Raw genomic sequence first — 57,110 nt, 5'->3', positions numbered from 1 at the left:
TCGATGGCCCAGAGCAAGCCCGGCCAGTCGGCATGGTCGGAAAGGGCGAAGCCGCGATCGACGCCGCGCCGACGTCGGGTACCGCGCAGCATCATCCAGCCGCTGGCGAAGGCGTCGCTGAATTCGCCGAACCTGCGCATCCAGGTGCTGCCGCCGGCGGACGGCGGCGCGACGATCAGGGCGCTGCGCAAGGCAGGATCGGTTTTTTTGAAGTCACCGGCGTAGTGGGTTTCAGGAATGCGCACGCCGGCTTCGCGGTAGACGCGGTTCAGCGGCTCGACAGCGCCATGGACGAGGATCGGGCCGATGCTGGGGTCGATGCCGTGGAGGATGCGTTGGGCTTTGCCGAATGAGTAGGCGAAAAGGACGCTGGCTTTGCCGGCGGCGGCGTTGGCGCGCCACCATTCGTTGATGCCGGCGAAGATTTCCGATTGGGGCTGCCAGCGGTAGATCGGCAGGCCGAAGGTGGATTCGGTGATGAAGGTGTGGCAGCGCACGGGCTCGAAGGGGTCGCAGGTGCCGTCGGGTTCGACTTTGTAGTCGCCTGAAGCGACCCAGATTTCGCCCTGGTATTCGAGGCGGACCTGGGCGGAACCGAGGACGTGGCCGGCCGGGTGAAAGCTGAGTTTGACGCCGTGGTGGGTGATGCTTTCGCCGTAGGCGAGGGTCTGGAGGTTGATGTCCTGGCCCAGTCGGGAGCGTAGTATGCCTTCGCCGGGCGCGGCGGCGAGGTAGTGTTCATTGCCGGTGCGGGCGTGGTCGCCGTGGGCGTGGGTGATGACGGAGCGTTCGACCGGGCGCCACGGATCGATGTAGAAATCACCGGGCGGGCAGTAGAGGCCTTCGGGGCGGGCAATGACGAGATCCATGGTTTGACCGGGTTTGGGGACTTGTCAGGTAGAGCGGTGGCGGGGCGCAGAAGTTCGGTCGGGGTTTTGGGTCCAGAGCTTAGGATCAAGAGCGTCGGCCTAACGGATCGACTGTTTCGCCTTCGGCGAGTTACTTGGAAAAGCACCCCAAGTAACCAAGGGTGCTTGCTCCTGGTTTGGCTCCTCCTGCGTCGGAGTACCCTCACTTCGGTCTCGCTCCGTGGGCCCGCGCCGAACGGACATCCATGTCCGCAACGGCGCTCTCGCCGCATCCATGCGGCTCGGCCCACTGCCCAAGACCTGCGTTCAGCCTGCACCAAAGTCGCGTTTGGCGGTGGCTGGACTTTTTGTGTTCGAAAGATCAAAAGCAGATCAAGGGCTTCCCGGCTGAAGCCGGTCCCACTGACGGTACGCGGTGTGCTTTTTAGTGGGACCGGCTTTAGCCGGGAAGAGGCCATTTCAGGCGCCACTTCTTCCCAGGCATCAACGCTTGATCATTCCCACGCTCTGCGTGGGAATGCGTCCCGAGACGCTCCGCGTCATCCCGGATCGCTCGACCGTTTACTTCCCGGGCGTCAGTGTCAGGCGCTGTTTGCCGTAGGCTTTTTCGAAGTTTTCCGGTTGCATTGGCACGGACATGTACAGGCCTTTCATCCAGGGGTCGATGCCGTTGGCGTTGTACGGGCTCGCGGGGTTGCCGGATTGGCCCGCGGCGTTTTGCGCCATCATCGGTTCTTGTTGGGCGAAGTCGACGATGATGCGCATCGCCGGGACGACGGCGGCGTTGAAGTCCTGGCCCCAGTGGAAGCCTGAGGCGTTGAGTGTGGTGTGGTCGCCGCCGGTGGCGATCGGGCCTTTGGTCACGCTTGCCTTGCTGCCGCCCAGCGCAGCGCTGAGTTGGGCGCTCTGGGCGGTCCAGGTGGTCTGGTGCAACTTGCCCCACTGCCAGGCTTTGTGATCGGCGCCCAGTTGGCTTTCCCCGACGGTGATGGCGGCGGCCAGGCTGCGGGCGAGGATCGCCGGTTTGTCTTCTTTTTGCGGCGTTTTCACGTCGTCCCAATACGGACTGTCTTCGCGGCCCAGCAGGTGATCGGCCTGGGGCGAGTAGGACAAGTCCGCGCTTTGCACCAGCGCTTTCCAGGCAGGGCTGGTTTCCGGGCCGAGTTCGTCGAGGAAGGTCTGGCGGGCGCTTTCTTGCAGGAACAATTCGTAAATCGCTGCATCAGCCGAACCCGGTGACAGTCTGCCGTCGAACGCCATCAGGCGGGTCAACGCTTCGCGGGCTTTGTCGCGCTCTGGCGCGGGCAGGGCGTCGATGGCCTGTTTCAGCGGCGCCGACATGCCGGGCTCGGAGAACATTTTCTTCAGCTTGGCGGCGAAGGTCGTGGTCTGGTCGTATTGCATGGCGACGGTGCTGCGGGTGTCCTGCTTGCCGGCATTGGCCAGTTCGGCGATGCGTTCGGCGCGCTCCGGGTAGTCCCAGGAATTGGACAGCTGCATGCCGTAGCCTTTTGGCACGGTGCGCTGGTTGGCGGTGGCGATCCAGCCTTGTTGCGAATCCTGATCGTACGGATGCAGCATCGCGTCGGCGTAGCCGTCCCAGTCGAACCGACCGTCCCAGCCCGGCGACGGAATCAGGCCGAGCCCGTCGCGCCGGTTCGGGTATTTGCCGGTTACCTGCCAGCCGGTGTTCGACGCATCGGCGAACACCATGTTCAGGGTGATGGCGCGGATTTCCCGGGTGGTGTCGAAGGCGCGCTGTACGTTAGGCGCGCGGGTCAGATCGAAGAGGGCATCGAGGGTTTTGTCGTCTTTGGCGTCCGGCGTCTGCAGGGCGATGCCCAGGCCGCTGGCCAGTTGCGCAGAGCTTGCGTTGAGCAGTGCGCCATGACGGGTTTCGTAGGCGGGCTCGCGCACCGGGCTCTGGCCTTTGACGAAGTAGGTTTCTTCATGGGCGCCTGCCGCCACCCATTTGCCGTCGGCCATGACCATCAGGCGATTGTTTTCGCGCTTGAGCTTCTCCAGAAACAGGTCCTGGTTGTCACCCATCGCCGGGCCCATGCCCCAGGCGAGTTTGCCGTTGAAACCGGACAAGACCAGCGGCAAGCCCGCAACGGTCGCGCCCGCGGCCTGGTATTTCGGCGAGCGGATCTGCACGAAATTCCACATCGACGGCAGGGTCGGCGCCAACTGGCTGTCGGTGGCCAGCAGGCTCTTGCCGGCGCGGGCGCGCTGAGGCGAGATCACCCAGTTGTTCGACGCCGAAACGCCCAGCAGGTTGAGGTCCGAAAGCTGCAGCGCCGCTTTGTCCAGATCGCTCAGCCCCGGCAGTTGGCTGCCCAGATTCAGGCCTTTGAGCTTGTCGGCTTCAGCGAAGGGCAACGCTTCGTCGGGGTAGGTCGGCAGCAGCCAGGCCAGCTTGTCCGCGCCGACTTTCTGCGCCAGCACCAGCGAGGAGATCTCCTCCTGCAGGTTAACCGACAGGCTGAAGTTGAGCAGGCTGAAGATCAGCGCCGAGTCTTCGGGCTTCCAGTATTCAGGCTTGTAGCCCGAATCGGCGAGGTCAGCCGGCAGTTTGTCGCGGTAGCGGAACAGGTAAGCGTTGACCCCGCGCGCGTATACCTCGAAGAAGCGTTTCAGGCGCGGCGACGAAGCGGCATACAACTGGCCAGCGGTCTGTTTGAGGTTGGCGGCGCGCATCATGCGGTCCAGATCGAGGGCGCCCGGCCCCGCGATTTCCGACAGCCGGCCCTGGGCGAGCAGGCGCATTTGCATCATTTGCGTAATGCGATCGCTGGCGTGGACATAGCCGAGGGTAAACAGCGCGTCATGGAACGTGCTGCTTTCTATCAGCGGCATGCCCAGATTGTTGCGGCGAATGGAAACGTTCTGCGCCAGCCCTTTAATGGCAAACACCCCGCTGGCAGGCGGCAGGCTGTCGCGGTCTTCACCGCCCAGCTGGCAACCGGCCAGGCTCAAAAGTCCAATCATGGCAGCGGCCGCGCTCATGCGCGTCTTCAAAGTTGAAAGGGCTGGCGAGGCCATGGTGGAGCTCCTGCGGGGGTGGACGTAGAAAAGGCGCTACGTTAGAGAGCAGGCGGGCGTCACGCAAGCCGGGGGAGGGAGTTTATTTTCGGGTTTCAGAGGGGACATCAGCGCGTCCCCCTGAACCCTGTCGACCCTAAGATTACGGCTTCGGCGGATTGATCTTGTCCACCAGTGCGTAGGCCCGCTTCACCGCATCGCGATTGGCCACCGCGTCAAACCAGCGCTTCAGGTGCGGGAAGTCATCCAGGTTCTGCTCCTGGAACGTGTGCGGCACGATCCACGGGTAGATCGCCATGTCTGCGATGCCGTAGTCCTCGCCCGCAACAAACGTGCGATCAGCCAGACGCTCGTTCAACACGCCGTACAAGCGCGCGGTTTCGTCGACGTAGCGCTTGATCGCGTAGGGGATCTTCTCTTTGGCGAACCGATTGAAGTGGTGGTTCTGACCGGCCATCGGGCCCAAGCCGCCCATTTGCCAGAACAGCCATTGCAGGGTTTCCTGCCGGCCGCGCAGGTCCGTTGCAATGAACCGGCCGGTTTTCTCGGCCAGGTACAGCAGGATCGCGCCGGACTCGAACAGGCTCAGCGGTTCGCCGCCGTCAGCAGGCTGGTGGTCGACGATGGCTGGAATTTTGTTGTTGGGGGAAATCTTCAGAAAATCGGATTCGAACTGCTCGTTCGCGCCGATATTGACCGGGAAAATGGTGTACGGCAGGCCCGCTTCTTCGAGGAAAATCGAGACTTTGTGGCCGTTGGGGGTGGTCCAGTAGTGCAGATCGATCATTGCGCGCTCCAGGTGACGTCATCACGACTGCCATTAAGGCTGCACCTGTTTTACGCCTTCAAACGTCCACCGCACAAATGAAAACGGCCTGAAGATTCAGGCCGTGGAAGGAGCGAGGTGCGTTACGCGCCGTGGCACTTCTTGAATTTTTTCTCGCTGCCGCAGGGGCAAGGGTCGTTGCGGCCGACATCCTTGAGTGTGTTGCGTACTGGCTCTTGAGGGGCGTGGCCGCAATGCGGGCCGTGCACGTGGCCGTGGTCATGATGGTGATCGTGATGGTCGTGATGGTCGTGATCGTGGTCACAATCGGGACCGTGCACGTGGGCTTGCTGGTTCATGGGGTTACTCCGGAATCAAATCGCCGGGGATTATGTCGCCATTGCGCCCGATGCGCACGCTGTGTCCGAATAAAAATCCGGTCTTGAGCTTGCCTTCCAAGCGGTAATGCACTGGCTGATTGGCTTTGCCGAGCACCTTGGAGATGTCCTTGAGGTGCTCCCACAGATTGGTGCGGATCGGCACGGAGAAGTTTTTGTGGCTGTTGGCTTTGACGATGAACCAGTCGCTGTAGACGCCTTCGCTGAGCAACATGTCGTTGAGCAGGATCTTGTAGCGCAGGCCGCGGACCAGCAGGCTGGAGTCGTTGGGGTTGTCGACCCGAAAGCGCAGCTTGAAGTCCTGACGCAGCAACTTGGCCTTGACCACCTCGACCTTCAGCAGCTTGACGTCGGGATCTTCGAAGCCGCCGGTTATCCAGGTCGAGCAGCCCGACAGCGCCAGGAGCGCGAAGAGGCCTGCGATTCTGAGGACGTGTGCTGCAAACATCATGGGTCGCTCCCTTTGTGTCCGGTCTGATAGGCCCGGTCTGACCGCCACTGCACGTGACTCGCCGTTCTCCACAGCCTGCGCCATACTCGCGCCATGTGTCGAAGGAGTATTGACCATGAAGCTCTACGAAATCGTGTTTTCCGGCCAACTGGTGCCCGGCGCGCAGCCGGATCTGGTCAAGGCCAACCTGGCGAAGCTGTTTCAGGCGGACGCTCAGCGCATCGCGTTGCTGTTCTCCGGCCGTCGGCTGGTCCTGAAAAATAACCTCGATGAGACGGCGGCCGAAAAGTACCGCTCGACCCTCGAACGTGCCGGAGCCATGGCCCAGGTCGTGCCCATGGCGCTCGTCGTGGAGGCCCCTGTTGCAGATGCGCCCGCCCAGGTTGAAGTGGAAGAGGTCGAACTGGCGCCGCCGCCGGACGAGCCGAGCTGGACGCGCAAGCCCTCAAGTCTGACGGCTCCGCGCAACGACGCCACGCCGACGCGCAAAGCCAGTGTCAAGCCGCGTGATGTTTACATGGCTGCGTTTGTGGACGTTGAGGCGCCTGACTACACGCTCTCTGAGCCGGGCGAGGACGTGCAGGACCCGAGAATGCCGACGCGTGCGCCGCAGTTGGACCTGTCTGGCTTGAGCCTGGCTCCGGCGGGCGCTGATCTGGGTCAGGACAGGCCGGCTGAGCACGTGCTGGTGCCGGACGTTTCCCACATCCGCCTGGCCTGAGGACTGCCTGTCACAGAGGTTACTGGCGTTGCCGCTGACAGGTCAGGCGAGATAAGCCGAACAGCACTTCTTGAATTTTTGCCGGCTGCCGCAGGGGCAGGCGTCGTTACGACCGGCTTTGAGCGAGACCGTCGGGTCGATGAAATACCAGCGCCCCTCATGCTGCACGAACGCCGAGCGCTCGCGATGACAATGCTCGCCGTCGGCATCGTGCCAGCGGGCGCTAAAGGTCACGAACGCGTGCTCTGGCTGGCCGCCGATCAACTCGGCGCCTTCCACCTCAAGGCCCAGCCAGGTGCTCTGGGCGCTCCACTGGCTAATGGCATCTCGGTTCAGGCCGGGCTGCTGCGCCGGCAATGTGGTGTCCAACAGATAGTCCACCAATCCCAGCACATAAGCGCTGTAGCGCGAACGCATCAGCGCTTCGGCGCACGGCGCGGGCTGACCGGCGTGATAGCGACCGCAGCAGCCGTCGAGAAGATTGCCGCTGCCGCAGGGGCATATTGCGCTGCTCATGATGCGTCTCTCACCACCAGTACTTGCCGTAATTCTCCGGATTGGCCCAGAACTTCGCGTTCAGCCAGTCCGGCACCTGTTTGTATTCCCGCAGATCGTAGGTGAACAGCGTGAGCACTTGTTCATCCCGGGAAAACCGTTCACTGGCCTGGAGTGCCAGCGAGTAGAAATCAGTGGATTGCCAGCCACAGGCATCCAGGTCCGCCAGCACGGCGATCCGGCTGGCATTGAGGTTGCGGATCCCGCCCAGCAACTCCAGCCCTGCACGCTTGGGTATGTGCTCCAGACAGTCCACCACCAGCGCCAGATCAAAACGCTGTCCGGCCAGATCGGCGGGCAAATGGCCCGGTGCCGCCTGGGCCAGTTCGGTGTGCGGATGCGCTTCGCGAAAAGCCTGCAACGCCGGAAATTCCTCGGCGCCCACCAGCAGCAAACGCTTCGGCGCATAGAGGTCGAGCAGGGCGGCGAGGGCCTGTTGCGGCGTGCGGCTGGAGAAGCGGTCAGTCATTGGAGTTCCTCTGTCAGGCGGGGAAGGGTAGCGCGCTGAACTTCGATGGCCTAGTGCTTGAACTTTTTCATTTCGCAATATGACAAAGCGTACGGAGTGAAGGCAAAAGGCTATTCCCCAGAGAAGAGTCCGAATTGTGCGGTGAAATCCCGTAAACCCCTGAAATTGGGGTGGCGAACGGCCCCACACGCGTCTTTACTGCATTTCAGTCGGTTTTAGCCGATACCAAAGGAGAAGAACTGTATGAGCATGATTCGGACAGCGTTACCTCTGATTTTGGTTACCAGTGTATTGACGGGGTGTGCGGGCCTGCAAAAGACCGATTGGCCTCTGTGTGCGGCCGGTGGCGCGCTGACTGGCGCGGCGATCGGCGCCTTCCAGACCGCCTCGGTCGCGGCAGGCTTCGGTGGTGCGGTGGGCGTGATGGCCGGCGCGTATTGCTGGGCCCACGGGGATGGTGATGATGATGGCGACGGCGTCCTTAACAGCAAGGACAAATGCCCGAACACGCCGAAAGGCACCCCGGTCGATGCGACTGGTTGCCCGATCGTGACACCTGCGCCTGAGCCAGTTGCTGCTCCGGTGGTGCTGCCGAAAGAAGAAATCATCACCATCCGTGACGTGCACTTCGAGTTCAACAAGGCCACGCTGACACCGGGCGACAAACAGCAGTTGGACATGGTCGCCACCAAACTCAAAACCGAAGCCCCGAACGTGCAACTCCACGTCAGCGGCCACACCGACAGCGTGGGCAGCGATGCCTACAACCAGAAACTGTCGCAAAAACGTGCGCAATCTGTGACCGACTACCTCGTCAGCGCCGGCATCCCGCGCGCCTCGTTCGTGTCCGTTGAAGGTGACGGCGAAGCGCGCCCTGTTGCCGACAACAAAACCGCCGACGGCCGAGCGCTGAACCGCCGCGTCGAGATCAAAATCAACCGTTGAGACAAGGTTGATGCTTCAAAGGAAGCCCCGGTTTGAAAGCCGGGGCTTTTCTATTTCTTGAATTCGGTTTCATGTTCAAAAAAACATTGTCCAGACCGGCCCCTTCCCGGCTAAAGCCGGTCCCACTAACAGCCGCGCGTGCATTCAGTGGGACCGGCTTCAGCCGGGAAGCCCTTGATCTGCTTTAACGCTTTTGATCTTCATACGCAAAAAGTTGCCGTTGCGGTTGCCGTTGATCTTCGTGCGCAAAAGGTTCAAACACCGCAGAACGCGACTTGGGTGCAGGCTGAACGCGAGCAACTTTTGAAACCTGCCTCTGGCATAGTCCCCCGCCTCACCGTACTGTGCGCAAACCGTTTTCACCGCACAAAACCAAAAACAGCAGAGGCACCACATGAGTGTGATTTGGGGAACAGGGAAAGTACTGACAACAGCATTCTGGCTATTGATAATCACCAGCCTCACCATCGCCATGCCACACCCCTTCGACCTGTTGTTCAAACTGGCTGGCGGCCTGTTGCTGCTCACCCACATCATCGAACTGATCAGCTACAACGCCAGCCTGCGCGGTCGCCCCCATCCCTGGCGCGATCGCCTCCAGATCTTGCTCTTCGGCCTATTCCACCTGAACACATTCAAACGCCCACTGGCGGAGGTACACCATGCGTAACGCGATGCTGATGACGGCAGGCCTGCTGTCCGCCCTGACCAGCCCCTGGATCATGGCCCAGACCCTCTCCGTCGAAACCCACTCGCTTATGCGCCTGCCCACCAAAACCAGCGTGTTGCAACTGGACCGGCTCGAAGTCGCCGACTACGGCACCCTGCTGATCCCGGCCGGCCTGACCGAAGTCAAAGTCGGCCAACTCATCATGGGCCATGAATCCCGCATCGCCATCGTCCCGAGTGGCGAGGCGTTCAGCCTGCAGGTCAAACAGGCCGACCTCGGCAGCGGCGCCGAAATCACGGCGCGGGGCGCCCCGGGCACCTTCGAAAAAGCGCCGACCCCAGGCCGCAACCTCAACCTGCGGATCGAACAACTCAACGCTGACGAGCTCTTCGTCGACGCACGCGGCGGCGCGGGCTCGCCCGGTTACGTCGGCCTTGACGGCGGCAACGGCATCGATCCGGGTTGCACATGGGGTTCCGCCAGTCGGGGGATCGACGGCGACAATGGCGGCAATGGCCGTGACGGCGCGCCGGGTGCGCTCGTTCGTCTAGAGCTGCCAGCGACCTTTGGCAATGACCGCATCAAGGTCAACGTACAGGGCGGTGCCGGTGGCATCGGCGGCGACGGCGGTCGCGGCGGCAAAGGCGGCGCGTCCAAAGGCTGCGTGGTCTATCGCGCTGACGGCGCCAAGTCCGGCAAGACCGGCGACAAGGGTCAGTCCGGTGCAGTAGGGCCGGCGGGCGCCATCGTGGTTCGCAACTTATAAGCGCGATTCTTCGCACTCCATGCGGTTCATGTGGGAGTGAGCTTGCTCACGAAGACGGTCTCTAAACCGCCGGATATCCAGCGGGTGAAGCGCCTTTTCGCGAGCAACTCTTCCCCGCCTCTCAAAACATCGGCCGAATCGCAGCGATCGCCACGACGGCCACCCCCAACACCAGATTGATCCCCACCAGACGCCGAATGCCCCCCATCGCGGCCTCGCCATTCGCCCATTGCTCGGCGAGCACAGCCTTGCGCAACTGCGGCAGGTTCAGCGTCGAAACCCGCAGAAACAACGCCACCATCACCACATACAGACCCATCATCACCTGCACATAGCGGGGCGCGGTCTGAAAGCCGCTGAAGTTGACGTTGATCATGCCGATGCCGGTCACCGGCAGCATGATCACCGCGCACCACACCCAGATGAAGAATCGCGGCAGCACCTGCAGCCACAGCTTCAACCGGGCCGGGCCCTCAAGGGCGGCGATGACCGCCGGTCGAAGAATCATCCAGGCGAAAAACATGCCTCCTACCCACACAATCGCTGCCAGCACGTGCAAGGCGTAGACAAAGGCTACAGGTGACATCGAGAACTCCGATCTGCGCAGAAAGAATTAGCGCGGTATGATAGCCGCCCGCTGCGACTACTGAAGATATATCCAGCGGTTTTCGTGTTTTCATTCAGCACCCGTGACGCCGAGCCAACGACCCAGCCCATGATCAGCACCGAACTCAAATCCCAGATTCAGGGCGCCTACTCGCGTTTCCTCGAAGCCAAGAGCCTCAAGCCTCGTTACGGCCAGCGCCTGATGATCGCTGAAGTGGCGAAGGTGCTGGGCGATGTCGATACCGACGAAGAAGGCCGCCGTTCGGGTGATCCCGCCGTGGTGGCGGTCGAGGCGGGCACGGGCACCGGCAAAACCGTCGCCTACGCCATCGCGGCCATCCCTACTGCTAAGGCTGCTGGCAAGCGCCTTGTCATCGCCACCGCAACCGTCGCGCTGCAGGAGCAGATCGTCTACAAAGACCTGCCCGACCTGATGCGCAACAGTGGCTTGAACTTCACGTTCGCGCTGGCCAAGGGCCGTGGCCGCTACATGTGCCTGTCCAAGCTCGACATGCTGCTGCAGGAAGGCGACGCACAGAGTGCGACCGCGCAGCTGTTCGAAGAAGAAGGCTTCAAGATCGAAGTGGATGAGGCCAGCCAGAAGCTCTTCACCACCATGATCGAAAAGCTCGCCGGCAACAAATGGGACGGCGATCGCGACAGCTGGCCCCAGGAACTGGCCGACCAGGACTGGGCGCGCCTGACCACCGATCACAGCCAGTGCACCAACCGCCATTGCCCGAATTTCCAGCAGTGCGCTTTTTACAAAGCCCGCGAGGGCATGGGCAAAGTCGACGTCATTGTCACCAACCACGACATGGTCCTCGCTGACCTGGCGCTGGGCGGCGGTGCGGTCCTGCCCGATCCCCGCGACACCCTGTATGTGTTCGACGAAGGCCATCACCTGCCAGACAAGGCCATCGGCCACTTCGCCCATTTCAGTCGCCTGCGCTCCACCGCTGACTGGCTGGAGCAAACCGCCAAGAACCTCACCAAATTGCTCGCCCAGCACCCGCTGCCGGGGGATCTGGGCAAGCTGATCGAGCAGGTGCCGGAGCTGGCCCGCGAGATCAAGACCCAGCAGCAATTCATGTTCACCGCCTGCGAGCAACTGGCCGACTTCAAGCAAGGCGAAGACATGGAAGGCCGCGAGCGTCCGCGCCATCGCTTCGTCGGCGGTGTGGTCCCCGAACACATGCGCGAGATGGGCATCGAGCTGAAAAAAGGCTTCGCCCGGCTCGACGACCTGTTCACGCGCCTGACCGAGCTGCTTAAAGAAGGCATGGACGGCGAGGTCAACATCGGCATCGCCAGCCATCAGGCGGAAGAGTGGTACCCGCTGTTCGGCAGCTTGCTGGCCCGTGCCCACGGCAACTGGGAGTTGTGGACCGCCTTCACCGCTGAAGACCCGGAAAACAGCCCGCCCATGGCGCGCTGGCTGACCCTCGCCGACAGCGGTTCGCTGTTCGACATCGAGGTCAACGCCAGCCCGATCCTCGCCGCCGAAATGTTGCGCCGCAACCTGTGGAACGTCGCCTACGGCGCGCTGGTGACCTCGGCCACGCTGACCGCGTTGGGCAAGTTCGACCGTTTCCGCATGCGCGCCGGCCTGCCGAAAGACGCGGTCACCGCCGTGGTGCCGAGTCCGTTTCACCATGCCGACGCCGGCGTGTTGCGCGTGCCGGACCTTAAGGCCGACCCCCGCAACGCGGCCGAACACACGGCGGCCATCATCCGTGAACTGCCGAATCTGGTCGAAGGCTCCAAAGGCACGCTGGTGCTGTTCTCGTCGCGCAAACAGATGCAGGAAGTGTTCGACGGGCTGGAGCGGGACTGGCGCAAGCGGGTGTTCATTCAAGGCAATCTGTCGAAGCAGGAAACCCTCAACAAGCACAAGGCGCGGGTCGACGGTGGCGATGAAAGCGTCCTGTTCGGGCTGGCCAGCTTCGCTGAAGGGGTCGACCTTCCGGGCGCTTACTGTGAGCACGTCGTCATCGCCAAAATTCCCTTCGCCGTGCCGGATGATCCGGTCGAAGCCGCACTGGCGGAGTGGATCGAAGCGCGAGGCGGCAATCCGTTCATGGAAATCGCCGTTCCCGACGCTTCGTTGCGGCTGATCCAGGCCTGCGGTCGTCTGCTGCGCACTGAACAGGACCGCGGCATCATCACGCTGCTGGATCGCCGGGTCGTGACCCAACGCTACGGCAAAGCCATCCTCAACGCACTGCCGCCATTCCGGCGCGAAATTTCCTGACCCCGTGATGCAATTGCACCACGGTTGACCGGGTCTTAACTCGGTCCGCCCGGATGCGCGCGACCTCTGTCGTGCTCCGGGCTTCAGATGATCAAGGAGCTTCAGATCACATGATTCGCCGTTCACTGTCCGCCATCATTGCCACGCTGTGCGCCGGCATGGCCCACGCCGCGCCTGACGTGCAGCAGACGCTGTTCAATTTCGTGCGGCCCGCCGACGTGGTGAAGGTCACGACCCAGGATGCCGGGTTTCCCCAGGCGAACGCCGAACAGACCGCCGAAGGCGAAGTGCTGCGCCGGGTGGTATTCAACCCGGTCGCAAAACCCAGCCTGCAACTGACCCCGCAGACCGGCGTCTGGGACTGGAGCCACGACAGCGCCATGACCTTGCGCCTGCAAAGCGCGATGGATTGGGCGTTGACGGTGTACGTGCAGATCGAAAGCCGCGACGGCAAAATCCTCACCAGCCGCATTGACCTGCCGGCCGGCCCGGCGCAAACCCTGGTGCTGCCGCTCAAGGCCAGTTCGCCGATGACCCAAGGCATGCGCGCCGGCCCACCGATGCCGTGGATGTACGAAGGGCAGCGCGTGTTGCTGGCCAACACCGAAGGTGAGCTGGACAGCTCTGAAGTTTCATCCGTCACGGTGTCGCTGTCTCAACCCAACGTTGCCCAGTCCGTCTTGATCGAGAAGTTCGGCGTGCAAGAGGGCGACGCGCTGCAAACCGCGGCCTACAGCAACCTGGTCGACGGCTACGGTCAGTTCGCCCGGGGCAAGTGGCCGGAGAAGGTCACCAGCGACGATCAGCTCAAGGCGCTGGCGGCCAAGGAGCAGCAACAGCTGCAAACCTGGCTGAAAGACCGTCCGGCCCACGACAAATACGGTGGTTTGCTCAGCGGCCCGTCCTTCGAAGCCAAGGGCTTTTTCCGCACCGAGAAGCGCGACGATCGCTGGTATCTGGTGACGCCGGAAGGCCATCCGTTCTACTCGCTGGGGGTAAACGCCGTCTCCGCTGACGACAGCCAGACCTACGTCGAAGGCCGCGAAGCCATGTTCACCGGCCTGCCCGGCAGCGACGATCCGCTCGCCGTGTTCTACGGCAAGGGCGATGACAACCGCGAGACGGGCGCCAACCGCAACCGCCAATTCGATCAGGGCCGCTGGTTCGATTTCTATGGCGCCAACCTGCAGCGCACCTACGGCGTGCCGAAGTGCGTGGAAGTCTCAAAGCCGGTCGAGCCGGCTGACGACGAAGACGAAAGCCCGGCTGCCACTCCTGCAAAGATCGTATCCACTGGCGACAGCTCTGCCGAGCAGAGCGCGCCGGCGTCTCAGCCGGAAAAGCCCGCTACGCCTGCGCCTGCCATTGAATGCAAACCGGTGATCGTGGACAGCAAACGCTGGGTTGATCACACCCTGCAACGCTTGCAGGCCTGGGGCTTCAACACCGTTGGCAACTGGAGCGATTCGTCGCTGCAGAACCTGGAAAGCAGCAAAAAAGACCGCGAGCCCTACACGCTGCCGCTGTCCATCGTGGGCGATTACGTGAGTATCAGCACCGGTCTGGATTGGTGGGGCGGCATGCCTGACCCGTTCGATCCGCGCTTTGCCATGGCCACCGAACGGGCCGTTGCCATCGCTGCACGCGACCATCGAGATGATCCGTACCTGATCGGTTACTTCGCGGATAACGAATTGGCCTGGGCGGCGCCGGGCAACGATCCGAAGGATCGCTACGCATTGGCCTACGGCACGCTGAAGTTGACCACCGATGTGCCAGCCAAGCGCGCGTTTCTCAAGCAGTTGCGCGACAAGTACCGCAACGAAGAAGGGCTGTCCAAGGCGTGGGGCATCCATCTTGCCGCGTGGGAGTTGATGGAAGACCCGGGTTTCGAGCCGCCGCTGCCCAGCGCAGAGCACCCGGAGATCGAAAACGACTTCCGGTATTTCCAGCGCGTGTTCGCCGAGACCTATTTCAAAACCATTTCCGACGCGCTCAAGTGGCATGCGCCGAACCATCTGCTGCTTGGCGGCCGCTTTGGCGTCACCAGTCCCGAAGCGGTTGAAGCCTGCGCCAAGTTCTGCGACGTGCTGAGCTTCAACGTCTACACCCTCAAACCCCAGGACGGCGTGGACTTCGCGAAACTGCGCGTGCTCGACAAGCCTGTGATGGTCACCGAGTTTCACTTTGGCTCCCGTGATCGCGGGCCGTTCTGGGGCGGGGTGCTCGAAGTGCCCCGTGAGGAAGATCGCGGCCCGGCGTACGCTAATTTCCTGAAGAGCGCCCTGGCCGAGCCTTCTATTGTCGGCGTGCACTGGTTCCAGTATCTGGATCAGCCTGTCACCGGCCGCTTGCTCGATGGCGAAAACGGCCATCTCGGGCTGGTGGGCATCACCGACGTGCCGTACCAGGGCTTCGTCGACGCGGTGCGCAAGGCCAATGGACAGGTCGTGGATGTGATCGGCAAACGTCCTTAACCGGGCGGTTCCCAAAGCGTTCAATCGCTGGAACAATGTTCGCCATTTTTGCAGCCCGACCGGAGAGCCAAACCGTGCAGATTCAAGGCCATTTCGAGCTTCAGTTTGAGGCCGTGCGCGAGGCGTTCGCCGCGCTGTTCGACGACCCGCAGGAGCGTGGCGCAGCGCTGTGCGTGCAGATCGGCGGCGAGACGGTGCTGGATCTGTGGGCGGGCACGGCAGACAAGGATGGCAGCGAAGTCTGGCACAGCGACACCATTGCCAATCTCTTCTCCTGCACCAAGACCTTTACGGCGGTCACGGCCTTGCAGTTGGTGGGCGAGGGCAAGCTGAATCTGGATGAGCCTGTCGCCCGTCTCTGGCCCGAGTTTGCGGCCAACGGCAAACAGTCCGTCACGCTGCGCCAGTTGCTCTGTCATCAGGCCGGGCTCCCGGCGATTCGTGAAATATTGCCGGCCGAAGCGCTTTACGACTGGCAGGCCATGACCCGCGTATTGGCTGCCGAGGAACCCTGGTGGACACCGGGGCAGGGCCATGGGTATGCCGCGATCACTTACGGCTGGCTGGTGGGCGAGATGATTCGTCGCGCCGACGGCCGCGGGCCGGGTGAGTCCATCGCTGCGCGTATTTCACGTCCGCTGGGCCTGGACTTCCACGTCGGTCTTGCCGACGAGGAGTTTCACCGCGTCGCTCACATTGCCAGAGGCAAGGGCAATGCCGGTGATGAGGCCGCGCAGCGACTGCTGCAGACCACGATGCGCGAACCTGCGTCCATGACGGCGAGGGCGTTCACCAACCCGCCGTCGATCATGACCAGCACCAACAAGCCGGAATGGCGGCGCATGCAGCAACCTGCCGCCAATGGCCATGGCAACGCACGCAGTCTGGCCGGCTTCTACAGCGGCTTGCTGGATGGCAGCCTGCTGGACGGCGACTTGCTCAACGAGCTGACGCGGGAGCACAGCATCGGTCAGGACAAGACGCTGCTGACCCAGACCCGCTTCGGTCTGGGTTGCATGCTCGATCAACCCGCGGTGCCTAACGCGACCTTCGGGCTGAGTGCCAAGTCATTTGGCCATCCCGGCGCAGGCGGCTCGGTTGGCTTCGCCGACCCGGAGCGCGATGTGGCGTTTGGGTTCGTGACCAACACCCTCGGCCCTTACGTGCTGATGGATCCGCGTGCTCAGGGTCTGGTGCGCGTGCTTGGTGAGTGTTTGCAATAACTATCGCCGTTAAGTGCTTGTTCTACCGACTGTCAGTTAAATCTGGATAACCGAACCGTAGGGCGGTTTCTTTTTCCAAAACGGTCTTTATGCGTGTTATATGAGCGCTGCTTCGTTCATTTTCTGATCAATTATTCATGTGGGTCACCCATGTCAGCTAACAAAAGCCTCGCATTCGCCATCTGCCTCGCCGTCACCGGCTGTGCGCAAACCCCTCAGGATCAGTCGGCCAGCAATGACCACTGGTGGTCGTTCGGTTCGGGCAAGGGCGCCGATGCAGCGCCCGCTGCCCCAGCGCCAGGCCCGGCGGCTGCCCAAGTGGCAAAGGCCCAGGCCGAGACCGGTACACGTTGGTACTGGCCGTTTGGTTCTGACCACGGCGAAACTGAGAAGAAGCCAGAAGTAGCCGCTACTCAACCGGCTGCTGCGCCGGCGGTTGCCCAGGCCGGCGACGCCAACAAGTGGTGGTGGCCGTTCGGCGCAACCGACGCCAAAAAAGACGCCGCGCCGGCTGTTCCCAAAGTCGACCCGAAGGTGACCCAGGCCTGGCTGGATCTGAACGAGCCAAAAATTCGCGAAGCGATCAAGGACAGCCAGTTCCAGCTCGAGCGCCGTGACGACATCCTCGTGGTCACCGCGCCGGTCGACAGCACCTTCAACCCGAAGCGTCCGGAAATGCTCCTGCCGACCAACCTCGGCCCGATCAGCCGCATGGCCAAGATCGTTGAAGTCGACCAGCGCGCCGCCGTTCTGGTGTTGGGCCACAGCGACGTCGCCAGCGATAACGATCTCAAAATCAGCCAGCAGCGCGCCCAGTCGGTTGCGGCGATCTTCCGCCTCAGCGGCCTGCAGCGTAACCGTCTGAACCTGCGTGGCATGGGCGCCGACATGCCCCGTGCGGCCGGTGACAGCGCGCCGGGTCGGGCACTCAACCGTCGTGTGGAAATCATAATGACGCCGCAGGACACCATGGTTGCCGAGATGGCCAAGTACAACCTGCCGCCAGCGCCGACCCTGCTGGCGGTGCAAACTGCCAACGCGCCGGCCCCGGCCCCGGTTGTTGCGCCGACCAAGGCTGCTGCGCCTGCCAAATCCGCTGCACCGGCCAAGAAAGCCGTTGCTACCAAGGCTTCCGCCGCCAAAGCGCCTGCGGCCAAGAAAGCACCTGTGAAGAAAGCAGCGCCGGTGAAAGCCAAGGCAGCGCCTGCGAAGGCAGCGGCCAAAAAACCTGCGCCGGATGCTCAAGCCAGCAACTGAGGTTAAGATCGGGATTCTGTTTACGAATCTCGATTAAGGAAGGCAGTGATGAGCCAGCGTCTGGCCGATATGCGTCGCAACTATGCTCGCGAAGGGTTGACCGAAGCCCAGGCTCCGGGAGAGCCCTTTGCACTGTTCCATCGCTGGTTCAACGAAGCGGTCGAAACCGAGCAAGCGCCGGTCGAGGCCAACGCCATGACGCTGGCGACCGTCGACGCCGACGGTCGCCCCCACTGCCGGGTCCTGCTGCTCAAAGGCCTGGACGCTCAGGGTTTCACGTTTTTTTCCAACTACGAGAGCGCCAAAGGCCAGCAGCTGAGCGCCCGTCCTTTTGCCGCCATGACGTTTTTCTGGCCCTCGCTGGAACGTCAGGTGCGCATCGAAGGCCGCGTGTCCAGGGTCAGCCACGAAGAATCCGACGCCTATTTTCAGGTACGCCCACTCGGCAGCCGCCTGGGTGCCTGGGCATCTCCGCAAAGCCGGGTGATCGCCGACCGTGAACAACTCGAAGGCTTGCTCAAAGCCACTGAGGCGCGTTTCATGGACACCCAGCCTGACTGTCCCGATCACTGGGGCGGCTATCGTCTGGTGCCGGATCGCATCGAATTCTGGCAGGGGCGTCCAAGCCGTCTGCATGACCGTCTGAACTATCGTCTGCTGGAAGATGAGTGGCAGCGCGAGCGCCTCGCGCCCTGAGTGCGGGTCTTCGGACTACCGGGCTGTCAGTTCCAGGGTCTCTGTCACACTTTTCTTTGAATCAATTTCCGGCGCCGTCGTCCACTGAAGTAGACGTCGGCGGGTTGCTGTATCACGCCTGAATAAACGTAAATTATCGATACAGGACCGTGACATCGATTGGCGTCGCAGAGTCTAATGGCTACCTGTACCTCTGGAGATAACTGTTATGCGTAAGTCTGTTCTGTTGGTTGCTTCGTTCACCGTCATGGCGCTGACGCTGGGCGGCTGTACTTCAAGCCTCACCGGCGACTCGTACTCGCGCGACGAAGCTCGTCAGGTGCAGACCGTACGGCTGGGCACGATCGAATCGTTGCGTCCGGTGAAGATTGAAGGCACCAAAACCCCGATCGGCGCAGGTGCCGGTGCCATTGTCGGTGGCGTGGGTGGCAGCGCCATCGGTGGCGGTCGCGGCAGCATCGTGACGGCCGTGATCGGTGCAGTCGCTGGTGGTCTGCTGGGTTCGGCAGCGGAAGGCGGCCTGACCCGTGCTCAAGGCGTCGAGATCACCGTGCGTGAAGACGACGGCACCATGCGTGCTTATGTGCAGGAAGTTCAGGAAAACGAGATCTTCCGTGTGGGTGAGCGCGTTCGCATCATGACCGTCAACGGCACCAGCCGCGTCAGCCACTAAACCGCGCTGCATGTCCTGAAGCGGAATCTACAAACGTCCGCTTGCGAAAACGCCCCGATGATTCGGGGCGTTTTGCATTTCAGCGTTTCATTTCATTTCATTGCTGCTGAGGGCGTTCCGCGACTGGCCATTGCGGTGATGCCGTAGCCGATCAGCGCGGCGAGAACAGACCCTGTCAAAATCCCCATTCGATCCATCCCGGCAAACTCGCTTTGCCCCGGCACGAACGCCAGTGAGCCGACAAACAGGCTCATGGTGAAGCCGATCCCGCACAGCATCGAAACCCCCAGCACCTGCCCCCAGTTTGCGCCGGTCGGCAGTGATGCGAGCCCCGTCTTGATGGCCAGCCACGTCAGGCCAAACACACCGATGACTTTGCCCAGCAGCAGACCCATTGCGATGCCGAGTGGTACGGGATGGGTGAAGCTGTCCAGTGTCACGCCGGCCAAAGGGACGCCGGCGTTGGCGAACGCGAACAGCGGCAGAATGAAATACGCCACCCAGGGATGCAGGGCGTGTTCGACTTGCTGCAGGGGGGAGGCGACGTCTTTGGGCGTCCGCAGCGGAATGCAGAACGCCAGCACAACGCCGGCCAGCGTGGCGTGGACGCCGCTCTTCAGCACGCAGACCCACAAGACGGTGCCGATCAGCAAGTAGGGCGCGAGTTTGGTCACGCCCAGGCGGTTCATGGTGATCAGCCCGGCAATCGACGCGGCTGCCAGCGCCAATGCCAGGCTGGACAGTTCGCCGGAGTAGAACAGCGCGATGACAATGATCGCGCCCAGATCATCGATGATCGCCAGGGTCATGAGAAACAGCTTGAGCGACACCGGCACCCGTTTGCCGAGCAACGCCAGGACGCCGAGGGCGAAGGCGATGTCGGTGGCCATGGGAATCGCCCAGCCACTCAGAGCGGCGGGATTGTCTGAGTTAAGCGCCCAGAAGAGCAGGGCAGGGATGAGCATGCCGCCGATGGCCGCCGCGCCCGGCAGGACAATTTGCGAGGGCCGCGAGAGGTGCCCTTGCAGGACCTCGCGCTTGACCTCCAGCCCGATCAGCAGGAAGAACAACGCCATCAGGCCGTCGTTGATCCACAGCAGCAATGGCTTGGCAATTTTCAACGCGCCGACCTGGGCAGCGACGGGCGTTTCAAGCAGGCCGTTATACAGCCAGGACAGGGGCGAGTTGTTGATGATCAGGGCGAGGGCCGCGGCGGCGATCAGCAGCAAGCCACCGGCGGCTTCCAGCTGGAAGAAACGTCTGAATGTATTGCGTACGGGCAAGGTGACGCTCCAAGGGCAGCCTGAAAAGGAGCGCCACCCTAACGCGCGTTCTGGTGTCTGAAAACAGGATCTGAAGCCGAATTTGTAATCAAAAATAACGCCCTACAGACACCGCTCACGAATCGTATGGATTCGTTTCCGAGTGCTGTAGGGCGATGCCTTCAAATGGCTTATTCAGTGATGCCCAGGATATTTCGGGCCAACGCTTCGGCGATGCGGATGCCGTCGACGCCGGCCGACAGGATGCCGCCGGCATAGCCCGCGCCTTCGCCCGCCGGGAACAGGCCTTTGACGTTCAGGCTCTGCAGGTCTTCGCCACGGGTAATGCGCAGGGGCGAGGAAGTGCGCGTTTCGATGCCGGTGAGGATGGCGTCGTGCTGCGAAAACCCTCTGATCTGTTTCTCGAACGCCGGCAGCGCCTCACGAATGGCTTCGATGGCGAAGGCGGGTAACGCGTCGGCAAGGTCGGTCAGCTTGACGCCCGGCTTGTAGGAAGGTTCGACGCCGCCCAGTGCCGTTGAGGCTTTGCCTGCGATGAAATCGCCCACCAACTGCGCCGGGGCTTCGTAGTTTTCACCGCCCATGATGTAGGCGTGGGACTCCAGTCGCTCCTGCAGTTCGATGCCGGCCAGCGGGCTGCCCGGATAATCCTGCTCCGGCGTAATGCCGACGACGATGCCGGAGTTGGCGTTGCGCTCGTTACGCGAGTACTGGCTCATGCCGTTGGTGACCACGCGGTTGGGCTCAGAGGTTGCCGCCACCACGGTGCCGCCGGGGCACATGCAGAAGCTGTACACCGAACGGCCGTTCTTGGCGTGGTGCACCAGCTTGTAATCGGCAGCGCCCAGCTTCGGGTGACCGGCGTACTTGCCCAGTCGCGCGCGGTCGATCAAGCCCTGTGGGTGTTCGATGCGGAAGCCGACCGAAAACGGTTTGGCCTCCATGAACACGCCGCGGCCGTGAAGCATGCGGAAGGTGTCCCGGGCGCTGTGGCCCAGTGCCAGAATGACGTGCCGCGAGTCGATGCGCTCGCCGCTGTCGAGCACGACGCCTTGCATCTGGCCGTCTTCAATCAGCACATCGGTGACCCGCTGCTGGAAACGCACTTCGCCACCCAGCGCTTCGATCTGATGACGCATGTTCTCGACGACGCCGGTCAACCGGAAGGTGCCGATGTGCGGCTTGCTGACGTAGAGAATCTCTTCCGGTGCGCCGGCTTTGACGAACTCGTGCAAGACTTTGCGACCGATGAATTTCGGGTCTTTGATCTGACTGTAGAGCTTGCCGTCGGAGAACGTCCCCGCGCCGCCCTCGCCGAACTGCACGTTGGACTCCGGGTTGAGCACGTTCTTGCGCCACAGCCCCCAGGTGTCCTTGGTGCGCTGACGGACTTCGGTGCCGCGTTCGAGGATGATTGGCTTGAAGCCCATCTGCGCCAGCAACAGGCCGGCGAAAATCCCGCACGGGCCGAAGCCGACCACCAACGGACGCTGGCTCAGATCGGCAGGGGCGTGGCCGACCACTTTGTAACTGACGTCTGGCGCCGGGCCGATGTGTTTGTCGTGGCTCAGGCGCTGGAGCAGGGCGGCTTCGTCGCGCACCTGGAAGTCGATGGTGTAAATGAACTGCAGCTCGGTGGATTTCTTGCGCGCATCGTAGCTGCGCTTGAACAGGGTGAAATCCAGAAGCTCGTCGCTGCCGATGGCCAGGCGTTGCAGAAGTGCAGGGCGCAGTTCGTCGTCCGCGTGGTCCAGCGGCAGTTTGAATTCGGTGATTCGTAACATTGAAAGATCCGGTTTCGGGCCGCAGGATCGGCCCGGCAGCACTACAAGAGCGCGCGATTATAAGCCACATTGAGCAGGGAGCGGTGGCCCGAGCGACGACATCCGCCACACCCTCAATCGTTACGCATCGCCCCGAAGTACGCGCAACCGCGCTGAACCTGGCCATTGACCCGCAACTCGGCGGTCAGGTGCTGCACCGAACCGTTCGACGGGTCCACACAGCGCAGCGGCGCGACGTAGAGTTCCACGTGTTGGTTGTTGGCGTCGGTGATCAGGTTGAAGCGGCCCTCGGGCATCTGCTCTTCCATGTACGGCACGGCGAACGGCTCTTGGCCTTCACGCTCAAGCACCAGACCCTTGCCGCTGGCGTTGAGGTTCCATTTCGGACCGTTGCCGCTGGCATGAATCGTCAGGCGCTTGAAGTTGGGGTCCTCGCAGGCACCGCTCGGGCGCTCGACGCGGTAGAGCTGATAGATGTCAGCCTGACCGTCACTGCCCTGTGCCTTGCTCGCGACGAAGTTGCCGCGTACATCGGCGAACGCCTTGCCGTTCTTGTCCACGACCGAAGCGGCTTCCTGCAGGACGCCGGTGTTGCCCTTGTCGGTCACTGCATAGCGGCGCTGTTCGTTGCACGGGGCAAAGAACAGCTTGCCGCCGTCACCGCTGAGGGTGCCCTGCATGCGGATCATGCCGGCGGTCGACACCTTGCTGTCATTGGAAGACATGGGCATCAACTGGCAGCCGGCAAACAGGGGCAACAAGGCGAACATCAGGGCGGAACGAGCAGCGGACATGGGGCGGTCTCCAGACAAGTGCCGCCACGTTACTCAGCCTGCTCGCTCATCACAAGGGGCGATTAGCCAACGTGATACGTCTGTCCGGTTTGTAGCCCTTCGACACTTTTTGCGTACGCCAGTGCTACATCCGCTGCGGGAACCGGCTTGAAGCCGCGGAAGTACGGCGCGTAACTGCCCATGGCTTCGACCAGCACATTGGGGCTGACGGAATTGACGCGCATGCCGCGCGGCATCTCGATGGCGGCGGCGCGCACGAAGGCGTCAATGGCGCCGTTGACCAGGCTGGCAGAGGCCCCGGTACGAATCGGATCGACGCTGGTGATGCCGGTGGTGAAGGTGAACGAGGCGCCGTCGTTGGCGAAATCCCGACCGATAAGCAACAGATTGACCTGACCCATCAGCTTGTCCCGAAGGCCCAGGGCGAAGGAATCGGCCGTCATCTCGGCGAGCGGCGCGAAGGTGACATTGCCGGCGGCGCAAATCAATGCGTCGAAAGGGCCTGTCCGTTCGAATAGTTTGCGGATCGAGTCGCTGTCACTAATATCGACGTGCTCGTTTGCGCCGGTTCTGCCGATGCAAACGATCTCGTGGCGTGGCGCCAGCTCTGTCTCGATCGCCGAGCCGATGGTGCCGCTGGCGCCAATCAATAGAATTTTCATGATGCGGTTTTCCCCTGGTATGGATCAGGCGCTCAGTGTGAGTCGCCTTTTCCCGCCGAAACAGGGGCTAAACGGCAATCCCGGTTTGTCAGAAAGGAAACAATCATGAGCGAAATGGACGACCTGGCCGCGTTCGCGATGCTGGTGGAGGCCAATAGCTTCACCCTGGCCGCGCAATGGCTGGACACCAGTACCAGCCAACTGTCCAAGCGCATCAGCAAACTGGAAAAAAACTTCGGCGTGACGCTGCTCCATCGCACCACCCGCAGCCTGACACTGACCTCGGCGGGCGCCATTCTCCTGCCCGAGGCCCGCGCGCTGCTGGCCCAACGCGACCGCGTCCGCGACGCCATGGCCTACCTGAGCGAAAGCCTGATCGGCACCGTGCGCCTGACCGTGCCGGTGTCCTTGGGCGAAACCTTCTTCGAAGGCCTGCTCACCGAATTCGCCCACACCTACCCCGATGTTCAGGTGGAACTGGACCTCAACAACCACTTCCGCGACATGCGCCGTGATGGCTTTGACCTGGGCATACGTTCCAGCGTGGGGATCGACGAACGCCTGGTGGCCAAGCCGTTGCTGTCGCTACAGGAACTGACCTGCGCCAGCCCGGACTATCTCGCCAAAAATGGCACCCCGCAAACCCCGGAAGAACTGCGCGTCCACCGATGCCTGCTCAACAGCCACCACACCGGCCGCGAATCCTGGGCCTACCACCAGAAACACGAACTGACCCGCGTCAACGTCCGCGGCACTTTCGCCAGCAACCACTACGGCCTCCTGAAAAAAGCCGCGCTGGTCGGCGCCGGCATCGCCCGCCTGCCGTCGTACATGGTCCATGAGGAACTGAAAGAAGGGCGGTTGCACTGGTTGCTGCGTGATTACCAGACGTCGGTCTCGTCCCTGTACCTGGTTCACCCTTTTGAAGGACGGCTGCCGAGGCGGGTGCAAGTCATGGCGGATTATTTAGGCGAATGGTTCGAGCGCAGCACTGCGGCGCTGGAACAGCTCTGACTTCTGGGGTTATCAAATCGAGCGGGGACAGATTAATTTACGGTGAAGCGCTGTAAATAAATCAGTCCCCTGTAAACACTCCAGTGCAACGGCGCGTGCACCCAGTGGGACCGGCTTTAGCCGGGAAGCTTTTGCTTTTGCAATTGATCTTCTACGCGATAGTCCAGACACCGAAAAACGCGACTTGGGCGCAGGCTGAACGCAGGTCTCGTGGAGTGGGCCGAGCCGCATGGATGGCAGCGGGCCCACGGAGCGAGACCGGAGTGAAGGAACCCTGAGGAACGAAGGGCCAAGCCAGGAGCAAGCACCCTTGGTTACTTGGGGTGCTTTTCCAAGTAACTCGCCGAAGGCGAAACGTCTGCCCCCAGGCAGACGCTCTTGATCTTGATCCTGCTTTACCCGCCTAAATAAGCATCCCGCACTTTCGGATCAACCAGCAAGTCCGCCCCCGACCCCTGCATCACCACCCGGCCATTCTCCAGAACATACGCACGATCCGCGATCTTCAACGCCTGATTCGCATTCTGCTCCACCAGAAACACCGTCACCCCATCCCGCCGCAACTGCTCAACGATCTCGAAAATCTGCTGAATAATAATCGGCGCCAGACCCAGCGAAGGCTCATCCAGCAACAACAGCTTCGGCTTGCTCATCAATGCACGCCCGATCGCCAGCATCTGCTGCTCACCGCCGGACATCGTGCCGCCGCGCTGATTGAACCGCTCCTTCAGACGCGGAAACAACTCAAGCACCTTATCCATCTGTACCTGATAATCGGCCTTGTCCGTAAAGAACCCGCCCATCGCCAGATTCTCCTCCACCGTCAGACGCGCGAACACACGACGGCCCTCCGGCACCACCGCAATGCTCTTGCGCATGATCACCGACGACTCCAGACCCACCAGTTCCTCACCCATATAGCGGATGCTGCCACTGTGCGCGCGCGGCGAACCGCACAGCGTCATCAACAGCGTCGACTTGCCCGCGCCATTGGCGCCGATCAGCGTGACAATCTCGCCCTGCTGCACATCGATGCTGACACCGTGCAATGCCTGGATCTTGCCGTAGAACGTGGAAACGTTATCGAACTGCAGCATTTACGCTTCCCCCAGATAGGCTTTGATCACTTCAGGATTGTCACGGATCTGCTCGGGAGTGCCATCGGCAAGCGGCGTGCCCTGATTGATCACCACGATATGGTCGGAAATGCTCATGACCAGTTTCATGTCGTGCTCGATCAGCAACACCGTCGCGTTGTGCTCGTTGCGCAATACGCCGATCAGCGCTTTCAAGTCTTCGGTTTCTTTCGGATTCAGACCGGCAGCCGGTTCGTCGAGCATCAGGATGCGCGGGCGCGTCATCATGCAGCGGGCGATTTCCAGACGGCGTTGCTGACCGTAGGCCAGCGTGCCGGCAGGACGGTTGGCGAACTCCTTGAGATCAACCGCTTCCAGCCAATGCTCGGCGTACTCCATCGCCTCGCGCTCGCTTTTGCGATACGCGGGGGTCTTGAACAGGCCGGACAGGAAATTCGTGTTGAGGTGGCGATGTTGGGCCACTAGCAGGTTTTCCACCGCCGTCATTTCCTTGAACAGGCGCACGTTCTGGAACGTTCGTACCACGCCTTTACGGGCGATTTCATGGCCGGCCAGGCCCTGGATCGGCTCGCCATCCAGCAGAATCGTGCCGGAGGTGGGTTTGTAGAAGCCGGTCAGGCAGTTGAACACGGTGGTCTTGCCGGCGCCGTTCGGGCCGATCATCGACACAACCTGCTTCTCGTTGACGGTCAGACCGACGCCGTTGACGGCCAGCAGACCGCCAAAGCGCATGCACAAGCCGGACGCTTGCAGAAGTGGACGGCTCATCAGCGCTCCCCCTTGAGTTTCATGACGGGACGCTGCATCGGCAGGAAGCCCTGGGGACGCCAGATCATCATCAGCACCATCAAGGCGCCGAAGCCGAGCATCCGGTATTCGCTGAATTCGCGAAGCAGTTCAGGCAACAGAATCATCACGACTGCGGCGAGGATCACGCCCAGCTGCGAGCCCATGCCGCCCAGGACCACGATGGCGAGGATGATCGCCGACTCCAGAAAGGTGAACGACTCCGGCGTGATCAGACCCTGACGCGCGGCGAAGAAACTGCCGGCGAAACCGGCGAACGCAGCACCCAGGGTGAAGGCCGACAGCTTGATGATGGTCGGATTCAGGCCCAGCGCGCGGCAGGCGATTTCGTCTTCACGCAGGGCTTCCCAGGCGCGGCCGATGGGCATGCGCAACAACCGGTTGATGACGAACAGCGCCAACAGCGCCAGCAGCAGGGCGATCAGGTAGAGAAAGATCACCTTGTTGATGGAGTTGTATTGGAGGCCGAAGTATTCGTGGAACGTCTGCATGCCTTCTGCAGCCTTGCGCTCAAACGACAGGCCGAACAGCGTCGGTTTTTCGATGTTGCTGATGCCGTTGGGGCCGCCGGTGATGTCGGTCAGGTTGCGCAGGAACAGACGAATGATCTCACCGAAACCCAGCGTAACGATGGCCAGATAGTCGCCACGCAAACGCAGGACCGGGAAGCCCAGCAGGAAGCCGAAGGTTGCCGACGCCAGGCCGGCCAGTGGCAGGCAGATCCAGAAACCAAAGCCGAAGTAGTGCTGCAGCAGGGCGTAGGTGTACGCGCCCACGGCGTAAAAACCGACGTAGCCGAGGTCAAGCAGACCCGCCAGACCGACAACGATGTTCAGGCCCAGGCCGAGCATCACGTAGATCAGGATCAGGGTCGCGATGTCCACCGCGCCGCGCGAGCCGAAGAACGGCCACACCAGCGCCGCGATCACCAGCGCGCCGAGGAACCAGCGTTGGGTCGACGGCAGGGTCAGAAAGTTGCTGGTCTTGTCGGACATCAGCTGTTTCTGCGGACGCGAACGCCACATGGCGCTGATCTGTTCGTTGAACAGCACGCGCAGGAACATCAGAAACGCCGCGGCGAAAATGACCAGCACGGTCGTGGTGCTGGCGCCGACCACCGCGAGATTGATCCCGACGATGTCCAGTTTGAGCCCGAGGATCGGGTAAGCGACGGCCAGCACCAGCACTGCGCTGAAGAGGGCCGATTTGAGATTCCTGGTCATACTTTTTCAACCTCCGGACGGCCGAGCAGGCCGGTTGGCCGGAACAACAACACCAATACGAGAAGACCGAACGCCACCACATCCTTGTACTGGTCGCCAAAGATGTCGGCGCCAAAGGCTTCGGCGATGCCCAGCACCAGACCGCCGAGCATCGCGCCCGGGATACTGCCGATGCCACCCAGGACTGCGGCAGTAAAGGCTTTGATGCCGACGAGGAAACCGGCGTTGGGGTTGATCACGCCGTACTGCATGCTCAGCAGCACCGCAGCGACCGCCGCCAAAGCGGCACCGATGACGAAGGTCAGGGCGATGATGTTGTTGGTGTTGATCCCCAGCAGGTTGGCCATCTTGATGTCTTCGGCGCAGGCACGGCAGGCGCGACCCAGGCGAGAGCGGGAGATGAACCAGGTCAGACCGAGCATGGCCACCAGCGTGACGATGAAGATGAGGATCTGCATGTAGGAGATCACCACTTCATGGGTGCTGCCGGGGCCGAACACGAAGTTGCCGGGAATGAGGTTGGGGATCGATTTGTCTTTCGAATCCTGCGACAACAGCACGGTGTTCTGCAGGAAAATCGACATGCCGATGGCGGAAATCAGAGGGATCAAACGGTTGCTGCCGCGCAACGGGCGATAGGCAACTCGCTCGATGGCGTACCCGTAGGCGCTGGTCACCACAATACTGGCGACGAAGGCTGCGGTAATCAGCAGCGGCAGGCTGTCCAGGCCCAGCATGGTCAGACCGGCCAGGGCGATAAACGCCACATACGAGCCGATCATGTACACCTCGCCGTGGGCGAAGTTGATCATGCCGATGATGCCGTAAACCATGGTGTAGCCAATGGCAATCAAGGCGTAAGTGCTGCCAATGGTCATCCCATTAACCAGCTGTTGAAGAAAGTGATAGAGATCTATCGGCATTGCTGAGTGCTCCTAAAAACCTGCCTGGTGTTTCACTGGTGGTGTCTTTTTCCCGCTCGCGCGTCGTGATCTACGTCCGCGTCCGGCACGAGCCCAGTGGTTCACTGGTGCGGTTTCAAGATGTTCAGGGGTCGGAATTCTTGTGAAATTCGCTGCCCAGCTAAAACAAAGCCCACTGCGGTTGCAGTGGGCTTCGGGTAAGCATGAAGGCTGCGTTATTTCACAGGGGCTTCAGTCTTGGTGCCATCTTTGTGCCAGGTGTAAACGACGAATTTGAAGTCTTTCAAGTCACCCTTGGCGTCGAAGCTCAGATCGCCGGTAGGGGTCTTGAACGTACCGGCGTGAATGGCGGCTGCCACTTTCGCGGTGTCTTCGGACTTGGCGGCCTTGATCGCGTCGGCAATCACTTCCACGGCAGCGTAGGCCGGGAACACGAACGGACCGCTTGGGTCTTCTTTCTTCGCTTTGAACGCAGCGACCAGCTCATTGTTGACCGGATCCTGGTCGAAGGATTTCGGCAGGGTCACCAGCAGACCTTCGGATGCATCCTGAGCGATCTGCGAGATGGACGCGTTGCCCACGCCTTCAGGACCCATGAAGCCGGCTTTCAGGCCTTTTTCCTGCGCCTGACGCAGGATCAGACCCAGTTCAGGGTGGTAGCCGCCGTAGTAGACGAAGTCGACGTTGGCTTGCTTCATCTTGGCGATCAGCGAGGAGAAGTCCTTGTCGCCGGCATTGATGCCTTCGAACAGGGCGACTTTCACGCCGTCTGCTTCCAGGGTCTTCTTGACGGCGGTGGCGATGCCTTCACCGTATTGCTGTTTGTCGTGGATGACCGCAACGATCTTCGGCTTGACCTGCTTGGCGATGTAGTCGCCGGCGGCAGGGCCCTGGGCGCTGTCCAGGCCGATGGTGCGGAAAATCAGTTTGTAACCACGGGCGGTGATTTCCGGGCTGGTGGCCGCCGGAGTCACCATGATGATGCCTTCGTCTTCGTAGATGTCGGAAGCGGGCTGAGTGGAGCTGGAGCACAGGTGACCGACCACGAACTTGACGCCGTCGTTGACCACTTTGTTGGCGACGGCGACCGCTTGTTTCGGGTCACAGGCATCATCGTAATCAACCGCTTCAAGCTTCTTGCCGTCGATGCCGCCTTTGGCGTTGATCTGCTCGATGGCCATCTTGGCGCCGCTGAACTGCATGTCGCCGTACTGGGCCACAGCACCGGTTTTAGGGCCGGCAATGCCGATCTTGATTGTGTCAGCTGCGAACGAGTGACTGGCGACCCCCGCCAGAACCAGTGCGGCAAACAGCTTGGAAATCTGATTAATACCCTTAGTCATGATGCTCCACTCTTGCGTTGTCGTTTTTATAATCCTGACGGCCAAAGCTGCAGGACCGGATTGAATCTTAAGGCCCCATCCCCCAGCAACTGTACCGGAACAGTTTAGAGCGCCGGTCGATCGCTTGAATAGCTGGCTGCGGGGGGCAAAACCTGTGGATGTCGCTTAATCGACAGAAAGATACACAATCAAGCCGGCTCTATAACCCGTTGGCCAACGAACCGGTCAGCTTGCGCGAACTTCCCTGCAATCAATCACTTGAATCCGGGTTTGTCGGTACGGAGGGCGGCGCTATCATTGCGCCGATTTTCCAATACGGTGAAAACCCATGACGCAAGAACCTAGCACCCTCTATGCCAAACTGCTTGGCGAAACGGCTTCGATTACGTGGAATGAATTGCAACCATTTTTTGCGAAGGGTGCCCTGTTGTGGGTCGAGCCCAACCTGGATTTGATCGCCGTGGCCCAGGCATTCGCCGAGAACAGTGAGGCGCAAGTGGCCGCGTGGCTCAAGAGTGGGGACGTCGGCAAGGTCTCTGAATCAAAGGCTCTGGATCTTTTCGAGCGCAATCCGCCCCTCTGGGCAGTGGTTGTCGCGCCGTGGGTGTTGATCCACGAGAGGGCGTGACGCTGTTCACTGCTCAAAAATGGTGCGTCGGATGATGGCAAAGTGGGTAATGCGGTAACTGCCGGTGTGTCGTCGGTAGCGGAATGTCTCACCGAATCTACGCTTCATTTTGGAAAACCATCAGGGTCGCTGCGGGATTTCTGGCGGACGTTCAATGGCTGGGTATCAGCGGGGCGAATGTTCACAGACAGAGTGCCAAGGCGTGACTAGATTTCAGGCAAACCGGAGGCGTCAGCCGGGATAGCCTCCTATAACAAGAAAGAGAGCGCCCCATGGATCAATCGACTCAGGCAAGGAACGCTTGGCGCGTTCTGTTTCTGCTGTTTCTGGCCAACCTGTTCAATTTCTTCGACCGCACGATTCCCGCGATCATCATCGAGCCCATCCGTAAGGAATGGTCGCTGAGCGATTTTCAGCTCGGCATCATCGGCACCGCCTTCACGCTGGTGTACGCAGTGGCCGGTCTTCCGTTGGGGCGCATGGCCGACAACGGCTCGCGGCGCAAGTTGATGGGCTGGGGGCTGGCGGTGTGGAGCAGCCTGACGGCGGTAAACGGTCTGGTCGGCAACTTCTGGGCGTTTCTGCTGGTGCGCATGGGCGTCGGGATCGGAGAGGCGAGCTATACGCCAGCGGCCAATTCGTTGATCGGCGACCTGTTCCCCGCCCACCGCCGCGCCCGTGCCATGGGCATTTTCATGCTTGGCCTGCCGTTGGGGCTGCTGCTGGCATTCTTCACCATCGGCGCGATGGTCCAGGCGTTCGGCAGTTGGCGCGCGCCGTTCTTCATCGCCGCGGTGCCGGGGCTGGTGCTGGCGGTGTTCATGTTCTTCATTCGCGAGCCGGCCCGGGGCGCCGCTGAAAGCGTGGCCATTTCCCAGGAAAAAATCGACCGGCCGATCCGCCGCGTGCTGTCTATTCCTACGTTCCGCTGGCTGGTGCTCGCCGGTCTGGCGTTCAACTTCGCCACCTACGCGTGCAACTCGTTCATGGTGCCGATGCTGCAGCGCTATTTTTTACTGCCCTTGCAGGAAGCCGCGATGGCCACCGGCATGATCGTCGGCGTGACCGGTCTCGTTGGCCTGACCGTCGGCGGCTGGGTGGCGGACAAGCTGCATCAACGCTGGAGCAACGGCCGCCTGATGTTTGCTGCGATGAGCATGGTGGTCGCGACGCTGTGTACCGGTTATGCGCTGCACGCCGGGCGCATCGAGATCGGTGTATTCGTTGGCGTCTTCAGTCTTGGCTGGCTGTTTTCCTACAACTTCTACACCTGCGTTTACACCGCGATTCACGACGTGGTGCAGCCCCGGCTGCGCGCCACGGCCATGGCGCTGTTTTTTGCCGGCCTGTATCTGCTGGGCGGCGGGCTGGGGCCGGTGGTGGTGGGGCTGTTGTCGGACCATTTCGCTCACTCGGCGATGTACGCCGCGCAGGTCGAGCAGATGACCGAACCGTTCAAAGCGGTGGGGCTGCACGACGCGATGTACTTGATACCGGTGGCGCTGTTTTTCGTTCTGGTGTTTCTGGTGCGCGCGTCGAAGTGCTTCAGCGCCGATGCGCAGCGGATGCGCGAGGGGATGGTGGCGGATGAGCCGGTGGGGCAGGGGGCGAAGCCGTCGGTGGCGTAAATGTCCCGGTCACTCCCACACGACAGCGGCCTACTTTAGAGTAAGTGCACATGCGCTCTGTGGGGTCTAGAAGATCCCGAGCCGAGCGCTATCCCGTGGGAGCGAGCTTGCTCGCGAAGGCTTAAGTTCAGTCAGTAGCGAAAATGGCTGAGCGTCCCGGCCCCTTCGTGAGCAAGCTCACTCCCACATTTCCTGCGGCGAATCTGATTACCCCGCCACCAACACCCGAATCGCTTCCAGGCGCAGCGCGGCTTTTTCCAGCATGGCCAGGCCTTGCTCACGTTGCTCACGCAGCGCCGCCAGCTCGCTGTCGCGCACGGTCGGGTTGACCGCTTGCAGCGCGGTCAAACGCGCCAGCTCTTCTTCGGTGTCTGCCGCCAGGCGTCGCTGCGCTTCCGCCACACGTTCAGCGTGCTTCGGCGCGATCTTGCTTTCGGCGGCGTTGATCTGCGGGTTGAGCACGTCGCGCTGGGCCTGAATGAACTTGTTGGCGCTGGCCCGGGGCACGCTCTCCAACTGATCGTTCAGGGTGGTGAAGGACACGCGGCCCGACAGATCGTTGCCGTTGCCGTCCAGCAGGCAACGCAGCGCGGCCGGCGGCAGGTAGCGACCCAGTTGCAGCGAGCGCGGGGCGACCACTTCACTGACGTAGAGCAATTCCAGCAACACGGTGCCGGGCTTCAGCGCCTTGTTTTTGATCAGCGCCACCGCGGTGTTGCCCATCGAGCCGGACAGCACCAGATCCATGCCGCCCTGCACCATCGGGTGTTCCCAGGTAATGAACTGCATGTCCTCGCGGGCCAGCGCCTGATTACGGTCGTAGGTGATGGTCACGCCTTCGTCGTCGCCCAGCGGGAAGCTGGCGTCGAGCATCTTCTCGCTCGGCCGCAGGATCAGCGCGTTCTCCGAGTGATCTTCACTGTCGATGCCGAACGCGTCGAACAGCGTCTCCATGTAGATCGGCAGGGTGAACTGATCGTCCTGCTCAAGGATGGCTTCCACCAGCGCTTCGCCTTCGCCCGCGCCGCCGGAATTCAGCTCCAGCAGACGGTCGCGGCCGGTATGCAGTTCGCTTTCCAGACGCACGCGCTCGTTGCGGGCCTCGGTCACCAGCGCCTGCCAGTCGTCCTCGTCGCCACCTTCCAGCTGCGGCAACAGGCGCGGGCCGAACGTATGTTGCAGCGCGTTGCCGGTCGGGCAAGTGTTGAGGAATGCGTTGAGCGCCTCGTGATACCACTGAAACAGCCGCTCTTGCGGGCTGGTTTCCAGATACGGCACGTGCAGCTCGATGATGTGCTTCTGGCCGATCCGGTCCAGACGTCCGATCCGCTGCTCCAGCAGGTCCGGGTGCGCAGGCAGGTCGAACAGCACCAGGTGATGGGAGAACTGGAAGTTGCGGCCTTCACTGCCGATTTCCGAACAGATCAGCACCTGGGCACCGAACTCTTCGTCGGCGAAATACGCCGCCGCGCGGTCACGCTCGAGGATGTTCATGCCCTCGTGGAAGACCGTCGCCGGAATGCCGGAACGCACCCGCAGCGCGTCTTCCAGGTCCATCGCGGTCTCTGCGTGGGCACAGATGACCAGCACCTTCACGCGCTTGAGCATTTTCAGGGTGTCGATCAGCCAGTCAACGCGCGGATCGAAACGCCACCAGCGCTCTTCTTCGCTGAGCTCGCTTTGGGCCTGGAAGCTGACTTCCGGGTACAGGTCGGCGTGTTCGCCAATCGGCAGCTCCAGGTATTCAGCCGGGCAGGGCAGGGGATACGGGTGCAGTTTGCGCTCCGGAAACCCTTGCACGGCGGCGCGGGTGTTGCGGAACAGCACGCGGCCGGTGCCGTGACGGTCAAGCAGTTCGCGGATCAGGCGGGCACTGGCTTCGGCGTCGCCGGCGGCAACAGCGGTCAGCAGCGCTTCGGCTTCGGCGCCGAGGAAACCACGGATGGTTTCGTTGGCTTTTGGCGATAGCGTGCCTTTGTCCAGCAGCTCCTGAACGGCTTCGGCCACCGGGCGATAGTTTTCGCTCTCGGCGCGGAAGGCGTGCAGGTCATGGAAACGGTTCGGGTCCAGCAGACGCAGACGGGCAAAGTGGCTGTCTTGGCCGAGCTGTTCGGGGGTTGCGGTCAGCAGCAGCACGCCGGGAATGACTTCGGCCAGTTGCTCGACCAGCGAGTACTCGCGGCTGGCCTTTTCTTCGTGCCAGACCAGGTGGTGGGCCTCGTCGACGACCAGCAGGTCCCAGCCCGCCGCGAACAGCGCGTCCTGGGCCTTCTCGTCTTCAACCAGCCATTCCAGCGACACCAGCGCCAGTTGCGTGTCTTCGAACGGGTTGCTGGCATCGCTTTCGATGAAGCGTTCGGCATCGAACAGCGCGACCTGCAGGTTGAAGCGGCGGCGCATTTCCACCAGCCACTGGTGCTGCAGGTTTTCCGGTACCAGGATCAGCACCCGGTTGGCGCGGCCCGACAGCAACTGGCGGTGGATGACCAGACCGGCTTCGATGGTTTTGCCCAGTCCCACTTCGTCCGCCAGCAAGACCCGCGGCGCGATACGGTCGGCGACTTCACGGGCGATGTGCAACTGGTGCGCGATCGGTTGCGCGCGCACGCCGCCCAGGCCCCACAGCGAGGATTGCAACTGGCGGCTGGTGTGTTCGAGGGTGTGATAACGCAGGGAGAACCACGGCAGTGGGTCGATCTGCCCGGCAAACAGACGGTCGGTGGCCAGACGGAACTGGATGAAGTTCGACAGCTGGGTTTCCGGCAGGGTCACCGGCTGGTTTTGCGCGTTGAGGCCGTGGTAGACCAGCAGGCCGTCGACGTCGTCGACTTCGCGGACGGTCATCTTCCAGTTTTCGAAGTGGGTGATGGTGTCACCCGGCGAGAAGCGCACCCGCGTCAGCGGCGCATTGCGCAAAGCATACTGGCGCGTGTCGCCAGTGGCCGGATAGAGCACGGTCAGCAAGCGGCCGTCCTGAGCCAGAACGGTGCCCAAACCCAGCTCGGCTTCGCTGTCGCTAATCCAGCGTTGCCCCGGTTGATACTGCTGCGACATGCTGCCTGACTCCCGCCTTGAAAAAGCCGACTATGTTAACGGAACAAGGCGCCCAGGCCAAAGCCACATTGTAAAAACGCCTGGATATATTGGGCGGCGCGCCTGGGGCGGGCACTTGCTGCGAAAAACATAGTCGAAACTCGCGCTTGAATCGGCTCAAGTCGACGAAACGGCAGCCGACAGCTTGATAACAGGAGACCATTACCATGCTGCCACCGCTGATCCCACTGAGCGCGGCCCCCGTGACTTCGCAGCTGGACCCGGTCAAACCCACCCCGGATATCCCGCCGGTAACGCCGATTCAAAAGAGTTCGAGCGAAACCAGCATCGACATGGGCGAACGTGACCGCGAGCAGGCCGAATTGCTGCTGCGCGAGGAACAACGTCGCCATCAACGCCGCCGCAGCGACCGGCGCGTGGCCGACCGTCACCCTGATCTTCAAGAAGGCCCGGCCATTCCCGGGGATTTCCTCAATGCCGACGACACCGTGCCGGTGGTGCCGATCATTGACGACGAGCCGCGCCAGGGTCTGTGGGTCGACCTGAAGGTCTGAGGCGCTGGTCAGCGCCGCCTCGATTGCGCATTATTGGCGGCAACAGCTATTCACGAGCGATACGCCATGAGCGATGACGGAAAACTGGTAGACCTGAGCGCCGAGCGCGCCAAGCGTGTTCACGACCTCAATGACAAACGCCTGAACGAAGTCCGCAGCGCTTTCGAGCAGGCCATGCCGCTGGGCAAGGGCAAGAAGAAAGCCAAGAGCAAACCGAAAAAACGCTGACCCGCCTTCCGTTCGTCCCCCGTCTGCCGGCTGCTGTTTGTGATTGACGCCGGCATTGACCTGAGTCAATTCCTCTCGCCACCCCTCTGGTTACTCTGCGCCCATCAAACAGACTCGGGCAGAAGGAGTGCGCATGTTTCTCGACCACGCAGTGATAGCCGGGGTCATGACGGTGGGGCTGACGATGGTGATTTATTCAAGCGTCGGACTGGTTATCTGGAGAGACGCACCCCGGCGCGGAAGACGGTGAGTCTTCAATAAAAAGAGCACGCAAGGCATTTGGGGCAACTTCGGTTGCCCATTTTTTTGCGTTATGGCTGTGCGTGCTGATTGCTATGCCGGGAGGATGCTGGCGTCGGCTCAGCCCACGGTGATAGGCGGCAGGTCGGCCAGGGTCACGGTCTGCAGCTTGCGTGGCGCGAGGATTTCGGCCTCGCCATCCACCACCAGCTCATCGTTCTGGTTGAACACGCGAGTGGCGATGCGCACGCGGAATTTCGGCAGTTTCTCGAGGATTTCCAGGCGCACGGTCAGGGTGTCGCCGATCTTCACCGGCTTCTGGAAGGTCATCTGCTGACCCAGGTAAATCGTGCCCGGGCCAGGCAGTTCACAGGCCACCGCCGCGCTGATCAATGCGCCGCTGAACATGCCGTGGGCGATGCGATCCTTGAACATGCTTTTGGCCGCGAACTCGGCGTCCAGGTGCACCGGGTTGCGGTCGCCGGACATCTCGGCAAACAGCTGGATGTGACGCTCTTCGACGGTTTTGCTGTAGCTGGCAGTCTGACCGACTTCAAGGGCTTCGTACGGCGTGTTGGTGACTTGGGTCATGGGGTGTCCTGTGACAATTAAGAAAGATGAACCACTGACGTCATTCGCTGCGGCGCGGCCTTGGCTGCTGCAGCGCCCGTTCAAGCCAGGCGAGCAGGTCTCGGGTGACCTCTTCACGATTGGTCTCGATGAGGATCTCGTGACGCGCCTGCGGATAGACCTTCAGCGTAACAAACGGGTGGTCGGTGCCGCTCAGAGCGTCGGCCAGATGCGTGAGACGCTTGCCATCGCTCACCGGATCACATTCGCCACCGATAATCAGGATCGGCAGTCCGGGATCGATCTGCGCCAGGTTCGAACGCTTGCTGATCTGCTGCAGGCCACCAAGCAGGTCCATCCACAGCTGATTGGTGCAGCGAAAGCCGCACAGCGGGTCATTGCTGTAGGCGTCAACCTCGGCCGGGTCGCGATTGAGCCAGTCATAGCAGGTGCGTGCGGGCTTGAAGCGTTTGTTGAAGGAGCCGAACGACAAGTGTTCGATCAGCGCACTGCGCCCGGTCGGGCCTTTCCGCCAGCGTTCAATACGGGCGACCAGCGCCGCCGAGCGATAGAAGGTGACGGGATGGTAATTCGAACCGCTGAGGATCACGCCCTGCAAACTGGCGCTGTGGTGCAGCAAATAACCCTGGGCGATGTAACTGCCCATGCTGTGACCCAGCAGGAACACCGGCACCCCCGGATGACGCACCGCAATCGACGCTTTCAGCGTGGCGAGGTCGCCGACCACTTTGTTCCAGCCGTCCTGATCAGCGTAATGGCCCAGGGTGCCATAGGTCGCCGTATGGCCGTGGCCACGCTGATCGGCGCCATACAGGGCGAAACCTGCCCGCATCAATGCCTTGCCCAATCTGTCATAGCGCCCGGCGTGCTCAGCCATGCCGTGGGAAAACAGGACCACCGCCCGGGCATTGCCCATCGGCCTCCAGGCATGCACATAGAGTCGACTGTGATCTTGAGCGTCCAGCCAAAAAGCTTCGTGTTCCATCGCGGTTCCCTGGCCCTGTAAAAAGTTGTCTCAAAAAACGCAGTGGCGAGCGCTTCGCTTGAGTGTATAGCGGTAACCGGATGGCGGGCTGGTTACCCGCAAGATTCACACCGGTGATGACGCGGCGACGACTATTTGCCTTCTATGCCATAGCTGCTAACGTCCGGCAAACGCCCGTTTAAATTCCACGGGGCCAGCACACTCAGGTAAGAGGATAAAAACAACATGCAACCTGACTTCTGGAACGACAAGCGCCCCGCTGGCGTTCTTTCTGAGGTGGACCTTCAGGCGTACACATCGGTAGTCGAAGTGTTCGAGCGCAGTTGCCGCAAGTACGCCGATCGGCCTGCCTACAGCAACATGGGTGTCACCCTGAGCTACGCAGAGCTTGAACGCCAATCCGCTGCGTTCGCCGGTTACCTGCAACAGCAGACCGACCTCAAACCCGGCGACCGCATCGCCGTGCAGATGCCCAACCTGATCCAGTACCCCATCGCCGTGTTCGGTGCCATGCGCGCCGGCCTGATCGTCGTCAACACCAACCCGCTGTACACCGCCCGGGAGATGCGCCACCAGTTCAAGGATTCCGGTGCGCGCGCACTGGTCTACCTCAACGTCTTCGGCAAGAACGTGCAGGAAGTGCTGCCGGACACCGATATTCAGTACCTCATCGAAGTGAAGATGGGCGACATGCAGTCGGCGGCCAAAGGCTGGCTGATCAACACGGTGGTCGAGAAGGTCAAGAAGCTGGTGCCGGCGTATCACTTGCCCCAGGCCAGCCCGTTCAAACGTGTGCTCAAGCTCGGCAAGGGCGATCGTCTGCAGCAGGTGCCGCTGGCGCTGAAAGACGTTGCTGTATTGCAGTACACCGGCGGCACCACCGGTTCGCCGAAAGGCGCGATGCTGACCCACGGCAATCTGGTCGCCAACATGCAGCAGGTCTATGCCTGCATGCAGCAGCATGGGCCGGACGGGCAGCCGATCTTCAAGCAGGGCAGCGAGATCATGGTGGCGCCGCTGCCGCTTTATCACATCTATGCATTCACCTGTAATTGCATGTGCATGATGGTCAGCGGCAATCACAACGTGCTGATCTCCAACCCGCGGGACATCGGCGGCTTCATCAAGGAGCTGAAGAAGTGGAAGTTCTCGGCGATGCTCGGCCTCAACACGCTGTTCGTGGCGCTGATGGACCATCCCGAATTCAAGAACCTGGATTTCTCAACGTTGCGCCTGACCAATTCCGGCGGCACTGCGCTGGTCAAAGCCACCGCCGAACGCTGGCTGCAGCTGACCGGCTCTCCGATCGTCGAGGGCTACGGCCTGACCGAAACCTCTCCCGTCGCCACCGCCAACCCTTATGGCAACCAGTCCAGGCTGGGCACGGTGGGCATGCCGGTGCCGGGCACCACGGCGAAGGTCATCAGCGACGACGGCATCGAACTGCCCGTGGGTGAGCGCGGCGAGCTGTGCCTCAAGGGGCCGCAGATCATGCTTGGCTACTGGAACAAACCGGAGGCCACCGCCGAAGTGCTGGACAGCGAAGGCTGGCTGAAAACCGGCGACGTCGCGGTCATCGACCCGGACGGGTTCATCCGCATCGTCGATCGCAAGAAAGACCTGATCATCGTTTCGGGCTTCAATGTCTACCCGAACGAGATTGAAGACGTGGTCTCGCGGCATCCGAAAGTAGCGAACTGTGCGGTGATCGGCGTTCCCGACGACCGTTCGGGCGAGGCTGTGAAGCTGTTCGTGGTGCCGAGGGATGCAACGCTGACCAGCGAGGAGTTGAAGGCATACTGCAAGGAGAACTTCACCGGCTACAAGATTCCCAAGCAGATCGTGCTGCGTGAGTCGTTGCCGATGACGCCGGTGGGGAAAATCCTGCGGCGGGAGTTGCGGGATATCGCCTGATCCTGCGGCGATTGCTCATCAGCTTCCAACCCAAGAAAAAAACGGCGTGTTGATCACGCCGTTTTTTTTGCCTGGTATTTTGCTGGTGAGTTCAATCGGACCGCATTAAATGAACATCGACGTAAGAGTTTTCCGACATTTAGGTTCATTGCTCTAAACGTGACCGTCGCATATTCAAGAGTCAGATATGTGACTGGAGAGCCCGCTTTTGGCTCTAGGCGGCCTCTGGCAAAGCTGATACGCTCGCCCCGCTTTTTGTGCCATCGGTCAACAAAAAGCGGTGACTACACAATTCCAAACACAAGAAATCATCGCATCAAGCGGTGTGTAGAAACGCTGTCGCTGAGGAGTCGGCTTTTATGCTCGAAAACTTCTGGAAGGATAAATATCCGACAGGTATCGCCGCCGATATCGATCCGGATCAGTATCCGAACGTACAGGCCGTATTGAAACAGTCCTGCGAGCGTTTCGCCAACAAACCTGCGTTCAGCAACCTGGGCAAGACCCTCACCTACGGCGAGATGTACACGCTGTCCGGTGCCTTCGCTGCGTATCTGCAACAGCACACCGATCTGCAACCCGGCGATCGCATCGCCGTGCAGTTGCCCAATGTGCTGCAGTACCCGGTCGCGGTGTTCGGTGCCATTCGTGCCGGGCTCATCGTGGTCAACACCAACCCGCTGTACACCGCGCGGGAAATGGAACATCAATTCAACGACTCCGGCGCCAAGGCGCTTATCTGCCTGGCGAACATGGCGCACCTGGCCGAGAAGGTCGTGCCCAAGACCGGCGTCAAGCACATCATCGTCACCGAAGTTGCCGACCTGCTGCCGCCGCTCAAGCGCCTGCTGGTCAACAGCGTCATCAAGTACGTGAAAAAGATGGTCCCGCCGTTCCACTTGCCCAAGGCGGTCAAGTTCAACGACGTGCTGGCCAAGGGTCACGGCCAGCCGGTGCAGGATGTTTCGCCGAACGGTAACGATGTCGCGGTGCTGCAATACACCGGCGGCACCACCGGCGTGGCCAAGGGCGCGATGCTCACCCACCGCAACCTGATCGCCAACATGCTGCAATGCCGGGCGCTGATGGCGGCCAACCTCAACGAAGGCACGGAGATTCTGATCACGCCGTTGCCGCTGTACCACATCTATGCGTTCACGTTTCACTGCATGGCGATGATGCTGAGCGGCAACCACAACGTGCTGATCAGCAACCCCCGTGATTTGTCGGCGATGGTGAAAGAGCTGTCGAAATGGAAGTTTTCCGGCTTCGTCGGGCTCAATACGCTGTTCGTCGCGCTGTGCAATAACGCCGACTTCCGCCACCTGGATTTCTCCTCGCTCAAGCTCACCCTCTCGGGCGGCATGGCCCTGCAAACCGCCGCGGCCGAGCGCTGGAAAGAAGTGACCGGCTGTTCGATCTGCGAAGGTTACGGCATGACCGAAACCAGCCCGGTGGCGTCGGTCAACCCGTTCCAGAAAATCCAGATGGGCACCATCGGCATTCCCGTGCCCTCGACCCTGTGCAAGACCATCAATGACGCGGGCGAAGAGCTGCCGTTGGGCGAAGTGGGCGAGCTGTGCATCAAGGGCCCGCAGGTCATGAAAGGCTACTGGCAGCGCCAGGACGCCACCGACGAGATGCTGGACGCCGACGGTTGGTTGAAGACCGGCGACATCGCGATCATTCAGCCGGATGGCTACATGCGCATTGTTGATCGCAAGAAAGACATGATTCTGGTCTCCGGCTTCAACGTGTACCCGAACGAACTGGAAGACGTATTGGCGACCCTGCCGGGCGTTCTGCAGTGCGCGGCCATTGGTATCCCGGACGAGAAATCCGGCGAGGCGATCAAGCTGTTCGTGGTGTGCAAACCGGGCACGACCCTGAGCAAGGATCAGGTCATGGAGCACATGCGCGCCAACGTTACTGCATATAAAGTGCCGCGCAGCGTGGAATTCCGCGACGCCCTGCCGACCACCAACGTCGGCAAGATCCTGCGCCGCGAACTGCGTGACGAAGAGCTGAAAAAGCTGGCGCTGAAAAAGCCGGCGTAAGTCAGCCGTCACAACCACAGACCCCGCCAGCGTGCGGGGTTTGTTGTTTTTTAGGTGCGCACTGATGGGTCAGGACGATATCGCTGAACTTCCGGCAGATGAATGACCTGTGGGTGGTTTAAAGATCTTGAGCCGAACTCACTCCCACAAGTCCTGCGGCGTCACCGAAATCCCGGATCGACCTCGATCTTGTGGGAGCGAGCTTGCTCGCGAAGGCTCACTTTCCTTCACTAGAGAAAGTGAGCGAATGCCCCGGCCCCTTCGTGAGCAAGCTCACTCCCACAAGTTCTGCGGCGTCACGAGATCCTGGGTCCAGCCCGATCCTGTAGGCGGTAAAAGCTGCTGAGACCTGCATCCGCCCCGCCAAATCTGCGACAATCCGCGCCCTGCATTCAGATAGAAAGATTCCGCGCCCTGATGACCGACGATTCGACCTCCATCGACCAACTCTTCAAAAACCTCGACCACGCGATGATCAGCGATCGTCATCGCTTGCGCCGGCAATTGCATGAGCTGCGCAAGAAACCGGACGAGACGAAGCTGGCGCAATGGGTCGAGCGTGTGCAGGCATCGTGCGCCCGTGTGCTGAGTCGCGCCCAAAGCGTGCCGACCATGCGCTACGACGAAAACCTGCCGATTGCCGCCAAGCGCGACGAGATCAAGAAAGCGATTCTTGAACATCAGGTCTTGATCATCGCCGGCGAAACCGGCTCGGGCAAAACCACTCAGTTGCCGAAAATCTGCCTGGAAATCGGTCGCGGTCAGCACGGTCTGATCGGCCACACCCAGCCGCGTCGAATCGCAGCGCGCAGCGTTGGCAGTCGGGTCGCCGAAGAAATCGGCACGCCGCTGGGCGGTCTGGTGGGTTATCAGGTGCGCTTCGAAGATCAGAGCGACGAAAACACCCTGATCAAGCTGATGACCGACGGCATCCTGCTCGCCGAAACCCAGCACGACCGCTATCTTGAGCGCTACGACACGATCATCGTCGACGAAGCCCACGAACGCAGTCTGAACATCGACTTCCTCCTCGGTTACCTGAAAACCCTGCTGCCCCGTCGCCCGGACCTGAAAGTCATCATCACCTCGGCGACCATCGACCTCGAACGCTTCTCCGAGCATTTCGACAAGGCGCCGGTCATCGAAGTCTCGGGTCGGACCTTTCCGGTGGAGACCTGGTACCGGCCGATGACCGCCCAGCAGGACGAAGAGGGCAACAGCATCGAGGAGGACCTGACCGTCGATCAGGCGATTCTCGCCGCGCTGGACGAGTTGGCCGCCTTCGAACGAAGCGAGCGCAAGTCCCCTGGCGATGTGCTGGTGTTTCTGCCCGGCGAGCGGGAAATCCGTGACGCCGCCGAGATGCTGCGCAAGGCGCAACTGAAACACACCGAAATCCTGCCGCTGTACGCGCGCCTGTCGCCGGCCGAACAGCAGCGAATTTTCCAGTCGCACCCGGGCCGTCGCGTGGTGCTGGCGACCAACGTCGCCGAAACCTCGCTGACCGTGCCGGGCATCCGCTACGTCATCGACACCGGCACCGCGCGCATCAGCCGCTACAGCTACCGCGCCAAAGTACAGCGTCTGCCCATCGAAGCGATTTCCCAGGCCAGCGCCAACCAGCGCAAGGGCCGTTGCGGTCGGGTCGAGCCGGGCCTGTGCGTGCGCCTGTACAGCGAAGAAGATTTTTTCTCGCGGCCCGAATTCACCGATCCGGAAATCCTGCGCACCAACCTCGCGGCGGTCATTCTGCAGATGCTGCACCTGCGTTTGGGCCAAATCACCGATTTCCCCTTCATCGAGCCGCCGGACGGCAAGGCCATCAGCGACGGCTTCAACCTGTTGCAAGAGCTGTCGGCGGTCGACCGCGAGAACAATCTGACGCCGATGGGGCGTCAACTGGCGCGCCTGCCGGTGGACCCGCGCATGGGCCGCATGTTGCTGGAAGCGGCGAAGCAGGGCAGCTTGCAGGAAGTGTTGATTGTCGCCAGCGCCATGTCCATTCAGGACCCACGCGAGCGTCCGCCGGAGCGTCAACAGGCCGCCGACCAAGCCCACGCCCAGTGGAAAGATCAGGACTCCGACTTCGCCGGGCTGGTCAATCTGTGGCGCGGTTTCGAAGAACAGCGCCAGGCCCTGACCGCCAGTCCGCTGCGTAACTGGTGCCGGCGCAACTTCCTCAATTACCTGCGGCTGCGCGAATGGCGTGACTCCCATCGCCAACTGAGCCTGATCTGCCGCGACCTGCAGCTGACCGTCAACAAAGAGCCGGCCGATTTCCCGAAATTCCACAAGGCGGTGCTCTCGGGCCTGCTCAGCCAGATCGGCCAGAAGACCGAAGACGGCGACTACATGGGTGCACGTCAGCGGCGGTTTTGGGTGCATCCGTCATCGGGGCTGGGCCGCAAGCGCCCGCAATGGATCATGGCCGCGGAGCTGGTCGAAACCACCAAGCTGTACGCGCGCATGGTGGCGAAGATCGAACCGGACTGGATCGAACCTCTCGCCGGGCACCTGATCAAGAAAAACCACTTCGAACCCCATTGGGAAAAGAAGCGCGGCCAAGTCGTCGCCTTCGAGCAGATCACGCTGTTCGGCCTCATCGTCGTTGGGCGTCGGCCGGTGCATTTCGGGCCGATCGACCCGGTGGTGTCCCGCGAGTTCTTCATTCGCGAAGGGCTGGTGCGCGGTGAAATCCAGTCCCGGGCCAAATGCCTCGCCGCCAACACCAAGCTGCTGGAACAGCTCGACGAACTGGAAGCCAAGGCGCGGCGCCGCGACATCCTGGCTGACGAAGAAACCCTGTATCGGTATTACGACGAACGCTTGCCGGCGGATATCCACCAGACCGCGACGTTCGACGCCTGGTACCGGATGGAAAGCCAGAAGAACCCGCAGTTGCTGATCATGCGCGAGGAAGATGTGCTCGCCCGTGAGGCCAGCGAGGTCACGGCCAATCAGTACCCGGACACCTTGCGTCTCGGCGAACTGACCTTGCCGCTGACTTACCACTTCGAGCCCAACCACCCGCGCGACGGCGTGACCCTGCGGGTGCCGGCGCCGCTCTTGCTGTCGTTGCCGGCCGAGCGCCTGGAATGGCTGGTGCCGGGGCTGCTGGAAACCAAATGCGTAGCGCTGGTGCGCAATCTGCCCAAGGCGCTGCGCAAGAATTTCGTCCCGGTGCCTGACTTCGTCAAAGCTGCGTTGCAACGGATGGTCTTCGCCGAAGGCTCGTTACCTCAGGCGCTTGGCCGCGAGCTGTTGCGCATGACCGGCGTGCGGGTGACTGACGAAGCCTGGGCCGAAGCGGCGCAGCAGGTGGAAAGCCACCTGAAAATGAACCTTGAAGTGGTCGACGCCAACGGCAAGTTCCTCGGTGAAGGCCGTGAGCTGGATGAACTGACCGCCCGTTTCGCCGAGGCCGGACAGGCCGCGTTGGCGGTGCCGCAGTCGGCGAAAGGTCAGCAGCCAGTCGAAGCCAAGGGCTTCGCAAAGGTGGCCGAGAAGACTCAACAGCAGATTGCCGGCTTGTCTATGACGGTGTATCCGGCGCTGGTAGAAGAGGGCGGCGCGGTCAAGGAAGGGCGTTTCTCCACTCAGGCAGAGGCCGAATACCAGCACCGTCGAGCCCTGCAACGGCTGTTGTTGCAGCAATTGGCCGAGCCGACCAAATTCCTGCGCAGCAAGTTGCCGGGCCAGACCGAACTGGCCTTGCTGTACCGCGACCTGGGTCGGGTCGATGGGCTGATCGAAGACATCCTTCTGGCGAGCCTCGACAGCTGCATTCTTGAAGGCGAAACCACGTTGCCGCGAGACGGCGCCGGCCTGCTGTCGCTGGCCGAGCGCAAGCGTGGCGGTCTGACCGAGCATGCCGAGCGGCTGGCGAGGCTGACGCTGGAAATCCTCAAGCTCTGGCATGGCCTGCAAAAGCGCTTCAAGGGCAAGATCGATCTGGCCCAGGCCGTGGCGTTGAATGACATCAAGGGTCAGTTGAGCAAGCTGGTGTATCCCGGTTTCGTCCGCGAGACGCCGGCGGTGTGGCTCAAGGAACTGCCGCGTTACCTCAAGGCCATCGAAATCCGTCTTGAGAAGCTCGGCAGCCAGGCGCAGAAGGACCGGGTCTGGAGCATCGAACTGGGCAATCTCTGGGCGCAGTACCAGACCCGCGCCGACAAACACGCTCAGGAAGGCAAGCGCGACCCGGAACTGGTGGTGTATCGCTGGTGGCTGGAGGAACACCGCGTGTCGCTGTTTGCCCAGCAACTGGGGACCAAAGTCCCGATCTCGGACAAGCGCCTTAACAAGCAATGGACCCAGGTCGAGGGTTGATCCCCTTGGCCCGCAGTCCCGATTACATTACCCGATAGCGCGAAATGACGGCCGTTATGGCAAACTTCGCGGCTAAACTTCATAGCGTCACAAATATCCGTCGTCCGCCAAGCGGGTTGCTGCCTCGTTGCATTGGGACTTTCGTCCCAGAACCACCGACGCCCTGCTTGTGCTGGCTGTTCAGCTGCTGCCGTCAGTGAGCTGCTTTTATCTCGAGAGGAACGACCGTGTACGAAGTCGTGATCAGTGGCACCGGGCTTTTCACCCCCGCCAACAGTATTTCCAACGATGAGCTGGTGCAGTCTTTCAACACCTACGTGGCCCAGTTCAACGCCGAAAATGCCGCCGCGATCGAAGCGGGCGAGGTTCAGGCACTGACGGAATCCAACGCGGCGTTCATCGAGAAAGCCAGCGGCATCAAAAGCCGTTATGTGATGGACAAGGACGGCATTCTCGACCCCCAGCGCATGAAGCCGCGTCTGCCCGAGCGCTCCAATGACGAATGGTCGATTCTCTGCGAGATGGGCGGTGCCGCTGCCAGGCAGGCCCTGCAGCGTGCCGGCAAGACCGCCGCTGACATCGACGGCGTCATCGTCGCCTGTTCCAACCTACAACGCGCTTACCCGGCGATCTCCATCGAAATCCAGGCGGCGCTGGGCATTCAGGGCTTCGGCTTTGACATGAACGTGGCGTGCTCATCGGCCACCTTCGGCATTCAGACGGCGTGCAACAGCGTCAAGCTGGGCCAGGCCCGGGCGCTGTTGGTCATCAGCCCGGAGATCTGCACCGCGCACCTCAACTTCCGCGACCGCGACAGCCACTTCATCTTTGGCGATGCAGCCACGGCGGTGGTGGTCGAGCGCGCTGACCTGGCGACTTCCGAGCACCAGTTCGACATCGTTGGCACCAAGCTGCTGACGACGTTCTCCAATAACATCCGCAACAATTTTGGTTTCCTCAACCGCACGGCGGAAGAGGGCGAGGGCAAGGCGGACAAACTGTTCGTGCAGGAAGGCCGCAAGGTGTTCCGCGATGTCTGCCCGATGGTCGCCGAGCTGGTGGCTGCGCACCTGGACGAGAATCAGCTGAACATCGGCGACGTGCAACGGTTCTGGCTGCATCAGGCCAACCTGAGCATGAACCACCTGATTGTGAAGAAACTGCTGGGCCGCGACGCCACCGTCGAAGAAGCCCCGGTGATCCTCGACCGCTACGCCAACACCAGCTCCGCAGGTTCCGTGATCGCATTCCACGAACACCAGGACGACCTGCCAAGCGGCGCGCTGGGCGTACTCAGCTCGTTCGGCGCGGGGTATTCGATTGGTAGCGTGATTTTGCGCAAGAAATAACGCGCGCGGCATAACTGCGGGTTAAACCTGTGGGAGCGAGCTTGCTCGCGAAGATGGCATTTCAACCGCTGAAGATTTAGCGGATGTTCTTGCCTTTTCGTGAGCAAGCTCACTCCCGCAGTAGTTTTCAGCGTTTGGCAAATTTGCGACGTCAAACAAAAGAAGCCCGGCGCTGCTCTGTCGGAACGGATGATGGGGATCCGACAGGGCAGCGGCGGGCTTGAGGTCTGTGGCGACTTCAAACGGCAGAAACACGCCGCTCGAAGCTTTCAGCTTGTAACTTGCAGCTGTCTCTCTTAAAACTTCGCCAGCACGTCCAGTTGCAGCGTATTCGCATCTTGATCACGCGGCAGCGCAGAAGTCGCGAAGTCTGCTTTGGTCAGGAAGTACGTCGCGCCGACCGCGAAGTTCTTGTCGATGTCGTAGGAAATAGCCAGCTTGTGACCGCGCGAACCGGTGGTGCCGTTGGCGAAGTCGGAGTCGGTGAAAGCACCCACCACAGCGTTACGCTGCGTATCGCGGTAGTTGTAGTCCAGACCGAAACCGAACACCTTGGTTTTCACACCGGCCAGCCAGGCGGTGTCTTCGTCGCTGTTGGTCGCGCTGTTGACCACGTACTGACCGTACAGGCCGACCGGTACGGCAAAGCCGGTCAGGTCCAGTTGACCGAAGCCTTCATACAGGCGGAAGTCGTTGGTGTTGTTACCGTTGATGCTCAAGCCACAGAACGTCGTGCTGGTGCTGGCAGCGGCCGGATTACAGTCGTTGGAGTTTTCGTAGTTGTAGACCGAACCGCCGACCGTCATTTTCACGTTGTCGGTGATGGCGATCCGCGTACCCAACTGAGCCGCGTTCAGGCGCAGGTCGTTCTTGAACTGCGTCCCTTCACCGCTGATGTTGTCCTTGAGGGTGTAGGTACCGGCGCTGCCGAACAGCTCGAAGCCCTTGTTGATCGGCAGGCTGTAAGTAGCAGCCAGACCTTCAGGGTTGATGTCGTTGTCCCAGATTACGTCACCTTCGCTGACCCATGGCTGAGCCATCTTGCCGCCGATGACGTGCAGGTTCTGGATCGCGGTCGGGTGGTAATCGATGAAGCCCTGATCCAGCCACAGGTCTTTCTTGGTGAAGTAGTCGTTCTGGTCAACGTTGGTGGAGTTGGCCTTGTTGTCGCCACCGGTGGCGATACGGATACCGGTGCTGACTTGCGGATTGATCTCGCTGTAGGCGCCGAGACGCACACGGATACGCTGACGGTTTTTGTCCTGGCTGTTGTTCTGGTCGTCGATCTTGACCGTCTCTTGCCGAACGCGGACATCGCCCTTGAATTGAGTCTTCGCTGCCCATGCCACTTTCTGCTCGAAGGCAGACAGTTCGGAGGACTTGGCAGCGGTGGCGGCGGCGATCTGGTCGGAGGTCGCTTTCTGGGCCTGTTGCTGGGCCAGTTGGTCTTTGGTCAGCTCGGTTTGTAGTTCGGCGTACTGGGCAGGTGAAATCGAGCCGTTGGCCTTGAGTATGTCGAGCAGTTTCGCGTCGACTGCGGCGCTGGCCGGAACGCTCATGGCCAGCAGCACACCACCACACACGGCTGCCGCAGTTTTCGTGGAAGCAAGACGCATATCAATCTCCGTAACTGAGAAGGGATGACCGAATCATCCAGGGATCACCGGCCATTGGCGGACGGGGAAGGTCAGAGCGCTTAGAACCGGATGCTCTAAAAACAGGCGCCAGTATTGCGGCCGTTTATGACGAAACAGTGGCAAGGTGATGGCATGTGGATGACATGTGAAAATTTCGTTGGACCTGCGGGCTAGAGCGGCGCCATGAGTAAATTCATGTGCAGCGCAGGTGAATAGGTGATACTGCGCGGACGTTAGCGCGACCTGGAGTGGCGGGATGTCGTTACACCGTTTGGATAAACTGTCGGACCTTGCCCCTGAACAGTGGGACGCCCTGATTCCTGGCGACTCACCCTTTCTGCGCCATGCTTTTCTCAGTTCGCTGGAAGACAGCGGTAGCCTCGGGCCCCGTTCCGGCTGGCGCGCCGAGCACTTGCTGCACTACGAGGGCGAGCAACTCATCGCTGCGCTGCCGGCGTACCGCAAGTGGCACTCTTACGGCGAGTACGTCTTCGATCACGCCTGGGCGGACGCCTGCCGGCGCGCCGGTCTGGCCTATTACCCCAAGCTGCTGGTGGCGGTGCCGTTCAGTCCGGTGAGCGGGCCGCGCCTATTGGCAAAGACACCTGAAGATGGCCGCGAACTGCTCGCTTGCCTGCCGGGCTATGCCCAGGGTGAAGAGTTGTCCAGCGTCCACGTCAACTTCACCGACCCGGTCGCCGACGCATTGCTTGGCGAACAACCCGGCTGGCTGCAGCGCATCGGCTGCCAGTACCACTGGCAGAACCGCGGTTATCGGGATTTTCAGGATTTCCTCGATGCCTTGAGCTCACGCAAGCGCAAGCAAATGCGCAAAGAGCGCGAGCAAGTGGCGGGGCAGGGCTTTGATTTTGACTGGCTCGAAGGGCACGAGCTCAGCGAGGCGCATTGGGATTTTGTCTACGCCTGTTATTCCAATACCTACGAAGTGCGTGGGCAAACGCCGTACCTCACGCGGGAATTCTTCAGCCTGGTGGCCGACCGCATGCCCGACGCGATTCGTGTGGTGCTGGCGCGACAGGGTTCACGGCCGGTCGCGATGGCGTTCAGCCTGATCGGCGGCGACAGCTTTTACGGCCGCTACTGGGGCTGCCTGGCCGAGTTCGACCGGCTGCACTTCGAGACGTGTTTCTATCAGGGCATGGATTACGCGATCGCCCAGGGCTTTAAGCGCTTCGATGCTGGCGCCCAAGGGGAGCACAAGTTGATTCGCGGTTTCGAGCCGGTCATCACCCACTCATGGCACTACCTGGCGCACCCGGGACTGCGAGAAGCGGTGGCGGATTTTCTGACCCAGGAACGGGCAGGAATTCTGGCATACGCCGAAGAGGCGCGCGGGGCGTTGCCGTATCGGCAGGTGTAGCTCGATCTGTTTGGGTCCGATCAAGCGTGAACAGCTTTGTTGGCTTCGCCCTGACACCCCTGTCTCGTGGCAAGCTCAACCCTTGTGGGAGTGAGCTTGCTCACGAAGGCGGCACAGGAACCTCCCAGGACATCCGTCCCGGGCCTATTTTTTCAAGGGTCAATCCACCCCGACAAACCCACCGGTCTGATGCGCCCACAGCCGTGCATACAGCCCTTTGTGCGCCAGTAGCTCGCCATGGGTCCCGCTTTCAGCGATCACGCCGTTTTCCAGCACGATCAAGCGATCCATCCGCGCGATGGTCGACAGCCGGTGAGCAATCGCAATCACCGTCTTGCCCTGCATCAGCGTTTCCAGACTCTCCTGAATCGCCGCTTCCACTTCCGAATCCAGCGCTGATGTCGCTTCATCCATGATCAGGATCGGCGCGTCCTTGAGCAGCACGCGGGTGATGGCGATGCGCTGACGCTGGCCACCGGACAGTTTCACGCCGCGCTCGCCCACATGGGCATCCAGCCCGGTGCGGCCTTCGGAATCGGTTAGCAGCGGGATGAACTCGTCAGCGCGGGCCTTGCGCATGGCTTCCCACAACTCAGCGTCGGTCGCGTCCGGTTTGCCGTAAAGCAGGTTGTCGCGGATCGAGCGGTGCAACAGCGACGTGTCCTGCGTAATCATGCCGATGTGCGAACGCAGACTTTCCTGGGCGACGTGGGAAATGTCCTGATCGTCGATCAGGATCCGCCCGCCCTGGACGTCATACAAACGCAGCAACAGATTCACCAGCGTCGATTTACCGGCGCCCGACGGCCCGATCAATCCAATCTTCTCGCCCGGCTTGATGTCCAGGTTCAGGCCATGAATCACGCCCTTGCCCTTGCCGTACTGGAAGTTGAGGTCCTGGAATTTCACCTCGCCACGGCTGACGGCCATCTTCGGCGCCGCGTCCCGGTCGGTAATGCCCACTGGCTGCGCGATGCTCTGCAGACCGTCCTGGACCATGCCGATGTTTTCGAAAATGCCGTTGACCACCCACATGATCCAGCCGGACATGTTGACGATCCGAATCGCCAGACCGGTCGCCAGCGCAATCGCGCCCACCGAAATCAGCGACTGGGTCCACAGCCACAAGGCCAGGCCCGTGGTGGTGACAATCAGAATGCCGTTGAGGGTGGTAATCACGGTGTCCATTTCGGTGATCACGCGGCCTGCCAGCTGGGTCTTCTCGGTCTGCTCGCTGATGGCCTCGCGGGCGTACTGCTGCTCCGAATTGGTGTGGGCAAACAGCTTGAGCGTGGCGATGTTGGTGTAGCCATCGACAATGCGGCCCATCAGTTTCGAACGCGCGTCAGAGGAAATCACCGAGCGTTCCTTCACCCGTGGCACGAAGTACCACAACGCCAGAATGAACGCGAAAATCCAGCTCAGCAGCGGAATCATCAGGCGCCAGTCAGCCTCGGCAAACAGCACCAGCGCGCTGATCGAATAGATCAGCACGTGCCACAACGCATCCACCGACTGCACCGCGGAATCACGCAGCGCATTGCCGGTCTGGACGATACGTTGGGCGATGCGCCCGGCGAAGTCGTTCTGGAAAAAATTCAGGCTCTGCTTGAGCACGTAACTGTGGTTTTGCCAGTTGATCATGCTGGTCATGCCGGGGCTGATGGTCTGGTGCACCAGCAGGTCGTGCAGGGCAACGAAGATCGGCCGCAGCACCAGTGCAACGATGACCATCCACGTTAGCTCGAACGCATGTTCGTGGAAGAAATTCGGATTGGGCGTGCCTTGGGCCAGATCGATGATGCGGCTCAGGTAGCTGAACAGAGACACCTCGATCAGCGCGCCGATGAGTCCTACTACCAGCAATGCGGCAAAGCTGGGCCACACCTGACGCAGGTAATACGCGTAGAACGAGGTGACGGTGTTGGGCGGGGCGGCGGTGGGGGCGTCGCGGAATATATCGATCAGCTGTTCAAAACGGCGATAGAGCATTGGCAATGACGCCCACGCTTGAGCGGGCTCTCCTTTCAATGAGGATGGGGTACAGCGGCTTGAGAGCAGCTCAATGACAGTCTTCGGTTCAGACCACATGAAAACGTGATTGCTCACGCTGATTCAAGTGGCCTTGTCCTTAAAATGCAAAAGCCGGGCAGGCGCCCGGCTTTCGCGCTTGCGGCAAGCTTAGTTCACGCGCTTGGCCGTCTTAATCAGGATCGGGTCCAGCGGGACGTTTTGCATCCCGTTCTTGTTGCCGGCTGGCGAGTTGACGATCTGATCGACAACGTCCATGCCCTTCACGACTTTACCGAACACCGCGTAGCCGTAGTCACGGGCGCCGTGGTCGAGCATGTCGTTGTCCTTCACGTTGATGAAGAACTGGCTGGTGGCCGAATTCACGTCAGAGGTCCGCGCCATGGCGACAGTGCCGCGCACGTTGTGCAGGCCGTTATCGGCTTCGTTCTTGATTGGGTCGTTGGTGGGTTTCTGTTGCATCTGCGCGGTGAAACCGCCGCCCTGGACCATGAAGCCCGGGATAACGCGGTGGAAAATGGTGTTGTTGTAGAAGCTGCTGTCGACGTACTTGAGGAAGTTCTGGGTGCTCACGGGCGCCTTGTCCTGGTTCAGCTCGATTTCCACATCGCCGAAGCTGGTGGTCAGCACAACGTGAGGCGCCGGAGCGGCCATCAGATTACCGGCGAACAACACGGCAGCGGCGGAGAGGGCGATTTTCTTCAGCATGGGCAGAGTCCTGAAATTGATGTCGACGGCGAAAATACAGGTCGTAAGGGAAGCACGTTTGCGGGGATTTGGACAGTGGGGGTGTGGGGGGGGTGTAGTCGAGTAGGACCGGCTTCAGCCGGGAAGGGGCTCGGATGGAGCACCCTCAAATTTGCGGCGTGGCGTTTGGCCCTTTCCCGGCTAAAGCCAGTCCCACTGACTGCACGCGTTGTTCACAGCATCTGCTGCGGCGCCGGGAAGGGCGCGTCCAGCGGCGCGGTATCGAAACTCTGAATCAGCTCAATCAGGATCTGCGTCGCTGGCCCGAGCGGTTTGTCCTTGCTGGAATACAGATAGAACGTGGGATGCCGACTGCCGCCTTTATCAAGAGGCAGAATTTTCAGCACGCCGTCCTGGATCTCCCGCTCGATGATGTGGCGCGGCAACCAGGCGAAGCCCAACCCGCTGCTCACAAAAGCAGCGGCCGTCGCAAGGCTGCCCACCGTCCAGCGCTGTTCGGCGCCGAGCCAGCCGACGTCGCGCGGCTGGTTGCGCCCGGAGTCACGGATCACCACCTGCAACTGGCTTTCCAGGTCCTGGAAATTCAGCTCACGTTGCAACTGATGCAACGCGTGCCCGGGGTGCGCCACGGCGACGAACTCAACCTTGCTCATCTCATTACCCAGATAGCCCGGAATACTGAAGCCGCTGATGGCGAGATCGGCTACCCCTTCCAGCAACACTTCCTCCACCCCCGACAGCACTTCCTCACGCAGCCGCACCCGACATCCGCGGCTCTGCGGCATAAAGGCTGTCAGGGCCCGCACCAGTCGCGCGTTCGGGTAAGCGGCGTCGACGACCACACGCACCTCGGCCTCCCAGCCCTGTTCCATGTGGTGGGCCAGATCTTCCAGCTGGCTGGCGTTCTTCACCAGTTGCCGCGAGCGCCGCAACAAGACTTCACCCGCCTCGGTCAGCACGGCTTTGCGGCCGTCAATGCGCAGCAGCGGAACGCCTAGCTGGTCCTGCATCCTGGCGACGGTGTAGCTGACCGACGACTGCGAACGGTGCAGCGCTTCGGCGGCCTGAGCAAAGCCGCCATGGTCGACAACGGCTTGCAGCGTGCGCCATTGATCAAGGGTCACGCGGGGCGCTTTCATCTCTCGCTCCTGTTGTCCTAAGCTGGCGGTCCCTGAATGGAGACTGCCCCATGAAAAGAATCTGTTGTGTGCTGCTGGCGATGTTGCCGCTGAGCGCGTTCGCCTACCCGATTGACGTCGAGAAAGACATCAAGGGCGTGCAGGTCGACTACAACAGTCATGACGTCGCCTACGACATCGGCAACATCACCCTGAATAACTTTGGCGACGTTCCCGCCAAGTGCAGCGTGGTCTTTCGCAACGGGCCGGAAGCCCCGCGCACGCGCCGGGTCCAGGTCGCGCCGAAGAGCAGCACCGAAGTCACCGCGAAATTCACCCGGGACATCGTCAAGCTGCGCATCTCCCTGAGCTGCGAGCCGCTTTAACCCACGCATCGGCGTCGACGGAGCGTACTTCGGCTTCGTCGATAAAACAAATTCTTAGATGGTTTCGGGGCGATAGTCCGCTTCTTTGATCGAGACTTCCGCCGCTAACACGCCGAGAGATGGGCGTTCGAATGCTGGAGCGACATCCGACCTGCCCCCCTTAATCGCCCGTTAATCCCGGCGCCCGATGATGCTCGCGTTCATCGACACTCCATTGGCACTCGTTCGCTCCTGAGTGCATTGCCCGATCGACCCGCAGGACTGCGCCGGGTCCATCGGGTTTTTTCTTTCCGGGCCCGGGATCGCCGCAAACAGCGGTCCAGCCGGCCTGTTCAATAGACAGGCCATGGCCAACCGGCTAAGGTCGCCGCCTTCAAAAAAGGGGCAACCATGGGCTATCTACTTTTCGTGACGCTGATTCAGGCGTTTTCCTTCAGCCTGATCGGCGTTTACCTGGCCGGGCACGTCGACAGCTACTTTGCCGTGCTGCTGCGAGTTGTGCTGGCCGGTCTGGTCTTCATCCCGCTGACGCGCTGGCGTCGGGTCGAGCCGCCATTCATGCGCGGCATGCTGCTGATCGGCGCGCTTCAGTTCGGCGTCACCTACGTCTGCCTGTACCTGAGCTTCCGCGTGCTGACGGTCCCCGAAGTGCTGCTGTTTACCATCCTCACGCCGCTCCACGTCACGCTGATCGAAGACGCCCTCAACCGGCGCTTCAATCCGTGGGGCCTGTTGGCGGCCTTGGTCGCGGTGCTCGGCGCAGTCATCATCCGCTACGACCGGATTGATCCGAACTTCCTCGGCGGCTTCCTGTTGCTGCAACTCGCCAACTTCACCTACGCCGCAGGGCAGGTGCTCTACAAACACCTGGTGGCCCGTTACCCCAGCGATCTCCCGCATTACCGCCGCTTCGGCTATTTCTACCTCGGCGCCCTGGCCGTAGCGTTGCCGGCGTTTCTGCTGTTCGGCAACCCGCAACATCTGCCGGATGCGCCTCAACAGTGGGTGGTGTTGCTGTTTCTCGGCCTGTGTTCCACCGCGCTCGGCATGTACTGGTGGAACAAGGGCGCGTGTCGGGTCAACGGCGCCACACTGGCGGTGATGAATAACCTGCATGTGCCGGTGGGGCTGCTGATCAATCTGTTGATCTGGGGGCAGAACGAGGACCTCGGCAAGCTGTTTTTGGGCGGGCTGGTGATTGTTTCTTCGGTGTGGATCAGTCGGCGCGGTCTTGTTCATCGCCGCGCCATTCTCTGAAACAGCCGAGTTAGACGCCCGCGTTAACGACATCAGCGAGGGTGATGTTAGATATCTTCATGCGTGGTTTTTCAAGTTGGGATCAACCGAATAGATTGGCCCCAACGAAACGAACTCACCAACTTACCAGCAACTACGCGGAGATCTACATCATGAAAAAGTCCATCGCCTTCGGTTTCGCATTGTCCCTCCTGGCTGCCGGTTCTGCCTTCGCCAGCCCAGAGCACATTAACCAACGCGCCATCGTCGATGCTTCCAGCGCTACCGTTCTGGACAGCAAAGTCGCCAGCAAAGAGGCGGTCAAGCCTTTCGCTACTCAGACTTCCGGCACTGTGACCGTTGCTGAAAACCGCAAAGAGTTCGGTTCGAGCTATCAGCGTTATCAGTAAGTCGTTGTGTGCTTAGATACCCAAAACATAAAAGCCCGGCAGACGCCGTAATGCTGTTCACTTAAGCGGAGCAGCCTTACGGTCCACTGGGTACCGGGTTTTGGAAATCTTCACCGTCCTTGGCCTTCCCGGCCTTGGGCGGTGATCCAGAAACATTCCTCCTACTCCTCCCCTTAGTTCCCTTAGCCTCCTTCCTGTTGCCGATACCGGGTTCGCTGCTGCCATCACTATCAACTGCACCGCTATGTACTGGCAGGCAGGCTTGAACCGTATATCTGAAGGTGCGCGGCCGAACGCGACGGCTGCTTGGCTGGCCTCCCGACGAATGATGTTATAAGCCAGCAAAAGCCCCCAGACCTCCTGATAAATCAGCTCGACTTTCTTGCTGCGCAGCGTTACCGCGTTCTGTTGCATCGAGCTTTTGATATCCCTGAAGCCCAGCTCAATTTCCCACCGTTCCAGGTACAGCTTGGCTACAGCTGCTGTGTCATACCTCTCGACAGGCAGAGAGGTAAGCAGCGACCTGACTTTGCCATGGCTTTCATAGCTAACTTCACGCACTTCCCAACTCAAGGGCAGCTCAGGGTTTCGTTTGCGGGCCTGAGGAGAAACCTTCATCCGGACAAGACGATCATGCTCGCCGTAGCGCTGCACTTCCTCCATGACCAAATTCTTGCGAGCAGGTGTTAGCCAGTGTCGGTTCGCGCCGCCGCCAACCACGCTTAGCAGTAGATCCGCGCCCCAGAAGCCTTTGTCGAACAAGGTGATCGAATTATCTGGAATTTGTCCCAGAAACGTTTCGGCCAACCGCATTTCACTGCCCCGAAAAGGGCTGAGCTGCGCATCGAGGATGATATGCGAGCGGACATTCATCA

At 61.2% G+C, this 57,110-nt stretch carries 49 protein-coding genes (1 of these 49 running past the window's edge); 24 read left to right on the top strand and 25 right to left on the bottom strand.

Going from position 1 to position 57,110, the window contains the following annotated elements:
- The 5 genes from QWI20_RS21775 to QWI20_RS21755 form a co-directional block, all read right to left on the bottom strand.
- A protein-coding gene (locus tag QWI20_RS21775; protein ID WP_369307182.1) for a ligase-associated DNA damage response exonuclease crosses the window boundary here: on the bottom strand, nt 1-869 show its 5' portion. The gene continues 184 nt to the left of window position 1, outside the view; 869 of the gene's 1,053 nt are visible here — the first part of the coding sequence; it begins with the start codon at nt 867-869; its stop codon lies beyond the left edge, outside the window.
- Between the two features lie 561 nt (nt 870-1,430).
- Complete coding sequence (locus QWI20_RS21770) at nt 1,431-3,914, bottom strand: penicillin acylase family protein (protein WP_369307181.1); 2,484 nt, start codon at nt 3,912-3,914, stop codon at nt 1,431-1,433.
- A gap of 142 nt (nt 3,915-4,056) precedes the next feature.
- Complete coding sequence (locus tag QWI20_RS21765; RefSeq protein WP_369307180.1) at nt 4,057-4,701, bottom strand: glutathione binding-like protein; 645 nt, start codon at nt 4,699-4,701, stop codon at nt 4,057-4,059.
- Nucleotides 4,702-4,823: 122 nt separating this feature from the next.
- Nucleotides 4,824-5,039, bottom strand: a complete 216-nt coding sequence (locus tag QWI20_RS21760; protein WP_369307179.1) for an SEC-C metal-binding domain-containing protein — start codon at nt 5,037-5,039, stop codon at nt 4,824-4,826.
- Between the two features lie 4 nt (nt 5,040-5,043).
- Complete coding sequence (locus tag QWI20_RS21755; protein WP_065992587.1) at nt 5,044-5,529, bottom strand: LEA type 2 family protein; 486 nt, start codon at nt 5,527-5,529, stop codon at nt 5,044-5,046.
- A 115-nt stretch (nt 5,530-5,644) separates the two neighbouring features.
- Between QWI20_RS21755 and QWI20_RS21750 the strand changes: the two genes are divergently transcribed.
- On the top strand, nt 5,645-6,250 hold the full coding sequence (locus tag QWI20_RS21750; RefSeq protein ID WP_369307178.1) for a hypothetical protein: 606 nt from the start codon (nt 5,645-5,647) through the stop codon (nt 6,248-6,250).
- A 42-nt stretch (nt 6,251-6,292) separates the two neighbouring features.
- On the opposite strand, the gene QWI20_RS21745 is transcribed toward QWI20_RS21750, so the two are convergent.
- Both QWI20_RS21745 and QWI20_RS21740 read right to left on the bottom strand, forming a co-directional pair.
- Nucleotides 6,293-6,766, bottom strand: coding sequence for a YchJ family protein (locus QWI20_RS21745; RefSeq protein WP_346627508.1), 474 nt, complete (start codon nt 6,764-6,766; stop codon nt 6,293-6,295).
- Between the two features lie 10 nt (nt 6,767-6,776).
- Nucleotides 6,777-7,274, bottom strand: coding sequence for a DUF6231 family protein (locus tag QWI20_RS21740; RefSeq protein ID WP_369307177.1), 498 nt, complete (start codon nt 7,272-7,274; stop codon nt 6,777-6,779).
- A gap of 243 nt (nt 7,275-7,517) precedes the next feature.
- Here QWI20_RS21740 and QWI20_RS21735 point away from each other — a divergent pair, with 243 nt between their 5' ends.
- The 3 genes from QWI20_RS21735 to QWI20_RS21725 all read left to right on the top strand — a co-directional run bounded on the left by QWI20_RS21735 (nt 7,518) and on the right by QWI20_RS21725 (nt 9,655).
- A complete protein-coding gene (locus tag QWI20_RS21735) occupies nt 7,518-8,219 on the top strand; it encodes an OmpA family protein (protein ID WP_133777092.1) in 702 nt (233 codons plus the stop codon).
- A 394-nt stretch (nt 8,220-8,613) separates the two neighbouring features.
- Nucleotides 8,614-8,889, top strand: a complete 276-nt coding sequence (locus tag QWI20_RS21730; RefSeq protein ID WP_369307176.1) for a DUF1145 domain-containing protein — start codon at nt 8,614-8,616, stop codon at nt 8,887-8,889.
- Complete coding sequence (locus tag QWI20_RS21725) at nt 8,882-9,655, top strand: collagen-like protein (protein WP_369307175.1); 774 nt, start codon at nt 8,882-8,884, stop codon at nt 9,653-9,655. The genes QWI20_RS21730 and QWI20_RS21725 overlap by 8 nt, the downstream gene beginning before the upstream one ends.
- A 121-nt stretch (nt 9,656-9,776) precedes the next feature.
- Here the strand turns inward: QWI20_RS21725 and QWI20_RS21720 are convergent, their stop codons facing one another.
- The gene (locus QWI20_RS21720) at nt 9,777-10,241 is read right to left on the bottom strand and encodes a CopD family protein (protein ID WP_369307174.1); all 465 of its coding nucleotides are present in this window, start codon (nt 10,239-10,241) and stop codon (nt 9,777-9,779) included.
- Between the two features lie 129 nt (nt 10,242-10,370).
- Here QWI20_RS21720 and dinG point away from each other — a divergent pair, with 129 nt between their 5' ends.
- From dinG to QWI20_RS21690, 6 genes are all read left to right on the top strand, one after another.
- Nucleotides 10,371-12,515, top strand: coding sequence for an ATP-dependent DNA helicase DinG (dinG, locus tag QWI20_RS21715; RefSeq protein ID WP_065992603.1), 2,145 nt, complete (start codon nt 10,371-10,373; stop codon nt 12,513-12,515).
- Between the two features lie 110 nt (nt 12,516-12,625).
- Nucleotides 12,626-14,992, top strand: coding sequence for a beta-agarase (locus tag QWI20_RS21710; protein ID WP_369307173.1), 2,367 nt, complete (start codon nt 12,626-12,628; stop codon nt 14,990-14,992).
- A gap of 74 nt (nt 14,993-15,066) precedes the next feature.
- On the top strand, nt 15,067-16,215 hold the full coding sequence (locus tag QWI20_RS21705) for a serine hydrolase domain-containing protein (RefSeq protein ID WP_369307172.1): 1,149 nt from the start codon (nt 15,067-15,069) through the stop codon (nt 16,213-16,215).
- Between the two features lie 150 nt (nt 16,216-16,365).
- Complete coding sequence (locus QWI20_RS21700; protein ID WP_369307171.1) at nt 16,366-17,472, top strand: OmpA family protein; 1,107 nt, start codon at nt 16,366-16,368, stop codon at nt 17,470-17,472.
- Between the two features lie 48 nt (nt 17,473-17,520).
- Nucleotides 17,521-18,168: a pyridoxamine 5'-phosphate oxidase gene (gene pdxH / locus QWI20_RS21695; protein ID WP_369307170.1), complete on the top strand. Its 648-nt coding sequence runs from the start codon at nt 17,521-17,523 to the stop codon at nt 18,166-18,168.
- A gap of 208 nt (nt 18,169-18,376) precedes the next feature.
- On the top strand, nt 18,377-18,841 hold the full coding sequence (locus QWI20_RS21690) for a glycine zipper 2TM domain-containing protein (RefSeq protein WP_369307169.1): 465 nt from the start codon (nt 18,377-18,379) through the stop codon (nt 18,839-18,841).
- Between the two features lie 92 nt (nt 18,842-18,933).
- Here the strand turns inward: QWI20_RS21690 and nhaA are convergent, their stop codons facing one another.
- The 4 genes from nhaA to QWI20_RS21670 all read right to left on the bottom strand — a co-directional run bounded on the left by nhaA (nt 18,934) and on the right by QWI20_RS21670 (nt 23,364).
- Complete coding sequence (gene nhaA, locus QWI20_RS21685; protein ID WP_369307168.1) at nt 18,934-20,124, bottom strand: Na+/H+ antiporter NhaA; 1,191 nt, start codon at nt 20,122-20,124, stop codon at nt 18,934-18,936.
- Between the two features lie 170 nt (nt 20,125-20,294).
- A complete protein-coding gene (locus QWI20_RS21680) occupies nt 20,295-21,908 on the bottom strand; it encodes an NAD(P)/FAD-dependent oxidoreductase (RefSeq protein WP_369307167.1) in 1,614 nt (537 codons plus the stop codon).
- Nucleotides 21,909-22,021: 113 nt separating this feature from the next.
- Entirely contained in the window at nt 22,022-22,702 is a 681-nt protein-coding gene (locus QWI20_RS21675; protein ID WP_369307166.1) for a hypothetical protein, read from the bottom strand.
- Between the two features lie 62 nt (nt 22,703-22,764).
- A complete protein-coding gene (locus QWI20_RS21670) occupies nt 22,765-23,364 on the bottom strand; it encodes a short chain dehydrogenase (protein ID WP_369307165.1) in 600 nt (199 codons plus the stop codon).
- A gap of 105 nt (nt 23,365-23,469) precedes the next feature.
- On the opposite strand from QWI20_RS21670, the gene QWI20_RS21665 reads away from it, so the two are divergent.
- Nucleotides 23,470-24,378, top strand: a complete 909-nt coding sequence (locus QWI20_RS21665; protein ID WP_369307164.1) for a LysR family transcriptional regulator — start codon at nt 23,470-23,472, stop codon at nt 24,376-24,378.
- Between the two features lie 395 nt (nt 24,379-24,773).
- On the opposite strand, the gene QWI20_RS21660 is transcribed toward QWI20_RS21665, so the two are convergent.
- From QWI20_RS21660 to QWI20_RS21640, 5 genes are all read right to left on the bottom strand, one after another.
- Nucleotides 24,774-25,475, bottom strand: coding sequence for an ABC transporter ATP-binding protein (locus QWI20_RS21660; protein WP_369307163.1), 702 nt, complete (start codon nt 25,473-25,475; stop codon nt 24,774-24,776).
- Complete coding sequence (livG, locus tag QWI20_RS21655) at nt 25,476-26,243, bottom strand: high-affinity branched-chain amino acid ABC transporter ATP-binding protein LivG (RefSeq protein WP_122536637.1); 768 nt, start codon at nt 26,241-26,243, stop codon at nt 25,476-25,478.
- A complete protein-coding gene (locus QWI20_RS21650) occupies nt 26,243-27,505 on the bottom strand; it encodes a high-affinity branched-chain amino acid ABC transporter permease LivM (RefSeq protein ID WP_065992632.1) in 1,263 nt (420 codons plus the stop codon). The genes livG and QWI20_RS21650 overlap by 1 nt, the downstream gene beginning before the upstream one ends.
- The gene (gene livH / locus QWI20_RS21645) at nt 27,502-28,428 is read right to left on the bottom strand and encodes a high-affinity branched-chain amino acid ABC transporter permease LivH (RefSeq protein ID WP_172609396.1); all 927 of its coding nucleotides are present in this window, start codon (nt 28,426-28,428) and stop codon (nt 27,502-27,504) included. The genes QWI20_RS21650 and livH overlap by 4 nt, the downstream gene beginning before the upstream one ends.
- Before the next feature lie 215 nt (nt 28,429-28,643).
- Nucleotides 28,644-29,771: a branched-chain amino acid ABC transporter substrate-binding protein gene (locus QWI20_RS21640; RefSeq protein ID WP_369307162.1), complete on the bottom strand. Its 1,128-nt coding sequence runs from the start codon at nt 29,769-29,771 to the stop codon at nt 28,644-28,646.
- A gap of 328 nt (nt 29,772-30,099) precedes the next feature.
- On the opposite strand from QWI20_RS21640, the gene QWI20_RS21635 reads away from it, so the two are divergent.
- Entirely contained in the window at nt 30,100-30,399 is a 300-nt protein-coding gene (locus QWI20_RS21635; protein ID WP_369307161.1) for a DUF2288 domain-containing protein, read from the top strand.
- A gap of 272 nt (nt 30,400-30,671) precedes the next feature.
- Nucleotides 30,672-32,027: a spinster family MFS transporter gene (locus tag QWI20_RS21630; protein WP_369307160.1), complete on the top strand. Its 1,356-nt coding sequence runs from the start codon at nt 30,672-30,674 to the stop codon at nt 32,025-32,027.
- 207 nt (nt 32,028-32,234) lie between these two features.
- Here QWI20_RS21630 and rapA read toward each other — a convergent pair whose 3' ends face one another.
- On the bottom strand, nt 32,235-35,081 hold the full coding sequence (gene rapA, locus QWI20_RS21625) for an RNA polymerase-associated protein RapA (RefSeq protein ID WP_192171550.1): 2,847 nt from the start codon (nt 35,079-35,081) through the stop codon (nt 32,235-32,237).
- Nucleotides 35,082-35,287: 206 nt separating this feature from the next.
- Between rapA and QWI20_RS21620 the strand changes: the two genes are divergently transcribed.
- The 3 genes from QWI20_RS21620 to ccoM all read left to right on the top strand — a co-directional run bounded on the left by QWI20_RS21620 (nt 35,288) and on the right by ccoM (nt 36,113).
- Nucleotides 35,288-35,635 (top strand): aspartate-semialdehyde dehydrogenase, encoded by a 348-nt coding sequence (locus tag QWI20_RS21620; RefSeq protein ID WP_369307159.1) that lies wholly within the window; start codon nt 35,288-35,290, stop codon nt 35,633-35,635.
- A gap of 66 nt (nt 35,636-35,701) precedes the next feature.
- Nucleotides 35,702-35,863: a hypothetical protein gene (locus QWI20_RS21615; RefSeq protein WP_192171548.1), complete on the top strand. Its 162-nt coding sequence runs from the start codon at nt 35,702-35,704 to the stop codon at nt 35,861-35,863.
- A 133-nt stretch (nt 35,864-35,996) separates the two neighbouring features.
- A complete protein-coding gene (ccoM, locus tag QWI20_RS21610; RefSeq protein ID WP_369307158.1) occupies nt 35,997-36,113 on the top strand; it encodes a cytochrome c oxidase subunit CcoM in 117 nt (38 codons plus the stop codon).
- Between the two features lie 110 nt (nt 36,114-36,223).
- Here ccoM and QWI20_RS21605 read toward each other — a convergent pair whose 3' ends face one another.
- Together QWI20_RS21605 and QWI20_RS21600 are read right to left on the bottom strand one after the other, a co-directional pair.
- Complete coding sequence (locus QWI20_RS21605; protein WP_192171547.1) at nt 36,224-36,694, bottom strand: MaoC family dehydratase; 471 nt, start codon at nt 36,692-36,694, stop codon at nt 36,224-36,226.
- 40 nt (nt 36,695-36,734) lie between these two features.
- Nucleotides 36,735-37,679, bottom strand: coding sequence for a lysophospholipase (locus QWI20_RS21600; RefSeq protein WP_369307157.1), 945 nt, complete (start codon nt 37,677-37,679; stop codon nt 36,735-36,737).
- Between the two features lie 225 nt (nt 37,680-37,904).
- Between QWI20_RS21600 and fadD2 the strand changes: the two genes are divergently transcribed.
- The 4 genes from fadD2 to QWI20_RS21580 all read left to right on the top strand — a co-directional run bounded on the left by fadD2 (nt 37,905) and on the right by QWI20_RS21580 (nt 47,328).
- Nucleotides 37,905-39,593 (top strand): long-chain-fatty-acid--CoA ligase FadD2, encoded by a 1,689-nt coding sequence (gene fadD2 / locus QWI20_RS21595; protein ID WP_369307156.1) that lies wholly within the window; start codon nt 37,905-37,907, stop codon nt 39,591-39,593.
- Between the two features lie 359 nt (nt 39,594-39,952).
- On the top strand, nt 39,953-41,650 hold the full coding sequence (gene fadD1 / locus QWI20_RS21590) for a long-chain-fatty-acid--CoA ligase FadD1 (RefSeq protein WP_192171544.1): 1,698 nt from the start codon (nt 39,953-39,955) through the stop codon (nt 41,648-41,650).
- A gap of 417 nt (nt 41,651-42,067) precedes the next feature.
- Nucleotides 42,068-45,979, top strand: coding sequence for an ATP-dependent RNA helicase HrpA (gene hrpA, locus QWI20_RS21585; RefSeq protein ID WP_369307155.1), 3,912 nt, complete (start codon nt 42,068-42,070; stop codon nt 45,977-45,979).
- Nucleotides 45,980-46,206: 227 nt separating this feature from the next.
- Complete coding sequence (locus QWI20_RS21580; protein ID WP_369307154.1) at nt 46,207-47,328, top strand: beta-ketoacyl-ACP synthase III; 1,122 nt, start codon at nt 46,207-46,209, stop codon at nt 47,326-47,328.
- A 296-nt stretch (nt 47,329-47,624) separates the two neighbouring features.
- Here the strand turns inward: QWI20_RS21580 and QWI20_RS21575 are convergent, their stop codons facing one another.
- Entirely contained in the window at nt 47,625-48,944 is a 1,320-nt protein-coding gene (locus tag QWI20_RS21575; protein WP_369307153.1) for a putative porin, read from the bottom strand.
- A 277-nt stretch (nt 48,945-49,221) separates the two neighbouring features.
- Between QWI20_RS21575 and QWI20_RS21570 the strand changes: the two genes are divergently transcribed.
- A complete protein-coding gene (locus QWI20_RS21570; RefSeq protein WP_369307152.1) occupies nt 49,222-50,346 on the top strand; it encodes a GNAT family N-acetyltransferase in 1,125 nt (374 codons plus the stop codon).
- A 159-nt stretch (nt 50,347-50,505) separates the two neighbouring features.
- Here the strand turns inward: QWI20_RS21570 and QWI20_RS21565 are convergent, their stop codons facing one another.
- The 3 genes from QWI20_RS21565 to QWI20_RS21555 form a co-directional block, all read right to left on the bottom strand.
- Complete coding sequence (locus QWI20_RS21565) at nt 50,506-52,338, bottom strand: ABC transporter ATP-binding protein (protein WP_369307151.1); 1,833 nt, start codon at nt 52,336-52,338, stop codon at nt 50,506-50,508.
- A gap of 189 nt (nt 52,339-52,527) precedes the next feature.
- Nucleotides 52,528-53,085 (bottom strand): peptidylprolyl isomerase, encoded by a 558-nt coding sequence (locus QWI20_RS21560; RefSeq protein ID WP_369307150.1) that lies wholly within the window; start codon nt 53,083-53,085, stop codon nt 52,528-52,530.
- A 212-nt stretch (nt 53,086-53,297) separates the two neighbouring features.
- On the bottom strand, nt 53,298-54,224 hold the full coding sequence (locus QWI20_RS21555) for a LysR family transcriptional regulator (protein ID WP_369307149.1): 927 nt from the start codon (nt 54,222-54,224) through the stop codon (nt 53,298-53,300).
- Nucleotides 54,225-54,274: 50 nt separating this feature from the next.
- Between QWI20_RS21555 and QWI20_RS21550 the strand changes: the two genes are divergently transcribed.
- From QWI20_RS21550 to QWI20_RS21540, 3 genes are all read left to right on the top strand, one after another.
- Nucleotides 54,275-54,589 (top strand): 3-phosphoglycerate kinase, encoded by a 315-nt coding sequence (locus QWI20_RS21550; RefSeq protein ID WP_065992674.1) that lies wholly within the window; start codon nt 54,275-54,277, stop codon nt 54,587-54,589.
- A gap of 390 nt (nt 54,590-54,979) precedes the next feature.
- Nucleotides 54,980-55,846 (top strand): carboxylate/amino acid/amine transporter, encoded by an 867-nt coding sequence (locus QWI20_RS21545; protein WP_369307148.1) that lies wholly within the window; start codon nt 54,980-54,982, stop codon nt 55,844-55,846.
- 152 nt (nt 55,847-55,998) lie between these two features.
- A complete protein-coding gene (locus tag QWI20_RS21540; RefSeq protein WP_369307147.1) occupies nt 55,999-56,235 on the top strand; it encodes a hypothetical protein in 237 nt (78 codons plus the stop codon).
- A 57-nt stretch (nt 56,236-56,292) separates the two neighbouring features.
- Here QWI20_RS21540 and QWI20_RS21535 read toward each other — a convergent pair.
- Nucleotides 56,293-57,110, bottom strand: an 818-nt coding sequence (locus QWI20_RS21535; protein WP_369307146.1) for an IS4 family transposase, incomplete at its 5' end; no start/stop codon positions are given.

The organism is Pseudomonas sp. W2-17 (assembly GCF_041060445.1).
Lineage (GTDB): Bacteria > Pseudomonadota > Gammaproteobacteria > Pseudomonadales > Pseudomonadaceae > Aquipseudomonas.
The sequence above is the reverse complement of the archived record's forward strand: the minus strand, read 5'-3'. Positions and strand labels throughout refer to the sequence as shown.

Bases quoted from the DNA above. Each gene is read 5' to 3' on its own strand.
- QWI20_RS21575 (WP_369307153.1), bottom strand. From the start codon at position 48,944: ATGCGTCTTGCTTCCACGAAAACTGCGGCAGCCGTGTGTGGTGGTGTG.
- QWI20_RS21600 (WP_369307157.1), bottom strand. From the start codon at position 37,679: ATGGAACACGAAGCTTTTTGGCTGGACGCTCAAGATCACAGTCGACTC.
- QWI20_RS21735 (WP_133777092.1), top strand. From the start codon at position 7,518: ATGAGCATGATTCGGACAGCGTTACCTCTGATTTTGGTTACCAGTGTA.
- QWI20_RS21545 (WP_369307148.1), top strand. From the start codon at position 54,980: ATGGGCTATCTACTTTTCGTGACGCTGATTCAGGCGTTTTCCTTCAGC.
- QWI20_RS21690 (WP_369307169.1), top strand. From the start codon at position 18,377: ATGCGTAAGTCTGTTCTGTTGGTTGCTTCGTTCACCGTCATGGCGCTG.
- QWI20_RS21570 (WP_369307152.1), top strand. From the start codon at position 49,222: ATGTCGTTACACCGTTTGGATAAACTGTCGGACCTTGCCCCTGAACAG.
- QWI20_RS21745 (WP_346627508.1), bottom strand. From the start codon at position 6,766: ATGAGCAGCGCAATATGCCCCTGCGGCAGCGGCAATCTTCTCGACGGC.
- QWI20_RS21770 (WP_369307181.1), bottom strand. From the start codon at position 3,914: ATGGCCTCGCCAGCCCTTTCAACTTTGAAGACGCGCATGAGCGCGGCC.
- livG (WP_122536637.1), bottom strand. From the start codon at position 26,243: ATGAGCCGTCCACTTCTGCAAGCGTCCGGCTTGTGCATGCGCTTTGGC.
- QWI20_RS21555 (WP_369307149.1), bottom strand. From the start codon at position 54,224: ATGAAAGCGCCCCGCGTGACCCTTGATCAATGGCGCACGCTGCAAGCC.
- QWI20_RS21765 (WP_369307180.1), bottom strand. From the start codon at position 4,701: ATGATCGATCTGCACTACTGGACCACCCCCAACGGCCACAAAGTCTCG.
- QWI20_RS21750 (WP_369307178.1), top strand. From the start codon at position 5,645: ATGAAGCTCTACGAAATCGTGTTTTCCGGCCAACTGGTGCCCGGCGCG.
- QWI20_RS21740 (WP_369307177.1), bottom strand. From the start codon at position 7,274: ATGACTGACCGCTTCTCCAGCCGCACGCCGCAACAGGCCCTCGCCGCC.
- QWI20_RS21615 (WP_192171548.1), top strand. From the start codon at position 35,702: ATGAGCGATGACGGAAAACTGGTAGACCTGAGCGCCGAGCGCGCCAAG.
- QWI20_RS21670 (WP_369307165.1), bottom strand. From the start codon at position 23,364: ATGAAAATTCTATTGATTGGCGCCAGCGGCACCATCGGCTCGGCGATC.
- QWI20_RS21760 (WP_369307179.1), bottom strand. From the start codon at position 5,039: ATGAACCAGCAAGCCCACGTGCACGGTCCCGATTGTGACCACGATCAC.
- fadD1 (WP_192171544.1), top strand. From the start codon at position 39,953: ATGCTCGAAAACTTCTGGAAGGATAAATATCCGACAGGTATCGCCGCC.
- QWI20_RS21635 (WP_369307161.1), top strand. From the start codon at position 30,100: ATGACGCAAGAACCTAGCACCCTCTATGCCAAACTGCTTGGCGAAACG.
- QWI20_RS21755 (WP_065992587.1), bottom strand. From the start codon at position 5,529: ATGATGTTTGCAGCACACGTCCTCAGAATCGCAGGCCTCTTCGCGCTC.
- dinG (WP_065992603.1), top strand. From the start codon at position 10,371: ATGATCAGCACCGAACTCAAATCCCAGATTCAGGGCGCCTACTCGCGT.
- QWI20_RS21550 (WP_065992674.1), top strand. From the start codon at position 54,275: ATGAAAAGAATCTGTTGTGTGCTGCTGGCGATGTTGCCGCTGAGCGCG.
- QWI20_RS21540 (WP_369307147.1), top strand. From the start codon at position 55,999: ATGAAAAAGTCCATCGCCTTCGGTTTCGCATTGTCCCTCCTGGCTGCC.
- QWI20_RS21700 (WP_369307171.1), top strand. From the start codon at position 16,366: ATGTCAGCTAACAAAAGCCTCGCATTCGCCATCTGCCTCGCCGTCACC.
- ccoM (WP_369307158.1), top strand. From the start codon at position 35,997: ATGTTTCTCGACCACGCAGTGATAGCCGGGGTCATGACGGTGGGGCTG.
- QWI20_RS21560 (WP_369307150.1), bottom strand. From the start codon at position 53,085: ATGCTGAAGAAAATCGCCCTCTCCGCCGCTGCCGTGTTGTTCGCCGGT.
- QWI20_RS21565 (WP_369307151.1), bottom strand. From the start codon at position 52,338: ATGCTCTATCGCCGTTTTGAACAGCTGATCGATATATTCCGCGACGCC.
- QWI20_RS21720 (WP_369307174.1), bottom strand. From the start codon at position 10,241: ATGTCACCTGTAGCCTTTGTCTACGCCTTGCACGTGCTGGCAGCGATT.
- QWI20_RS21675 (WP_369307166.1), bottom strand. From the start codon at position 22,702: ATGTCCGCTGCTCGTTCCGCCCTGATGTTCGCCTTGTTGCCCCTGTTT.
- QWI20_RS21620 (WP_369307159.1), top strand. From the start codon at position 35,288: ATGCTGCCACCGCTGATCCCACTGAGCGCGGCCCCCGTGACTTCGCAG.
- QWI20_RS21630 (WP_369307160.1), top strand. From the start codon at position 30,672: ATGGATCAATCGACTCAGGCAAGGAACGCTTGGCGCGTTCTGTTTCTG.
- QWI20_RS21660 (WP_369307163.1), bottom strand. From the start codon at position 25,475: ATGCTGCAGTTCGATAACGTTTCCACGTTCTACGGCAAGATCCAGGCA.
- livH (WP_172609396.1), bottom strand. From the start codon at position 28,428: ATGCCGATAGATCTCTATCACTTTCTTCAACAGCTGGTTAATGGGATG.
- QWI20_RS21725 (WP_369307175.1), top strand. From the start codon at position 8,882: ATGCGTAACGCGATGCTGATGACGGCAGGCCTGCTGTCCGCCCTGACC.
- QWI20_RS21650 (WP_065992632.1), bottom strand. From the start codon at position 27,505: ATGACCAGGAATCTCAAATCGGCCCTCTTCAGCGCAGTGCTGGTGCTG.
- fadD2 (WP_369307156.1), top strand. From the start codon at position 37,905: ATGCAACCTGACTTCTGGAACGACAAGCGCCCCGCTGGCGTTCTTTCT.
- pdxH (WP_369307170.1), top strand. From the start codon at position 17,521: ATGAGCCAGCGTCTGGCCGATATGCGTCGCAACTATGCTCGCGAAGGG.
- rapA (WP_192171550.1), bottom strand. From the start codon at position 35,081: ATGTCGCAGCAGTATCAACCGGGGCAACGCTGGATTAGCGACAGCGAA.
- QWI20_RS21730 (WP_369307176.1), top strand. From the start codon at position 8,614: ATGAGTGTGATTTGGGGAACAGGGAAAGTACTGACAACAGCATTCTGG.
- QWI20_RS21640 (WP_369307162.1), bottom strand. From the start codon at position 29,771: ATGACTAAGGGTATTAATCAGATTTCCAAGCTGTTTGCCGCACTGGTT.
- hrpA (WP_369307155.1), top strand. From the start codon at position 42,068: ATGACCGACGATTCGACCTCCATCGACCAACTCTTCAAAAACCTCGAC.
- QWI20_RS21665 (WP_369307164.1), top strand. From the start codon at position 23,470: ATGAGCGAAATGGACGACCTGGCCGCGTTCGCGATGCTGGTGGAGGCC.
- QWI20_RS21680 (WP_369307167.1), bottom strand. From the start codon at position 21,908: ATGTTACGAATCACCGAATTCAAACTGCCGCTGGACCACGCGGACGAC.
- QWI20_RS21710 (WP_369307173.1), top strand. From the start codon at position 12,626: ATGATTCGCCGTTCACTGTCCGCCATCATTGCCACGCTGTGCGCCGGC.
- QWI20_RS21605 (WP_192171547.1), bottom strand. From the start codon at position 36,694: ATGACCCAAGTCACCAACACGCCGTACGAAGCCCTTGAAGTCGGTCAG.